The following is a 45560-nucleotide window of genomic DNA, read 5'->3' as shown; positions in this document are numbered from 1 at the left end:
CCGGACCTGATCAACAAGATCGAAGAGTATCTCACCGTTCACAACACCGAACCCAAACCCCTGGTCTGGACCGCGACCGCAGACTCAATCCTCAAAAAAGTGGCCCGCGGCCGCGTCGCCCTCGAATCCATCAAACAAAACTGAGACACACCACTAGTTGGGTTAAATGCAGGAATCCCCGCCCACCGGAGTGGACGGGGATTCCCGTGAAGCAGGGAGTGTTACTTGAGGGTAACGCGGGCGCCGGCAGCTTCGAGCTGATCCTTGGCCTTCTCGGCAGCTTCCTTGGTGGCACCTTCGAGAACAGCCTTGGGAGCGCTGTCAACCAGGTCCTTGGCTTCCTTGAGGCCCAGGGAAGTGATGGCGCGAACTTCCTTGATCACTGCGATCTTCTTGTCGCCAGCAGCTTCGAGGATGACGTCGAAGTCGGTCTTCTCTTCAACCTCTTCAGCAGCGGCAGCCGGGCCAGCAACGGCAACAGCGGCAGCGGTAACTTCGAAGGTCTCTTCGAAGAGCTTGACGAACTCGGAGAGCTCGATGATGGTCAGTTCCTTGAAAGCTTCAATGAGCTCTTCGTTGGTGAGCTTCGCCATGGTGTGGCGTCCTTCCTATAGGTGGTGCTTGGCGGCCTGGGCCGTTGCCTTCACACCGGAGTCTGGTCTGAAAGAGAGTTAGTTCTCTTCGGTGGCTGCGGCTTCGGCCGGAGCTTCGGTCTCTGCTGCTTCTGCGGCCGGGGCTTCTTCAGCGGCGGGAGCTTCGGCAGCTGCCGGTGCACCGTTCTCTTCTTCAAGCTTGAGGCGCAGGGCGTCGATGATGCGTGCAGCAGCGGCAGCAGGAGCCTTGAGGATGCCTGCAACCTTGGCGAGCTGCAGCTCGCGGGACTCGAGTGCTGCCAGGGCAGCAACTTCGCTGGCGTTCAGTGCCTTGCCCTCGAAGTAACCGGTCTTGATAACCAGCTGCTTGTTGGTCTTGGCAAAATCCGTCAGGCTCTTGGCAGCTGCAACTGCGTCACCCTTGATGAACGCGATTGCAGTGGGGCCGGCGAGCTGGCCGTCGAATGCTTCGACACCAGCTTCCTTGGCTGCAATAGCGGTCAGGGTGTTCTTGACGACCGCGAACTTGGTGTCCTGGCCGAGAGAAACACGCAGCTGCTTGAGCTGTGCAACGGTGAGCCCACGGTATTCGGTCAGGACAGCGGCGTTCGATTCCTTGAAATCGTTAGTGATCTCAGCTACTGCTGAAACCTTGGTAGGCGTTGCCATAACCCTCCTTCCGGGGATAGTGCCGGTATTCCGGGTCCCCGCTCAGGTGAGCTAAAACTAAAAACGCCCCGCGCAGATGCACGGGGCTTGGCTCAACACGGTTCATAACCGCGGAGCTTTTGCTTCGTTCACCTGCGCCGGCCGCCCTATGTTCAGGGTCCTTCGTCCGGAAACCCACTGACTCTCCCGCACACAACTGCAGAGTTGAGCTGAGCTCGAAAGAGTGGATTTCCAACAACCGACGGTCTTTGGTAGCTCAAGCTTACGGGACGCCGCGCCGGTCCGCCAAATCGGCGGTCCGCTGGATGTACCAGCTGACACGGCTCAGCTGGTGCTGGGTCCCAGGTCCGGGAGTTCCTTCTGCCAGATTCCGGTGACGCCCGCCGTCGTGAATCCCAACTGCCGGTTGACCGTGAGCAGGTACCGGTTTTCGGGGGCGTTCCAGGTGTAGATCACGCGCGCGTCCGGGAACTGCTCCGTCAGCCGCTCCATGTTGGCCACCTTGATCAGCAGGCCGAGCTTGTTGCCCCGATGGGACTGCAGCACCACGGTGTCGTCCTGGAACACAACGTCCTGGCGCTGCGCCAGGACGCTGATGGTGGTCAGCCCCACCAGGGTGCCGGTGGCAATATGCTCGACGGCGGTCACTACCGTGCGCCGGCCCTGCGCGATGGTGACTTCTTCCGCCTCGCGCAGTATCCGGGCGTCGAACACCATGCTGTCCTCTTCGCCCACGGCGTCGGGTGCGACATCCCCGCCGGCCTGGTTTTCGAGGGCGGCAACGGCCTCCAGCCACCGTCCGGGGCATCGGTCCGTCCAATGGTGCAGGCGGTAGCGGCCGTTGTTCGCTTCCTCGGCCTCGGCCTCAAGCTCCGCCACGAGCTTGGTGTCCAGGGGCAGGGCGCATGAGCTGAACTGCTCGATGTGCTGGAGCGTGTAGCCGGTGCGCCGGGCGAACTCCACTTCGCGGCTGTCCAGCGGCACGAAGCCCAGCCCCGAACCCGGCACCAGCTGCTCGGCTGCGAATTCATGGAGCGAGGTACCGGGGTGGTTGGTGTCCACCAGGATCATCGAGCGGCCCTCGTCGCGGGCAAACTGTTCGGCTGCCTCCAGCAGCTGCCTGCCCACGCCCTGGCCCTGATACTCCGGCAGGATGTCCAGGGTGAACTCGGCGAGGTCCAGGTTGTCGGCCAGGGGCAGTGCAATGTCCACCGTGCCCACTATGGTACCGTCGATTTTGGCCACCAGGATGACCTGCCGCTCGTAGGGATCGTCCAGTTCGAGGAGCTTCTCCAGGGGCGCGTACGCGAGATCGTCGCTGCCCCACGTCTGCATCCGGACCTTGCGCCCTACCTCGACGGCGGCCAGAAAGTCCGCTGCGTCGGGCGCGTCAATGGAATCCGGGATCCACAGCTGCTCGATCCGCACTTCACTTGCCATCATCCCAGCCGTTTCCGCCGCTCGCCCTTCCGGGCTGCGGGCTCGAGTCCACGCGGTGTGTCCGTCGCCAGCATATGCCGGTTAGCACCGGCGCTGCCACTCGCCGTCGTACCCTGCCGGACGGAAGCCCAGGGCAACGTTGATGGCGAGCATATGGTCATTCTCCGCGGCGTTGTACGTGAGAATCCGTTCCACGGAGGGATGCGCCTCCATCATGCGCCGAAGATTCAGCAGCTTGACCAGCATGCCCAGCCGGTGGCCGCGGTGGGGCTTGGCAACCAGTGTGTCGTCCTGGTCCGCCAGCCAAGGCTTTGACGCGGAGTACTGCAGGACCGAATACGCGGCGAGCTCGCCGCTGGACATGTGCCTTGCGACCGCCACGAGCGACTCCTGGCCGGTCTGCTTCCACTCATCCTCGACGTGCCGGACGCGTTTGGCGTCCCACACTTCGGGATCGTAGTGGAGCGCCCCGGCGGGGCTGTCGGTGCTCATTCGCGACATGAGCACCGCAAGCTGGTCCACATATTCGTCGGGGCAGCTGTCCGTCCAGGCGAGGAGTTCGTACCGGTCGCCGGCGAACGGGCGCGCAGCGCGCTCCAGGGCGTCCAGGGCTGCTTCCGACGGCGGCATGTCGAGTGCGCTGAAACGCGTCACCTGTTCCAGCGTGTAGCCGGCCGCCGTCGCGAACTTCACCGCACGCGCATCGGACGGAATCCCGCCCGTCCCGGTTCCTGGTTTCAGGATGCCGGTCCCGTCAGGATCAAACCCTGCAGCATGTTCGGTGAAGCTCTGCAGGGTGCTGCGGCCGTGGCCGGCGGCGAAGGACTCGGCGTGCCGCAGGAGGGCCCGGCCGACGCCCCGGCCGGTGAATTCGTCCAGGACGTCCACGCGCACTGTGGCGTCCTGGAGGTTTTCCTGCTGCGGCAGCCTGACCCAGGAGGTCGCCACCATGCGGCCGTCCAGCCGCACAAAGAAGAGCCGGAGCTGTTTGTAGTCATCGTCGCGCCACGCTTCGAGCCGGGCACTCCGCGGCGTGGCCCGGTCAAGGTTCCCCCAGGTCTGCAGCACCAGGGCATCGCTCAGGTCGCTGAATTCGAGGAAATCAGCGGCGTCCGGAGAATCGAGGGAAGCAGGCAAAACCAGCGGCTCTATGCGGTACGCGGGCGTCGTCACTGGATCAGCCTAGCCGCCCGGCCATCCGCCCTCCAGAGCCTCGCTGCGCCTTTCAGAGCCCCGCAGCGTCCGGCAACCGCCGGCGGAAAAGCAAAGGACCGCCCGGCGCAGTGCCGGGCGGTCCTTTGAGCCTGCCGGATTACCGGCGGGTGTTTCGCGAGGATTAGACCTCGGTCAGCACCTTGGTGACGTTGGGGTCGACGGAGATGCCGGGACCAAACGTGGTCGCAACAGTCGCCTTCTGGATGTAGCGGCCCTTGGAAGCGGACGGCTTCAGACGAAGCACCTCTTCGAGAGCGGCGGCGTAGTTCTCAGCCAGCTTGACGGCGTCGAACGAAACCTTGCCGATGATGAAGTGCAGGTTGGAGTGCTTGTCGACGCGGAAGTCGATCTTGCCGCCCTTGATGTCGTTGACAGCCTTGGTGACGTCTGCGGTCACGGTGCCGGTCTTCGGGTTCGGCATCAGGTTACGCGGGCCGAGGACCTTACCGAGGCGGCCAACCTTGCCCATGAGGTCAGGGGTGGCAACGGCTGCGTCGAAGTCGGTCCAGCCGGCTGCGATCTTTTCGATCAGGTCATCGGAGCCCACGAAGTCGGCGCCGGCAGCGATTGCTGCCTCTGCCTTGTCGCCGGTTGCGAAGACGAGGACGCGGGCGGTCTTACCGGTGCCGTGCGGCAGGTTGACCGTGCCACGAACCATCTGGTCGGCCTTGCGAGGGTCAACGCCCAGGCGGAAGGCGACCTCAACGGTGGCGTCGAACTTGGACGGGTTGGTGTCCTTGGCGAGCGTCACTGCCTCGAACGGCGCGTAGAACTTCTCCGCGTCGATCTTGGCGGCGGCTGCCTCATATGCTTTGCTGCGCTTTGCCATGCTGCTTATTCTCCTTGTGCAGTTGTGGTCTGCGGACCGCGCTGGGCCCTGCCACAGTTGGCTGATCCGGCTGTTTTATCCGGACCGGATTTCCAACATTTCAATGTTTCAGTGGTGCCGGTTTCCCGGCGGTGCTGCCCGACGTCGTCGTCGGTTTCCCGAACCCGGCGCCGCATCAGCGGTGAGGAAATTAACCCTCGACGGTGATACCCATGGAACGGGCGGTGCCGGCGATGATCTTCGCTGCGCCTTCGAGGCTCGTGGCGTTGAGGTCTTCCATCTTGGTGGAGGCGATCTCGTTGACCTGGGCCTGGGTCAGCTTGGCAACCTTGACGGTGTGCGGGGTAGCTGAACCCTTGGCGACGCCTGCAGCCTTCTTGATGAGCTCTGCAGCCGGCGGGGTCTTGGTGATGAACGTGAATGAACGGTCTTCGTAGACCGTGATTTCAACAGGAATAACGTTGCCGCGCTGGGCTTCCGTCGCAGCGTTGTACGCCTTGCAGAATTCCATGATGTTGACACCGTGCTGGCCAAGCGCAGGACCGATCGGCGGGGCCGGGTTGGCGGCACCTGCCTGGATCTGCAGCTTGATGAGGCCGGTGACCTTCTTCTTGGGAGCCAATGTAGGGTCCTTCTCTCAATTGCGTCCTGGGACACAGGAGCGTGCCTCAGGTGGTTGACCGCCATGGCGAGGCGGTCGGCCGTCCAGGAGCTGCTAAGCGGGCAACTCCGGGACGAATTCTTGGGGTGGCCAGCTAGATCTTGGTGACCTGGTTGAAGGCCAGCGTGACCGGGGTCTCGCGTTCGAAGATGGACACCAGCACCACGAGGGTCTGGGAATCGATCTTGATTTCGGAGATCGTGGCAGGGAGGGTCTCGAACGGACCTTCCTTGACGATGACCGATTCGCCGACCTCGAAGTCGACGTCCACCGGAGCGGCAGCGTGCTTGACCGGCTTGCCCTTCTCGGCCTGCTCCTCTTCGAAGACGGGGGCAAGCATGGAGAAGACCTCGTCGAGACGCAGCGGAACAGGGTTGTGGGCGTTGCCCACGAAGCCGGTGACGCCCGGGGTGTGGCGGACGGCGCCCCATGAGGCGTCGGTCAGGTCCATGCGGACCAGCACGTAGCCGGGGATGCGGACGCGGTTGATGACCTTGCGCTGGGCGTTCTTGATCTCAACGACTTCTTCCATCGGCACCTGGATTTCGAAGATGTAATCTTCCATGTCCAGGGTCTGGATGCGCGTCTCAAGGTTGGCCTTCACGCGGTTCTCGTAACCGGCGTAGGAGTGGATGACGTACCAGTCACCCTCCTGGCGGCGCAGCTTGGCCTTGAACTCCTCGGCGGGATCGACGTCGGCCTTTGCGGCCGCGGCGGCCAGGACGTCTGCCTCTTCGGCGTCAGCTTCCTCTTCGTCAGAGTCGACCTCGTCGGAGTCAGCTTCGTCGTCGGCTACATCTGCATCGTCGTCGTCGTCAGTTTCGGCGTCAGCGTCAGTTTCGTCGTCGGAATCGGGTGCAGCAGACTCAACCTCAGACCCTTCAACGGCCTCAGCCGCTGCGTCCTTGGTTTCATCCAGCTCAGTCTCAGTTACCTCGAGCTCCTGCTCAGACACTTGGTCTCCTGCTTCCTCATTGCCTAACATGCCTATTTAAATGGCTCAATTCCGCACACTCCGCAGTCCGTTCCGGTTTCCGGAAGGACCCACGCAGTCTGCGGACCGATCGCCTTAGCGGTCCCTGGCGCCTGTACCGCCGAAGACCCAGCTCACCGCGGTCCCGAAGCCCAGGTCCAGCAAGGTGACGATGACCATCATGATGACCACGAATACCAGCACCACGAGCGTGTAGTTAATCAGTTCCTTGCGGGTGGGTGCGACAACCTTCTTCAGCTCGCCGATGACCTGGCGGACGAAGAGTGCGATGCGAGCGAAGAAGCCGGCCTTGGCGGCGTTCTTTGCGGGGCGGCCCTTGGAGCTGCTTGCAGCTGTTTCGGTCACCTGTTCCTCACTCATCCTCGCAAAATGTCGGATTACCCGGCTCTGAACTGAACCATGGTTGCTGCGCTTGCTCCGGCTTTCCGCCGGAACAGCTTGCGCAGGGCAGACAGGACTCGAACCTGCAACCTGCGGTTTTGGAGACCGCTGCGCTACCAATTGCGCCACTACCCTATGGATCAAAAACCGATCGAGGCCGCGCTTCACCCAAGGTTTCCTGAGGCGCACGTCATCATCGTGTTTTCAACACCGGAGAACTAGTCTACGCAACAACTTCGCGTACGTCGAACCAGCCTCGTTTCGGACCGTCCTGCGGCGGTGGATTCCTGACTGCGCCGCAGTCACAAAGCCGTGCCCCACCTCGAACGATCCGGTGAACAGCATAGAGTAGATTTCGTCGAATTCCACCATTCAGCTAACCAGCTGCAAGCGAAGAACGGACCTGCCATGTCTGCCGCCCGCGTTTCCCAACGCATTTCCGCCATTGCCGAATCCGCCACCCTGGCTGTCGACGCCAAGGCCAAGGCACTTAAGGCGGCCGGCCGGCCCGTGATCGGTTTCGGCGCCGGCGAACCGGATTTCCCCACTCCGGGCTACATCGTCCAGGCCGCCATCGAGGCGGCCAGCCAGCCGAAGTACCACCGGTACTCCCCCGCCGGCGGCCTGCCGGAGCTGAAGAAGGCCATCGCCGAGAAGACCTTCCGGGACTCCGGGTACAGGGCCGATGCTTCCCAGGTGCTGGTCACCAACGGCGGCAAACAGGCCGTCTACAACACCTTCGCTACGCTCTTGGACCCGGGCGACGAAGTGATCGTTCCCACGCCGTTCTGGACCACCTACCCCGAAGCCATCCGCCTCGCCGGCGGTGTACCCGTGGAGGTCTTCGCCGGGCCGGAGCAGGACTACCTGGTCACCGTGGAGCAGCTCGAAGCGGCCGTCACGGACCGCACCAAGATCCTCTTGTTCGTCTCGCCGTCCAACCCGACAGGCTCCGTGTACTCCCCCGAGCAGGTGGCGGAAATCGGCCAGTGGGCCGCTTCCAAGGGCCTGTGGGTGGTCACCGACGAGATCTACGAGCACCTGACGTACGACGGCGTTCCCTTCACCTCCATCGCCACGGCCGTCCCCGAGCTGGGCGACAAAGTGGTCATCCTCAACGGCGTGGCCAAGACGTATGCGATGACCGGCTGGCGTGTGGGCTGGATGATCGGCCCGGCTGATGTCATCAAGGCCGCCACCAACCTGCAGTCGCACGCCACGTCGAACGTGTCCAACATCCCACAGATGGCCGCCCTGGCAGCTGTGTCGGGGCCGCTCACCGCCGTCGACGAAATGAAGGTCGCCTTTGACCGCCGCCGCAAGGCGATCGTCGCCGGACTCAATGCCATTGACGGCGTTGAATGCCCGACGCCGAAGGGCGCCTTCTACGTCTACGCGGACGTCCGTGCCCTGCTCGGCAAGGAATACCCGACGGCGAACGGTCCGGTCCGCCCTTCGACCTCCGCCGAACTCGCGGCGCTGATCCTGGACGAGGTGGAGGTTGCCGTGGTGCCCGGTGAGGCATTCGGCCCGTCCGGCTACCTGAGGCTGTCCTATGCACTCGGCGACGACGACCTCGCCACCGGTGTCGCGCGCCTCCAGGACTTCCTGGGCAAGGCCAATTAACCGACGCTCTCTCACTTCCTGCAGGAAAATCGCCAACGCTCTCTCACCTGGTGAGAGAGCGTTGGCGCTTAAGCGACGGGAAGTGAGAGAGCGTTTGTGCCTGGGCGACGGGAAGTGAGAGAGCGTCCGGAGTGGGTTAGAGGAGCCGGCGCTCGGCCGCCCACTTGGTCAGTTCATGGCGGCTGGAGAGCTGCAGCTTCCTGAGCACCGCCGACACATGGGTTTCCACGGTCTTGATGGAGATGAACAGCTCCTTGGCCACTTCCTTGTAGCTGTATCCCCGGGCAATCAGCCTCATCACCTCAAGCTCGCGGGCCGAGAGCTTGTCCAGTTCGTCGGCGATGTCCGCCGGGGCGGTGCCAAAGGCGTCCAGTACGAAGCCCGCCAGCCGCGGCGAGAAGACGGCGTCGCCGCCCGCAACCCGATAGACGGCGTCCGTGATCTCCGCCCCCGAAATCGTCTTGGTGACGTAGCCGCGCGCGCCGGCGCGGATCACGGCCACGACGTCCTCCGCCGCGTCCGACACGCTCAGGGCCAGGAACTTGGTGGTTCCCCGAAGGGCCGCGGAGCCGGCGATGACTTCACGCCCTCCTCCGCCCAGGCCGCCTGGCAGGTGGACGTCGAGCAGCACCACTTCCGGGCGGGTCCGGCCGATCACCTCGATGGCCTGTTCCACCGTCCCGGCCTCTCCGACCACCTCTATGCGCGGGTCCAGGTCCGCTTTCAGGCCGGAACGGAAGATGGCGTGGTCATCCACGATCACGACGCGTACCGTCCGTCCCGGATCCCCGGCCCTACCGTCCAGTGCTGGAGTGCTCATGACTTCCCTTCCCCGTTGTCCTCCGCGGCCGCAGGCAGCTTCAGCCGGACCTCCGTGCCGTCAGGACTGCTGTTGATCTCGGCGGTGCCGCCGTGCCGCTTCATCCGGCCAATAATTGACTCCCGCACACCCAGCCTGTCCTCCGGGACCGTATGGAGTTCGAACCCGGAGCCGCGGTCCTTGACGAAAACTTCCGCGCCGCCGTCGGATACCTCCAGGTACACGGAGACCGGCCCGCCGCCGTGGCGGGAGGCGTTCAGCATGGCTTCCCGGCTCGCCTGGACCAGCGCCTCATGCCTGTCGGTCATGGCCGTATCCCCCACGCTCACGACGTCCACCGCGTTGCCGAGGCCGTCCTCGACCTCCGCCGCCGCCGCCTTGATCCGATCGGAAAGCTGGCCGGCGTCCCTGGCCGGGTCCCTGAAGAGCCAGCCGCGCAGTTCGCGTTCCTGCGCCCGGGCCAGCCTCACAACATCGTGTTCGTTGGCGGCGCGGCGCTGGATCAGCGCGAGGGTCTGCAGGACCGAATCGTGCAGGTGGGCGGCGATCTCCGCCCGTTCGGTCTCGCGCACCCGGCCTGCGCGTTCGGTCTCAAGGTCGCGCCAGAATTTCAGGCCCCAGGGAAGCAGCACCAGCGCCACTCCGCCGAGAACGGCCACGGACGCGAGCAGTGCCAGCCAGGTCTGCTCCCAGGATCCGGACCCGGACACCATGACCAGCACTCCGGCCACCACCAGCGCGAGGCCCGCGGCCAGCCGTGCCCATCCGCCGGCCTGGTCCGCCTTGGTCTTGTCCACCAGGCCGGCGCGGCGCGTTTCATCGAGCTGCATCCAGGCGATGGCGGCACCGCCGAGGATGGCGGCCGCCGGGATCAGGGTCCCCAGCGGCACCTCGACGCCGAGCAGCCTGGCGATCAGGATCGCGGCAACGAGCAGCAACCCGGCACCGAGCAGGATTTCCTTGCCGTAGCGCATGTTGCGGACGCGGAACCAGGCACCGGTGCCCGGAACAGCAGCGGATCCCGGCGGCTGGGAGGGGATCCCGGCGTCGTACGGTCCGGACGGCGCGGGACCCGCCGCAGGGGTGTAGCCACCCGGATCCGCAGCGCGGGCGGAACTACCCGGAGGCGGCGGAACCGGGCCAGGCGCATAGCCCGGCGCGTACGCACCGCTCCACAACGGAGGCTCGACGGCGGGTGCCAGGTTGGGCGGCAAGCTCACCGCGGGGGCAATCGGCGACGCCGGCCGCCGGGCATCGCGCTTGGCGCTCTCGTCTGCGGTGGGAACCATGATCCAGAGCCACGCATAGAACACCAGGCCTGCCCCGCCGGCGAGCGCGGCCACCGCCATGCCGATCCGGACCATGCGCACCGGCCAGCCCAGATGGTCGGCGAGGCCCGCGCACACGCCCGCGATAATGCGGTCGCTGCTGCGGACCAGCGGCGGGCGGACGGGGACTGTGGTCATGCATCCATCCAAACACGGATCAGGGTTTCGGGAGCCCGTTTTAGGGGTGGACCGGGGGTAAGTCAGGGACGGCTCAGGGTCTTCCCCAATAGAGGCTCATGGCCCCGCACGGCAGGATCGAAGTATGAACTCGCAGAACCCCACCCCAGATGCAGGGCAGCAGCCCGCCAACCCGTCCGACGGCCAGTCCGGATCCGGCTCCGAACCTCGGACGGAACCCCCGACCGGGCCGCAGGCAGAACGTCCCGCCACCGGGCCCCAGGCCGAATCGCCGGCCGAAGCGCAGGCCGGGCGGCGGACAGAGCAGCAGACTGAGCCGTTGCTCCCGCCCCTCGGTCCCTCGCAGGAAGTTCCCGGCACCCCGCCGCCGGGCGGTCCCGGCTTCGGCGCCGATCAACCCGGCTACGGCCGGCCGCCCCAGCAGCTGAACTTCTTCGACTGGATCCGCAGCCACGGCATCCACCGCGGACGCGACCGCTGGATCGGCGGCGTCTCGAGCGGCATCGCAGAGCGCATGGGCATCGACCCGCTGATTGTGCGAGGCGTGTTCATCGTGCTGACGCTGTTCGCCGGCATCGGCGTCCTGCTGTACGGCCTCGCCTGGGCACTCCTGCCGGAGCCGGACGGCCGGATCCACACCCAGGAAGCGGGTGCCGGACGCTGGACCAGCGGCATGACCGGCGCGCTCATCACCACCATCCTTGGCCTCACCGGCATGGGCGGCGGATTCTGGGGCTGGGGGCATGACGGCTTCGGCTTCTTCTGGGCCCTCTTCTGGGTGGGCGGCGTCATCTACCTCATCTACTTCCTCACCCAACGCAATAAGAACCGCATCGGAGCACCTATGAACGCCACCCAGGCCGGCACGCAGCCTGCCTACGGATATGCCGCCCCTGACGGCGGCCCGGCGGCGGGATCCTTCGCGACCGGCACCCAGACCGCCACGGCCCAGTACGGGGCACGGCCGGCGTCGGCTCCCACGCCGCCCTACGGCTCCGCCAGCGAGGGAAATGTCCCGCCCGGCCCGTACGGCGGTTTCGGGAACGTTCCGCCCCACGGACCCGCACCCGTGCCGGCTCCCGTGCCCGCTCCAAAGTCAAAGCCGAACGGCCCCGGCGCACCCGCCGTCGCAATCACCGCGGGCCTGGCCTTGCTGGTGGGCGGCACCCTCAAGGCTCTCGACGCCGGCAACGTCATCGATCTCGGCGACTCCGCCAACGCCGTCGTGTGGGCCAGCGGCGCCGCTGTCCTTGGCCTGGGCATCCTCCTGTCCGGCCTCCGGGGCAGGACATCGGGGATCCTCGGATTCTTCGCCGTGGTCGCACTGATCGTCGGCGGCATCTTCAACAGCGTGCCGAACGGTGACCGCTTCCGCTTCCAGAACGCGGACTGGAACCCCGCCAGCATCGAACAGGCGCGGGAGGGCTTCCAGATCACCGGAGGCCGCGGAACTGTTGACCTGACCGGCCTAAACCTGAACCCGCCGCTGGGCACCGACGTCGTGATCCCCCTCGACGTGACCGCCAGCAACGTGACCGTCGTCATCCCGCGCACGGTTCCGGTCGACGTCAGGGCCGACATGACGCTGGGCAACCTCAACGAGGGTGCGGACAGCCGCAGCGGCATCACCTCCCGGCAGAGCAGCTACAACTCGGACAAGCCCGGCGCCCGCCTGATCCTTCAGATCGACGGAACCGTCAGCAACATCACCATCCAGGAAGGCAACTGACATGAGCAGCTATGACCCCGCACCGAAGACCTCTCCGGTGCCGGAATCCGTCGCAGCGGACCCCCGTGAGCCCGCTCCGGCCCCGGCCCGCGTCGGCACCATCGTCTGGGGGCTTGTGGTGCTCGCACTGGCGGCGCTCATCATCATCTCCCAGCTGGGGATCGTGGCTCTGAACGGAACCTATGTGCTGATCGGACTGATGATCGGGGCCGGCGCCGCACTGGTGATCGGCGGCCTGCTCTCAGCCCGCGGACGTGACAACAGCTCAACAACCGGGAAGTCTTGAACCATGGAAAAATTCTTCAGCATTGTCAGGGGCCTCGGCCTGAGGCGCGGACCGGAGCGCTGGCTGGGCGGCGTGTGCGGCGGAATCGCCGCGAAACTGAACGTGGACGTTGCCTTCGTCCGGATCGGTTTCCTGCTCTTCTGCCTCCTGCCCGGACCGGCCGTCGTGTTCTACCTTGTGGCGTGGCTGATCCTGCCGAACCAGAACAACGGCATCGCGCTCGAGTCCTTCCTCGAGAAGCGCGCCATGAACCGGTAGTGACCGCCGCAAGGCCGGTGACCGCCGTCGACCGTCAAAAAAGTGCCCCCGTTCCCACCGGAGCGGGGGCACTTATACGTCACGGCTGGGCGCGGTGTAACCGTTTGTGTCCTTCCCCACACTGCGCATTAGACTCTAGGTGAGCTCAGCGTGGCGCTCTGCCTGCTATACCTTCGAACCAGGATTTGAGCCGAGAAAATGAAAATTGGAATCCTCACCAGCGGCGGCGACTGCCCCGGACTGAACGCCGTGATCCGCGGCGCCGTCCTCAAGGGCATCGCCATCCACGGCCACGAATTCGTGGGGTTCCTCGACGGTTGGCGCGGAGTGGTTGAGGGAGACATCATTCCCATTCCGCGCACCTTGGTCCGAGGCATTGCCAAGCAGGGCGGCACCATCCTGGGTACGTCCAGGACCAACCCGTTCGAAAACGGCGGCGGGCCCGAAGTCATCAAGGGCCACATGGACCGGCTCGGCATCGACGCCATCATCGCCATCGGCGGCGAAGGAACCCTCGCCGCGGCCAAGCGCCTCACGGACGCCGGACTGAAAATCGTGGGCGTGCCCAAGACGGTGGACAACGACCTCGACGCCACGGACTACACGTTCGGCTTCGACACGGCCGTCCAGATCGCCACCGAGGCCATCGACCGCCTGCGGACCACGGGCGAGTCGCACCACCGCTGCATGATCGCCGAAGTCATGGGCCGCCACGTCGGCTGGATCGCCCTGCACGCGGGAATGGCCGCCGGCGCCCACGCCATCCTCATCCCGGAGCAGAAGGTCAGCATCGAGCAGATCGTCGAATGGGTGAACGAGGCCCACGACCGTGGCCGCGCCCCGCTCGTCGTGGTGGCCGAAGGCTTCGTGCCGCAACACATGGAATCCCCGCACTCCGAGCGCGGCCTGGACACCTTCGGCCGTCCGCGGCTGGGCGGCATCGCCGACCAGCTGGCGCCGGAGATCGAGGCCCGCACCGGTATCGAGACCCGCGCCACCATCCTGGGCCACATCCAGCGCGGCGGCGTCCCGTCTGCCTTTGACCGTGTCCTGGCCACACGGCTGGGCATGGCCGCCATCGACTCCGTGGTCGAGGGCCGCTGGGGCACCATGGTCTCGCTGAACGGAACAGACATCGACCACGTTGGCTTCGAAGCGGCCCTGGGCAAGCTCAAGACCGTCCCGCAGCACCGCTACGACGAAGCCGCGGTCCTCTTCGGCTGACCCGCAACTCCCTTGGCCCGAACGGGCAGTTAAGGCCCTCTATGCCCGCTTTTTGAGGGCATTCATTGCCCGTTCGCGCTGTCCGGCGGGGCCTAAGTGTCCGTTCGCGCTATCCGGCTGGGCTTAAGTGTCCGTTCGCGCTTTTTGATGCGGGGTTGGCGGGGGTCGGTAGGCTTGGAGCATGAGTCTTGACCCCGGTTCCGCCGCCATCATCCAGCTAGCCTGGGCGCGCCGCTTGGGGCTCGACGACGGCGCCTTCGCCACCGCGCTCGAAACCGGGGAGCGGCTCACCAGGGTCGACGAAGCTGCGCGCTCCGTCCAGTTTGTCCGCCTCTTCGGAAGCTCCGCGCTGGTGGGCCCGCAGTGGGCGCTGGACGCCGCCGTCGGAATCTCCGACGAGGAGATGGCGCAGCACGTCACCCTGCTGACCATCACCCGCCGGCACGGCGGGCACGGTCTGGGCTCGGCTGCCCTCTTCTTCGCGGACGAACTCCCCCTGCTGCAGCCCTCCGGGGAGCTGACCGTCTCGCACGGCCACCCCGAGGCCATCGAGCTCGAGGGCCTGTGCCCTCCGGACGACGTCAACGAGGTGGGGCTCTCGGACCTCGAGAACCGCTACACGATCATGCATGACGAGGACGGCCGCAAGGTGCCCGTGGCCTGCGGCGCGTACGCGGAATGGGAAGGGATCCTGGCCCACATGGGCGTCCTCGTGGCACCGCAGTGGCGGCGCCGCGGCGTGGGTTCCCTGGCCGCTTCGATCGCCGCGCACGAGGCCCTCGCCTCCGGGCTGACGCCGCAGTGGCGCGCCGACGTCAGCAACAAGGGCTCGCTGGCAACGGCGCGCAGCCTGGGCTTCTCCACCGGCGGCATCCAGACCAGCGTGCTGCTGGGCTGAGGACGCCCACCCGGCTACGGCGTCCTGGACTCGGAACTCTCTGCTGCCGCCGGCTGCTGGCTGCCCCAGCCCTGCACGGGCTTGGGCCGGGCGAAGAACAGGGCCACGGCCGCGCCCAGCACGATCACGGCGGCAGGCAGCATGATGGACTGGCTCATCGCCGTCGAGAACCCCTCGTGGAGGGCATCCGGCAGCCGGCCGCCGAAACTCACAGGCTCGCCCGCACCGCCACCCGATGCACCAGGCGGCGGAGGAAGTTCGGCCGCGAGCCGGGCCTGCATGAGGACCGCGATCGCGGCGCTGCCTAGGACTGCGCCGATCTGGCGAGTGGTGTTGTAGACGCCGGCACCGGCTCCCGCCTGCCGCGGCGGCAGGTTGCGGGTGGCCGTTGAACTCAGCGGCGCCCAGATTCCGGCATTCGCGAAACCGAGGACAGCACTCGGCAGCAGGAACAGCCACACCGGGGTGTCCGGATGCATGAGGGCGGAGTTCCAGAAGAGCGCCACCGCCATGAGGAGCAGCCCGCCGGACGTGATGTACTTCGGGTTGACGCGGTCGATGATGCGGCCCACCACCGGTGCCAGGCCGCCGGAAATCAGCGCCATCGGGACCATCATGAGGGCCGACTGCGTGGGGGTCATGCCCCGCACCATCTGGTAGTAGAAGATCAGGGGCAGGCCGAAGGCGGTGACCGTGAAGCCCACCGTGGTGATCCCGATGTTGGCCAGCGAGAAGTTGCGGTCCCTGAACAGGGACAGCGGGAGCAGCGGCTCGCCCTTGTTGACCGCCTGCCAGCCGACGAACAGCGCCAGCACCACGATTCCGCTGATGATCAGGCCCCAGACCGTCACGGGGCCCGTGATGGTGCCCCAGTTGTACGTCTCGCCTTCCTGGAGCCCGAAGACGAGCAGGAAAAGCCCGACGGCGCTGAGCACCACGCCGGGGATGTCGAACCTGTGCGGGTGGGTGGTGAGGGACGGGACCAGGCGCCAGGCGAGGATGAAGCCCACGATCCCGATGGGGACGTTGATGAAGAAGATCCATTCCCAGCCGAGTCCGTCCACCAGCACGCCGCCGAGGATGGGACCCACCAGCGTTGCCACGCCCGCGGTGGCGCCCCACAGGCCCATGGCGGCGCCGCGCCGGTCGGGCGGGAAGATGCGCGTGATCACGGCCATGGTCTGGGGCGTCATCAGGGCGGCGCCGAGGCCCTGCAGGACGCGGGCCGCGATGAGCATGTGGACGGTGCCGGACAGGCCGCACCAGAGCGAGGCCAGCGTGAACACGACGAGCCCGGAGAGGTACAGCCGCTTGGGGCCGAACCTGTCACCCAGTCTCCCGGTGATGAGGAGCGGGACCGCGTAGGCCAGCAGATAGGCGCTCGTGACCCAGATGACGGCGTTGATGTCCGTGTCCAGCCCCTCCATGATGCTCGGGTTGGCCACAGAGACGATGGTGGTGTCGATCAGGATCATGAAGAACCCGATGACGAGGGACCAGAGGGCAGGCCACGGCCTGGTTACATTCTCCAAGGACTCAGCCCAGCAGGGCCTTGATGTCGGCGCGGGCGAACATCTCCGCGGCGGCGCGGGCCGAAGGGGTACCGGCGTCAGGATCCGCGCCGGCGTCCAGCAACACGCGGGCAACATCGGTGTAGCCCTTGAAGACTGCTCCGGCCAGCGGGGTCTGCCCGCGGTCGTTGGCGCCGTTCGCGTCGCCGCCGTGGTACAGGATCAGCTGAACGGTTTCGGCGTGGCCGTGGTAGGCCGCGAGCATCAGCAGCGAATCACCGGCGGCGTTGGTCAAGGTGGCCGGCGCGCCGGCGTTCAGGTAGCTGCGGAGCACCTCCGTCTCGCCGTTGCGGGCCGCATCGAAGAGGGTATGCGCCAGGGCAAGCGTTTCCTCGTCGGGCTGCTGCGACGGCGCGGGCTGCTGCGACGGCGCGGGTTCCGCCCCGGGTGCGGTGGAGTCTGTCATCTGTGGGTCCCCCTCAGGAATCCGGTCTGCCTGCCGACCACCTGGCCGGCGTCGGGAGCCACGATCACTTCCTGCGCGGCTGTGTACGGTTCGGTCCCGTCCATGACCGTCAGTATTTCATCCGGCGCGACGGAACGCTTTATGACCGCCAGCGCAATGGGCCCCATTTCGTAGTGCTGGGCCACCGACGTAACAGTCCCCACCTTGCGCTCCCCCAGCAGCACTTCGCTTCCGGGAGCAGGCATGGTGTGCTGCGAGCCGTCGAGCTGGAGGAACACCAGGCGCCGCGGCGGGTGGCCGAGGTTGTGCACGCGCGCGATGGTCTCCTGGCCCTTGTAGCAGCCTTTGGCGAGATGCACGGCGGTACGGAGCAGGTCCAGTTCGTGCGGAATGGTCTTTTCGTCGGTTTCAGCGCCGAGCCTCGGCCGCCAGGCCGCGACGCGCAGGGCCTCGGCCGCCGAGACGCCGGCTAGCGGCCGGTCGCCCAGCGTTGCTTCAAGCTCAGCTGCCGGCACCAGGTATTCGAACCACGGGCGTTCGGCGCCGGGATGCTGCTCTTCGCCAACCACCGAGTAGGCATACCCGCCGGCACCGACATGCGGCCAGGGGTCCTGCCAGACCTTTAGGCCGGACCACTCGGGCACCGCCCTGGTGGACCCCAGCACGGTCCAGGCGTCCGAGACGTCGGCGATTTCGACGCGCAGCATGAACTTCATCTTGTTCAGCCACTCGGCCAGCGGGGCAGCCTCGGCGGCCTCGACGATCAGCCAGGTGGTCCCGCCGTCGTCCACCACCCGGGCATCGAATTCGATGCGTCCCTGGATGGTCAGGAGCAGCAGCTCGCTGGACTCACCGGGCTGGAGGTCGGTGACCTGCTGGGAGGACAGCGTGTTGAGCCAGCTCAGGCGGTCGGGTCCGGTGACGGTGACCACTCCCCGGTGGGACAGGTCGACGACGGCGGTACCGGCCGCGAGGGCGCGCTGCTCGCGCAGCGGCTCACCGTAGTGGGACGCGACGCCGGCATCGGCACCGCCCGCCTCGACGGCTCCCGGGCGCGACAAAAGAGGGCTCTTGATAGTCATATGTAGGGAACGTCCTTGGCTTGTCGGGTATTCCGGTCGGTCGGAATCGGTGACCGGCCTCGGCAGTCCCGGCCGCCGGGTTCCCTCAGCGGTACTCCGGGTTTTCGAAACCGAACTTTGATCCGGCCTTCCATTCTTCCGGAAGGTTGCCGTAAGGGGGAATCCCGCCGGCATCCTTGAGCATCCGGGCATGATGCAGGAGGTTCCACGTCATAAACGTGGTGTTCCGGTTGGTGAAGTCGCTCTCCGGGCCGCCGGACCCTTCATCGAGATAGCTGGGCCCGGGCCCCACCGGACCGATCCAGCCGGCGTCGGCCTGCGGCGGGATCGTGAACCCGATGTGCTGAAGGCTGTAGAGGACGTTCATGGCACAGTGCTTGATCCCGTCCTCGTTGCCGGTGATGAGGCAGCCGCCCACCTTGGGGTAGTAGGCCCACTGCCCTTTCTCATTGAGCTCCCCCGAATGGGCATAGAGGCGCTCGATGAGTTTCTTGGTCTGCGATGAGTTGTCCCCCAGCCAGATGGGCCCTGCGACCACCACGATGTCGGCCTCTTTAACGGCGGGATAAAGCTCGGGCCATTCGTCGGTTTCCCAGCCGTGCTCGCGCATGTCCGGATACACGCCGCTGGCGATGTCATGGTCGACCGTCCGGATCAGCCGCGTGGCCACGCCCTGCTTCTCCATGATCAGCCGGCTCACGGCGATCAGCCCCTCGGTGTTGCTCTTTTCAGGCGAGCGCTTGAGGGTGCCGTTGAAGTACACGGCCTTGAGGTCGCTGTAGTCCGCCGGGCTTGTCGCTTCATCCACTTGGTGCTCCTGGGTCGCTGCGGGCAGAGGAATATGGGACCTCAGTCCAACGTAGCGGAGGGGACGGCCAAGGGGACAGAGCCAGCGGCTCCGACGGTCAGGAAACCTGTCAGGAGACTTTTCGCAGGAACGCCGAGGCGTGGGCTTCGAGGCCGTTGCCCGGTTCCGAAGAGGCGTCCCGCGTCGGGGACGAGCCGGTGGCGACATCCCAGCGCCAGAGGAGGTTTCCGTCCACCAGGCCGAAGATCCGGGTGGCGGCGCTGTACTCCTTGGAGTGGCTGCCCCGCATCACCATGTCGGTGCTCAGCCGGATCTGCGGCCCCTTGATCTGGCCGTAGTAGAGCTCCGAGATCCCGCCCGGGTGGGCAATGGAGACGGCAATATCGAATCCGCCGTCCGTGTTCCGGAGGGCCTCCACCTCGTCAGCGCTCCTGAGCGCCGGAACGATGTCCCCGGGGATCAGGCCGGGGCCGCTGTCGGCGTCGATTTGCTTGCGCTCAAGCGCCCAAAAGCCGGTCTCGACGGTGAGAGGCCGGAGTCTGGTGCCGTCGTCGGCGGTCAGCCAGCTCTCCGCACGGTACTGAAGGTACGGCAGCCCGTTTTGGATGAAGGACACGTGCTGGAAAAAGTGTTCTGAATCTTCGTCGCCGGACCCGAGTCGGCCGCTGCCTTCCCACTCACCAATGAGCCAGGAAAGCGGAACCAGTTCTGGGGTCAGGTCCGTGGGGATCTCAATCGGCACAGCTGTTTACCTCTGGAAACTGCTAGCAGGGCGAAAGTGCGGTTCTACTTCTGGCCTTTAAACAGGCGGTAGACCACAAAACCGGCAAACCAGGCCATGGACAGGCTGGCGACGCCGAGCAGGACAAGGAAGAAAATTTCATATGCAAGTACGGACATGATGCCATCCTAACGCGTCAGGAGATGAGTAGTTTGTCTATGAAGTAAGCCAGTGAACCGACCGCCGAGACGGGCGCCAGGCCCATGCCCAGGGCGGCCGGAAAGTTCAGCGTGGTCCCGCGGAGGGTGACAAGCCGGCGGAAGCTGACCAGGACCGCACCCACTACAACGCCGAAAACCGCGGCGGGCAGGACTGCGATATCGGAAAACACCAGCCCGGCCAGCGGTCCGGCCAGCCCGGCAAGAGCGATTCCCAGCGGAGCAATAATCCGGTCGGGCCAGCGGATGAGGCCGGCGAGCAGTGCGACGGCGGCGCTTACGCCGGCAACCAGCAGCATTTCCTTGACGCCGTTGAACCGGGCCCCCGCGATCCAGCCGGCTCCCAAACAGGAGAGAAGGACGCCCACGCAGCAGCCCAGAATCGATTCCAGCCGCTGCGCCTGGCCGGTCCCTCGAATCAGCTGGACCAGAAACACTGCTGAGACGCCCAGGGCTATGAAGCCGGGGGTCCAGTCGAGGTAGCCGGGGGCGGCAACACAGGCGGCGGCCACGGCGGAGCCGACACCCGGCAGGCCGATCACGGCCGCCAGGGTTTTCTTGGCGGGTATCCCCAGATAGTGGGGCCAGCCGATGCCGACAGCCAGGGCAACAACGATGGCGACCGCCAAGAGTACGTCCGGCGTCCGGTAGACACTGGCGATGATGGTGGCCAGGCCTGCCAGGCCAATGACACCGATGCTCCAGGACTTCAGCGTGCGGCCGGCGGCCTCCGGAGCGCTCACCTCAGGCGCGGCCATGGCGTACTCATCTCTGACTCTGCACTCAACTTCGCTGCGTCCTCATCCTGGCTGTGCCGTTGACGGGCAGGGCTACGCGCCCTGACGGTTTCAATCCTGCCTTATGTGACTGCCATATGTCGCAAATGCGGCGCGCTGCGGGCGCGGGTCAGTGTCTGTCAGGGGGCCGTTAGGTATACTCAAAGCTCAGCTACGCTTCCTGCGACAGGAACCGGACGCGCTGGTTTGCCAGCGTTGCCGCCCCGCCGCAGCCAGCACAGTACCGGCCGGTGAAAGCCCGGTTCAGTCGCCCAATGATGCGCGGACGGCCCCTTGGAGGAACAATGTCGCACATCCTGTTACTGACGAACAGCACCGGATCATCGGTGGACATTTTGCCTGCCTTGGAGCTCTTGAACCACCGGGTGCACATCCTCCCCGCCGAGCCCACCGCCCTGCTGGAGACGGATCCCTGCGACATCGTGCTCCTGGACGCGCGGAAGGACCTCGTGGGGGCCCGCTCCCTGACCCAGCTCCTGAAGGCAACCGGCCTCAGCGCTCCGCTGGTGCTGATCCTCACCGAAGGCGGCATGGCCGCCGTCTCCTCCGCGTGGGCCGTCGATGACATCGTGCTGGACTCCGCGGGGCCAGCCGAGGTGGAGGCAAGAATCAGGCTCTCCGTGGCCCGGGCGGTCCCGGAGAAGGAAGACCTTCCCACCGAAATCCGGGCCGCCGGCGTCGTCATTGACGAGGCAAGCTATACGGCGCGGGTCAACGGCGCCATCCTGAACCTGACATTCAAGGAGTTCGAGCTCCTCAAGTACCTGGCGCAGCACCCCGGCCGGGTGTTCACGCGCCAGCAACTGCTGACCGAGGTGTGGGGCTACGACTACTACGGCGGCACCAGGACCGTGGACGTCCACGTCCGGCGGCTGCGGGCCAAACTGGGTGCCGACCACGAGAACCTGATCAGCACCGTGAGGAACGTCGGCTACCGGCTCACCCTGGTGCGGCAGCAGGAGGACGAACTCACCGAGGCCTGAGGGCCCCGAAGCAGGCACACCCGGATTAAAGCAGAACGGCCCGGACTCTTTCGAGTCCGGGCCGTTTGGCGTTGCTTCACGCTTCAGTGGAGGACATACGGGTCGAACGTATCGAGGCCACCCCAGTGGTGGATCCCCCCTACAAACTTCTTCCTGGAAACTGCTTCAGGAAGCCGGATGAGATAACGACTATACGGGCCGGCGGGGCAGGCCACAAATCGGGCGCCCCCGCCTGCCGGGCGTATAGCCTTACAGCATGAGTGCTGCGCATCCGGAGAACTGGCCCGTAGTCGTCGTCAAAGGCGGTGGTGATGAAGAGCTGTTGCGGGACATCAAAACCCTGCTGGCGGCCGCTGAAGAATCTGATGGCAATCCCTCCATCTCGGAACAGACCCTGGTGACGCTTCGTGCCGCGGATACCGGCTCCCACTCGGTGCTGACCCTGGCCCTCTATGCCCCTGAGGAGGATTCCGATCCCGCCACTGCCCAGGACCTCGCGGGTTTCGCCGTGGTGGTGGACGAGGCTGACGGCACGGGCGTCCTTGAAATCGCTGTCCATCCCAGTTACCGGAACCAGGGCGTCGCGGACCGGCTCGTGGGCACCTTGAAGTCCTCGCGCGGATTCGACGGCCTCCGGGCCTGGTCCCACGGCAACCACGAGGCAGCAGCGGTGCTGGCTGCCCGCTACGGCTACGGCCCCGTCCGGGAGCTGTGGAAGATGCGGCTCACCACCGCGGCGGCTGAACTGCCCGACGTCGTTCTTCCGGACGGCGTGGCGCTCCGCGCCTTTGTGCCGGGCAAGGACGAAGACGCCTGGCTTGCGGCCAACCGCGCCGCCTTCGCGCACCATCCCGAGCAGGGCTCCATGACCAGGGCGGACCTCGAGGCCCGGATGGAGGAGCCGTGGTTTGACCCCGCCGGCTTCCTGCTGGCCGAGGACCGCGAGGGGCAACTCCTTGGCTTCCACTGGACCAAGGTGCACCCCCGGCACGGCAGCCACCCGGCGATCGGCGAAGTGTACGTGGTGGGCGTTACGCCGGCCGCGCAGGGCATGGGCCTGGGCAAGGCGCTGACCGTAGCCGGAATCAGGCACCTCCAGCAGCAGGGACTCCACGCGGTGATGCTGTACACGGATGCGGACAACGCGCCGGCGGTTTCGCTGTACCGGGGGCTCGGCTTCACCCGCTGGGACGTTGACGTCATGTACGGGCCGCTGGCCGGACGTTAATCAAGTCATTCGACGCACAGGCCGGACCCGCTGAAATCTGCGGGTCCCGCCGGGGCGAAAGCTTGTAAGGTTGAAGCTAAATCCCGTCAGCATCAAGGAGAGCGCATGCAACCGGAATCCGCCGGAACAGCCACCACCGAAATCACGGCGGCCCCCGCGCGCGCCCGTTTCGGTTCTTCCGAAGTGCCGGCGTCCCGCGCCACCCAGGACCGGATCGACATCCCGGAATTCGCGGCCATCCTGGAACCTGAGGGCGAAATCAGCCCCGACCGGTTCCTGGACCGTGAACTGAGCTGGCTGGCCTTCAACGCCCGCGTCCTGGAGCTCGCGGAAGACCCCGACCTCTACCTTCTTGAGCGGGTCAGCTTCCTGTCCATCTTCGCGTCCAACCTCGATGAATTTTTCATGGTGCGCGTGGCCGGCCTGAAGCGACGGATCGCCACCGGCCTGGCCGTCCCCTCCCCTGCGGGCCTGAGCCCGGTCCAGGTCCTCGAGCAGATCGGCGAGGCCGCCCACCGGCTCCAGCAGCGGCACGCCCAGGTTTACGCTGAGCAGATCCGGCCGGCACTGGCCTATGAGCACATCCATCTGATGCACTGGGAAGAACTCGACGACCAGGCCCAGCACCGGCTCAGCGCCATGTTCGCTGAGAAGGTCTTCCCCATCCTCACGCCGCTGGCCGTGGACCCTGCCCACCCGTTCCCCTACATCTCCGGGCTCTCGCTGAACCTCGCCGTGGTGGTCCGGAACCCGGTCAGCGACAAGGAGCTCTTCGCCCGCGTCAAGGTGCCGGACCAGCTGCCGCGCCTGATCTCGATCGACGGGCCGCGGGCCGGATCGGTGCCGGGCCGTGTTGCCCGGTTCATCGCCCTGGAAGAAGTCATCGCCGTTCATCTGGACCAGCTGTTCGCCGGCATGGAGGTCCTGGAACACCACACCTTCCGTGTTACGCGCAATGAGGACGTGGAGGTGGAGGAAGACGACGCCGAGAACCTCCTGCAGGCCCTCGAGAAGGAATTGCTGCGCCGCCGGTTCGGCCCGCCCGTCCGGCTCGAGGTCACCAATGACATCAACCCGAACATCCGCGCCCTCCTGATCCGTGAGCTGGGCGTGGAGGAATCGGAGGTCTACTCCGTTCCGGCGCCGCTCGACCTCCGCGGGCTGTCGGTGATTGCTGGCATTGACCGCGCGGACCTACACTACCCCAAGCATGTGCCGCACACCTCCCGGTACCTGAACGAATCCGAAACGTCCAAGGCCGCAAACGTCTTCGCTGCGATGCGCCGCCGGGACATCCTGCTGCACCACCCCTACGATTCGTTCTCCACGTCCGTCCAGGCCTTCCTGGAGCAGGCGGCGGCGGATCCGAAGGTCCAGGCCATCAAGCAGACCCTGTACCGCACGTCCGGCGACTCCCCCATCGTCGATGCCCTCATCGACGCCGCCGAGGCCGGCAAGCAGGTACTGGCGCTCGTGGAGATCAAGGCGCGTTTCGACGAGCAGGCCAACATTTCCTGGGCCCGCAAGCTGGAACAGGCCGGCGTCCACGTGGTCTACGGCATCGTTGGCCTGAAGACGCACTGCAAGCTGTCCCTGGTGGTCCGCCAGGAAGTGGACGGACTGCGGCGGTACTGCCACATCGGAACGGGCAACTACCACCCCCGCACCGCCCGTTACTATGAGGACCTCGGGCTCCTGACCGCCAACGAGCAGGTGGGCGAGGACCTGTCCAAGCTCTTCAACCAGCTCTCCGGCTACGCCCCCAAGTCAACGTTCAAGCGGCTCCTGGTGGCTCCGCGCTCGGTGCGTTCCGGCCTGATCGACAGGATTGAAGTAGAAATCCGGAATGCCCGGGCCGGCATACCGGCCCGCGTGCAGATCAAGGTCAACTCCATCGTGGACGAGGCCATTATCGATTCCCTCTACCGCGCATCCCAGGCGGGCGTGAAGGTGGACGTCATTGTCCGCGGCATCTGCTCCCTGCGTCCCGGTGTTCCCGGGCTGAGCGAGAACATCACGGTGCGTTCGGTCCTGGGGCGCTTCCTGGAGCATTCGCGGGTGTTTGCCTTCGCCAACGCCGGTGACCCTGTGGTCTACATCGGCTCCGCGGACATGATGCACCGGAACCTGGACCGCCGGGTTGAGGCCCTGGTTCAACTTTCCGGCGGCGAGGACACAACATACGTCACCGATCTGCTGGGCCGCTACATGGACCCCGAGACATCCAGTTGGCACCTCGACAGCCAGGGAGAATGGACGCGCAACCACGGTGGCGAGGACGGCGGGAAACTTGACGACGTCCAGTCCTGGCTCCTGGCTTCGCGCTCCCGCCAGCGCGCCCTCGCCCGGCGGTAGGACCCGGCCTTTGAAGAGCAGCGACTCACCCATAGCGGATCAGACCGATCACCCGGGCGAGCCGATCGCCGTCACGGCGGCCGGCGCCCTGCCTTGGCGCGTCAAGAAGGACCAGCTGGAGGTCCTCCTGATCCACCGGCCCCGTTACGACGATTGGTCGTGGCCAAAGGGCAAGCTCGACGCCGGCGAAACGGTGCCCGAATGCGCTGTCCGCGAGGTGGAGGAGGAGATCGGGCTGCACGCCCCTCTGGGGATCCCGCTCCCGCCCATCCACTATCACGTCGCGGCCGGGCTGAAGGTTGTGCACTACTGGGCGGTGGAAGTAAACGGCTCTCCGCTGCGCCCCGACGGCAAGGAAGTGGACAGCGTCATGTGGTGCACTCCGGAGCGCGCGGCGTCGTTGCTGTCCAACCCTTCCGACATCGGCCCCCTTGAGTTCCTGGTGGCCGCGCATTCCCGGAAGGAACTGCATACCTGGCCCCTCGTCATCGTGCGCCATGCCAAGGCCAAGCCGAGGTCCTCGTGGACCAAGGCCGAAGGCGAGCGGCCGCTGGCCGCCACCGGCCTGCGGCAGGCCCAGGCCGTGCGCCGGTTGCTGAGGGTCTGGAAGCCGCTGCGCGTGGTCAGCAGCCCCTGGGAACGGTGTGTGGCCACGATCGCGCCCTATGCCAAGGCCGCCGACGCGAAGGTGAAGCTCGTGGACGCGCTGACGGAGCACCGTCATGCCCGGAACCCCCGGAAAACGGCATCTACGGTCGAGTCCCTGTTCGACAAGCAGCGCGCGGTAGTGCTGTGCACGCACCGGCCGGCCCTGCCTACGGTCCTGAACCAGCTCGGCGTGTACATGAACACGAGGCTCAAGGGCCAGCTTCCGGCGTCCGACCCGTACCTGGCGCCCGGGGAAATGGTGATCTGCCACGTGGCGCACGGCAGCAAGAGCAAGATCGTGGCTGTGGAACAGTTCAAGCCCTTCGACGACTGAGGGCTGCTGGGTCCGCTCCAACCCTATGGGTCCTCGCCAACATGGCGCCGTGCGTGCCGCTTTTCCGCGCGGTTTTTGTCAGGGCGGCTTGCTAGATTGAGCTGAACCATTGAGCTGAACAGCGGGATCACGAGTTGGGGACTTGATGCCAATCGAGTTTGAATTGCTGCCGATGGCCTTGCTGTGGCCTCTGATAGCCGGTCTGGTGGTCTATGCCGTGTTGCACTGGTTCGTCTGGGAGCCTGCGGGCAGCGGTTCTGGCGGTGACCGCATTCGGCGAGGCGTCGCTGGACCGGCCGCCCAGCTGGATTCCGACGGCGGCGGCAACGGCCGCCGTCGCCCTCGCCGTCCTGCCGGCGGCCTTCGCCGTGCGCCGGCGGCACGGGATCGGCACGACGGACCGTGGCCTGGACGCGGCGCTACGCGCCATCACGGCGTACCGGATCGTCCGCACGCTGGCCGCGTTCCTGGCCGCAGAGGCCGGCGGCCTGCTGATAACGGCGAGCTACGCCTGGACTCCTCTCCTGGAACCGCAGGCCGCACCGTCGCAACACTGGATGCCTGCCGTCGTCGCCGGGGCCCGCTGGTTGCCGCCGGGGCGGTGATCTCCGTGATCCCGGTACGGAAGCTGGCCAGCACCTCCCCTTCTGCCGCGCCTGTTCCGGCGGAGCCCGTCCGATGACGGGCCCCGGAAGCGCTCCGCGGCTGCCCGTGACCCGGCGCAGTGACCGTGACACGGGCATGACGCGGGGCAAAAGCCGCGCCGGCGAACGTGTTAGTAGACTGGACGCGTGAGCACCCCTACGCCCTATGAAGACCTTCTGCGCGACGTCATGGCCAACGGCACGCATAAATCGGACCGCACCGGAACGGGCACCAGCAGCGTATTCGGGCGCCAGATGCGCTTTGACCTGAGCAAGAGTTTCCCGCTGATCACCACCAAGCGCGTGCACTTCAAGTCCGTTGCCGTGGAACTGCTGTGGTTCCTGCGGGGCGACACCAATGTGAAGTGGATGCAGGACCAGGGCGTCACCATCTGGAACGAATGGGCTGACGCCGACGGCGAGCTCGGGCCGGTGTACGGCGTCCAGTGGCGCAGCTGGCCCACCCCGGACGGCGGCCACATCGACCAGATCGCGGAGCTCGTCGAGAACTTGAAGGCCAACCCGGATTCACGCCGGCACATCGTGTCGGCCTGGAACGTGGCGGAACTCAAGGACATGGCCCTGCCGCCCTGCCACGCGTTCTTCCAGTTCTACGTGGCCGGCGGCAAGCTCTCCTGCCAGCTGTACCAGCGGTCTGCGGACATGTTCCTGGGCGTGCCGTTCAACATCGCCTCCTATGCCCTTCTGACGTGCATGCTGGCGCAGCAGACCGGACTCGAGCCCGGTGAATTCGTCTGGACGGGCGGCGACGTCCACATCTACGACAACCACATGGACCAGGTCCTGAAGCAGCTGGACCGGGAACCCTACGAATATCCGCAGCTGAAGATCACCCGGAAGCCCGACTCGATCTTCGACTACACGCTGGACGACTTCGAAGTGGTCGGTTACCGGCACCACCCCACGATCAAGGCGCCGATCGCCGTATGAGCACTGAGGAGACCATGGACCCGCAGACCTTCAGCGAAGAGATCGCAGCGAACACGGCCGGAATCGGGCTGATCTGGGCACAAACCACGTCCGGCGTCATCGGCAGGGAGGGCGACATGCCGTGGCACCTGCCGGAGGACCTGAAGCACTTCACCAAGGTGACCAGCGGGCATCCCGTCATCATGGGCCGCAAGACATGGCTGTCCTTCCCGAAGAAATACCGCCCCTTGCCCAACCGAACCAATATCGTCATTACCCGCCAGGACGGCTGGGGCGAGACGCCCGAGGCGGAGGGCGCCGTCGTCGTCAAATCCTTGGACGACGCATTGCTGGAGTCCCAGTTCGCGCCTGGCTTTGAGGCGATCTGGATCGTGGGCGGCGGCGAAATCTTCGAGCAGTCCATGGATCTCGCGAATGTTGCGGTGGTCACCACCATCGACGTCGAGGCCGACGGCGATACGCACGCCCCGGAGCTCGACGACGCCTGGGAACCGGGCGCTTCGGTACCTGAGGAAGGCTGGCTGACGGCAGCCAACGGCACCCGCTACCGGTTCACCAAGTGGAACCGCAGGGAAGGCTAAGAAAACATGCTCAGGAAACCTGAAACCCTCTTTGTGCTCGGCTATATGCTGTTGCCGCTGCTGGCCCTGCTGTCCGCGATCGTTGGCCTGACCATGATCTTGGGCGGCAACAAGATCGCCGGCATCATTGTGCTCGTCGTGGTGACGCAGGTGTTTGCCTTCGGGGCCTTTTTCGCCCTGCGTGCCCGCAAGAGCGCCCTGCTGGAGGAGACCGACCACCAGTAGTCCCGGCCCGGCCCCGGCAGCAGCGGGACCGGCGGTGGGGTGCGGGACCGGCGATGGGGAGGGCTGCCCATCGCGGCCCCGGCTCGCCGGAACTAGAGTGGTACAAGAATTCAGCAGCAAGCGTGCCGAACCGGGCGCACAGATATTGGGGGTAGATGGCACGTGGCCGGTGACTTTTGGGGCGCGGACGTCGCCCAGCTGCGCACACTCGCTCAGCAGTTCGGGAAGGTCTCCGACAACCTGCTGCAGACGTCGACGCAGCTGACCAACCAGATCAACAACAACCCTTCATGGAAGGGCCACGACGCCAGCCAGTTCCGCTCCGATTGGAACGGCAGCCACCGGACACTTATCCTGCAAACAGCGGCCCGACTGAAGCAGGAGTCCCGGAAGCTCCTTGAGAACGCCAACGAGCAGGAGAAGGCCAGTGACGCCGCTCCCGGATCCGGCGGCGGACCGGGCACCATTAGCGACCCCGGCGGGACGCTGGCCGGAGTGCTGGGCGGCGTGTTGCTGGGCGGAATCGGTGCGCTCAAGACCGGCCTGACCATCCAGAAGTTCATCAAGGCGCCCCTCACCTTGGCCAAGCACTTTGGCCAGTACGGCTGGGTGCTGAAGAACCAGCGGGCGGACTTCATCAAGTCGCTGACCAAGGGCCAGCACCGGCTCGGCGGCCCCGTTTTTGATAGCCGCAACCTGCTGCAGAACACCAAAGGGAACCGCGCTCTCGAGGACCTTCTGAGGAACTCATCGAAGGCAAACCGCGGTATCGGCATCATCGACAAAGCCACGGACATTGCCTCGCTGAAGAACCTGAACAAGTACATTGGCCCGCTGAAGAACCTTGCGCCGATATTGGAAGAAAAGCCCTGGATCGGTGCGGGAACGAAGCTTGAGTGGCTAGGCAAGTCGGGCCTCGGCCGGGGGCTCGGCTGGGCTGGCGTTGGGTTCAGCGCCGTCGACTCGGTGAAGAGCTTTTCCGAGGGCGATGTCAAGGGCGGACTTTTGGGCGTGGGCAAGACAGCCCTCGGCGTCGGCTGCTTCCTGCCGCCTCCGGCCGGGACCGTCTGCCAGGTCGCCAGCGTCGGTATTGCCATCTACGAGAACTGGGACACCATCAGCAGCGTAGGAAAGAATGTCGGCGAGGGAGTCGTCAACGCGGTGAAGGACCCCGGAAAGTTCGTCAGCGATACGGCGGATACGCTAAAAGATGCGGGCAAGTCCGTGGGCAAGTTCCTCGGAATCGGTGGATAGGAGACCAGCATGACTGTTCAGGACCAGACCCTGCAGGAACCGCGCCTCGGCGTCGACGTCATCGGCTTCGGCGTGGGCGAGTTTGCCTACCTGCTCAACGTATTCGAAGGTCCGGCGCGGGACCGGTCCGTCAGCGTCTTCCGCGCCGAGGAGATGGTGGACGACGTCACGCTGTCCACCGCCGGCGCATCGTCGCTGATGGCGCGGGACATGGCCACTGTTGATGAGGACGGCGACTTGGGCGTGACCGGAGTCGCAGCCGCAGTCGCCACGGCCCTCGGAAAAGCGACCCGGTGGACGGAAATCTCTCTTCTGACCGGCGAAGCCATGGACAACGTGGCTCTCCTGGAAGCACCGGGAGTGTCCCTCATGCTTCAGCCACGGCTGCTGGGAACCTGGTTCGTGTTTGCCCAGGACCCCGCCATCACGTCCGCGGAAGCGACCCTTCGAGTGGTGCGGCAGCATGTCGAGCAGAACCACGGCGGTTCCGCGTATCTCGTCCTCAAGACCCTGGGTGCCGAACAGCACCTGCTGATCCGGCGTGAAGACGACACCTGGACCATCGGCATCCCGGACTTCGACAAGGACGAGGTCGCTGAAACCGCGGGTCTGGACGACGCCCGGCTGCTCGCTGCGATCGAGGATGCCCGTGGCTCGGCGTAGCCAGGGGGTTCCGCAGGATCCCGGCTATGTGCCGTCCCGCCGTTCAGACGACCAGCTGATCTACCGCAGGGCGGAGAACGGCGAGATGGTCGGCTATACACCAGCCGAATACGGAGTGCGCAAGGACGACGGCGGTGGCTTGGTCAAGCCCGTCAACAGCTCCGGCGGCCTGCTCTTCCTTGCCATCCTCCTCACTGCCTGCCTGGGAGGCCTCATCTACGGCGTAGTCCAGATCGCCATCCAGGGTACGTGGCACATTCTTGGCGAAGTATGGTGGGTCTTTCCCGCATGCCTCTATCCCTTCACTTTCGCTTGGGCCAGCTATTTCAAAGAGCGACGGGCAGAGAAGCTACGCAAAGCCAGCAACCTGGCCCGCCCGGTTGAGTAAGCAGGGGCCTCGTCAAGCCGGTATACAGCTCCGGCGGGATCCTTTTTCTCGCACTCCTCCTAACGGGAGGCATGGGTGTCCTGGTCTACTTTGTCGTCCAGGTCGCGATCCAGGGCTCATGGCACATCTTCGGCGAGGTCTGGTGGGTTTTCCCGGCCCGCATCTTCCCGTTCGTGGCCGCCTGGGTGAACTACTTCACTGAGCGGCGGGCCGAGAGGCTGCGCAAAGTCCGCAATCTGTACCGCCGTCGTGTAGCTTGACCCCTACTGACGACTCCGGCCAAGCCAGGGAGTGACGTAACCGACTGCGCCTGCCGGTTCCAAAGTCTAAACTGGCCCAATGACTACAGCAGCTACTCCGTCCGTTGGACTGGTCGGTTGGCGTGGCATGGTCGGTTCCGTCCTGATGCAGCGCATGCAGGATGAGGGCGACTTCGCCAACATCAACCCGGTATTTTTCTCCACCTCAAACGCGGGAGGTGCCGCCCCGTCGTTTGCTGACGGGGCCGGTAAGCTCGAGGACGCGTTCGACGTCGAGACGCTGGCCAAGCTGCCGATTATTGTCACTGCCCAGGGCGGCGACTACACCAAGCAGGTCCACGGCGAACTCCGCAACCGGGGCTGGGACGGCCTCTGGATCGACGCCGCATCGACGCTGCGCATGAACGACGACTCCATCATCGTGCTGGACCCGATCAACCGCGATGTCATCGACAAAGGCCTGGCCAACGGCACCAAGGACTTCATCGGCGGCAACTGCACCGTGTCCTGCATGCTGATGGGCCTTGGCGGCCTGTTCAAGAACGGCCTCGTCGAGTGGGGCACGTCCATGACCTACCAGGCTGCCTCAGGCGGCGGGGCGCGGCACATGCGCGAGCTCCTCAGCCAGTTCGGCACGCTCAACGCCGAGGTCAGAACGGAACTGGACGACCCGGCGTCGGCCATTCTGGACATCGACCGCAAGGTCCTGGCCCACCAGCGCACCGACATCGACGCCACCCAGTTCGGCGTTCCGCTGGCAGGCTCCCTGATCCCCTGGATCGACGCGGACCTGGGCAACGGCCAGTCCAAGGAGGAGTGGAAGGCGGGTGTCGAAACCAATAAGATCCTCGGCACGTCCGATGAAAACCACATCATGATGGACGGCCTGTGCATCCGGATCGGCGCCATGCGTTCCCACTCCCAGGCGCTCACGCTCAAGCTGCGCGAAGACCTGTCCGTTGCCGAAATCGAGAAGCTGCTCGACGACGACAACGAATGGGCCAAGGTTGTTCCCAACACCAAGGAAGCGTCAATGGCCGATCTCACTCCGGTGGCGGCATCCGGCACGCTGGACATCCCGGTGGGCCGTATCCGCAAGCTGGAGATGGGTCCGCAGTACATCAGCGCCTTCACCGTGGGCGACCAGCTCCTGTGGGGTGCGGCCGAGCCGCTCCGGCGCATGCTGAACATCGCGACCGGCACTCTCTAGCCACCGGCTCAAGCGGCCCTGCCCCGCATGAACGGCCCTGCCCGGGGCCGCTCATGCGGTGCGGGGCCGCTTTTGCATTTCAGCCCGGGCCAGCGTGGCCAGTAACCGCCGCCTAAGCTCCGCTGGGGCATCCAGGTGCTGCCACTCGAGGCGCAGGAAGATCCATCCTTCTTCGGCCAGCGCGTTCTCGCGGGAGCGCTCCGCCAGCAGTGCCTGGTCTGTTGGCCCGTAGCCGCTGTACTTGGCCTTGCCGTCAAACTCGATGATCACGCGACGGGCGGGGTCGGCGAAGTCCGCTCTGAACAGCCCCGACCTCGTGGGCAGCTCATACTGTGGCTCGAAGCCGTCCACGCCGAACGCGTGCAGGAGCAGCCTGGTGCGGGTTTCGCCGGCTGATTCCGAGCGACCATCCAATACGTCCAAGACCGCCGCGGCCCGCCGGCTCCCCCGTTTTACGGGGCTGTCCTCAAGCATCAGCCGCATCTTGGCGAGGTCCGCGCCTTTCCGCAATGCATCGTCCCCGATCACGGCGGCCGCGTCTGGCCGGAGGATCCTGGCGCAGTCCAGCACAGTGCGTTCCAGGGTGGTCACGTGCACGTCCCGGCCATCTTCAGTCTGCAGAATGGTGAGATCCGAGGGGTCCAGCGGAAGGCGGTGGGTCCGGACGTCGGTACCCGTGCTGGTGGCGGAATTTGAATACCTCGTGGTGACGTGCACCAGCGGCCCGCATTTCCAGACTTGGCATAGGTGCAGCCGCGCGGCGCTGGTGTGGCTGTAGCAGGCCGTCCCGCCCGTGGATTCGTAGTGCGCGTGGATCCGGAGCCTGTCCCGTTCCCAAGGCGTGATCTGATTCCAATGGGCACTTCTGACGTAAGCACCGCGCCGGAGCCGGATCAGCACTCCGGCCCGCACCGCTGCGGTCAACGTCCGGTCATCCACACCCGCTGCTGCCAACTGCTTCGTCGAGGCGACAGGTGGCCCCGGCCATCCCGACTCGATCGCGGGGCGTAGGTCATCTCTTTTCATAGTCCAAGAGTGCATACGTTCTCGCTCTTCCAAAAAGAGACGGCGTCCCGTATGTGGAAAAGGGTTAGCCGTTCGGCCCGAGCGGCCCTGGCCCGCACAACCGTCGCTGCCGGGCCCCGGGCCGGTCGTGCGGTGCGGGGCCTGTCGTGCGGGGCGCGGGCGGTCTTGCGGAGTCGGGGGTCTCCGCACGGACGAAGCCTCTCCGCGCGCAGGGACCGGGCAGCGACTCGGCTTGACCGGCCCTGGCCCGCACAACCGTCGCTGCCCCGGGCCGGTCGTGCGGGGGTCGGGCGGTCTTGCGGAGGGTTGGGGGTCTCCGAACGGACGAAGCCTCTGCGGGCCCACGGACCGGGCAGCGACTCGGCTTGACCGGGCCTGGCCCGCACAACCGTCGCTGCCCCGGGCCGGTCGTGCGGGGCGGGGCCGGTCGTGCGGGGCGGGGCCGGTCGTGCGGGGCCGGGCCGGTCGTGCGGGTCTCGGCCGGTCTTGCGGGGGCGGCCCGGGGCGGGGCTCGGCCGGTCTTGCGGGGGGCGCCCCGGGGCGGCCCGGGTTGGTTGCCGGGAATGCCGTCAGGCCGCGAGGAACCTTTCATACCTCTCGGCGGCCCGGTTGAAGGCAGCGAGGCTGGCCGGACCCAGCGGCTTGGCCTCGTCGAAGGGAACGGGCACGGCGGCGGCGGCCCGACCATTTCCCTGCCTCCCCCACGTCCCAATCACCTCGCCGCCGGCCGCGATGGCCTTCTTGAATACCCCGTTGCCACCCGGGACGATCTTCTGCGCATGCTCCGGTGGCAGCACGAGGCTCCGGTCCGTGTAGCCGAGGACGAACTCATCGAACCCCGGCAGGGCAAGGACGGTGCGCTGCCCCGGGACGCCGTCGTCGAGCAGCGCGGCCGTCTCAGGCGAGAGCCAGTAGCTTGTTCCGCCAAATTCCAGTTCCACGAGCTCTCCGCTGACAGCGGCCAAAGCGGCCCGGGCCTCCGTGAGAGTGGTGTTGGACCACCATGCGAAGTCCCGCACCGTCGCCGGCCCGTGGCTGCGCAGGTACCTCACCAGGAGCTCGGCGATGCCCTCCTCGCGGCCGAGGTCCCGGGAAGTGGTGATCCATTCGTCGAATGCCACGAACTTCTGCTGGTTCCCGTCCAGCGGCCCGGGCACCAGCGAAGCACTCTGGCACAGCAGTCCCAGGAGATGGATGCCGCGTTGCCCTGCCGGAGACTGGCCGCCGGCTTCGAAGGCTGCGAACAGCTCGCCGCGCGTGGCACCACCCGGCGTGCCTGAAACACCGCGTCCCCCGGAGACCAGGTCCAGAGCAATCTTCCGGCAGACATCGACGTCGCCGGTGGCGATCTCCAGCTGGCGGTGTCGGCTTGACATGCCCTGGACCAGACGTGCGGTGGTGATGTTAAGGATCCAGCGCAGATCCTCCGGCGCCAGCAGGTGCAGGGTGCCACGCATAGGCCACGATCGCGCCACGGTCCCCGCGTCCAGGGCTCCCCGTACATCGCTCAGCCCGGCGCCCGGAACGCGCAGGCCCACGGCCCACAGTGCCGACGGAAGGTCCTGGGCCTGCATGGCCGTCATCGAGCGGACCGCCTCCGGCACGCTGGAAAACCCGTCGCCCAGCAGGCCCTGCGCCGCCATCCTGAGGCGGCCCATGACTTTCGACGTGATGCGGGTCTTCGTTCCTGCGCCCATGGCCCCATCCTAGGGCCGACTGCCTGCCGGCGTCCGCCGGCGCCAAGGCCCCATCCCAGGGCGGCACCAAAAGCGGAGGTCGGCGGCGGACCGGTTGGAAAGCTGCCCTGTCTAGAGCGCCACGCCGATCAGCAGCGGCTCCGGGTGGAGTTCAATGCCAAAACGCCCGACGACGCCGGCGCGCACCTCGCGCGCAATCGCCACCATGTCCGCAGCACTGGCGGAGCCGCGGTTGGTGATGGCCAGGGTGTGCTTGGTGGACAGCGACGCCCTGCCGCCGGAGACGCTGCCGGGCTCCAGCCCGAAGCCCTTGCCGAACCCGGCCTGATCGATCAGCCACGCCGCGGAAAGCTTCACCAGGCCGTCCGAACCGGCCGGATACCGTGGCGCGTTCTCCGGGAGGCCGGCTGCCACGTCGGCAGGGACGATTGGGTTGGTGAAGAACGAGCCCGTGGAGTACGTGTCGCGGTCGGCGGGATCCAGCACCATGCCCTTCGATGCACGCAGCCGGAGGACCTCGCGCCGGACGTCGTTGGAGTAGGCACGCTGGCCCTGCTCGACACCGAGGACCCTGGCCAGCTCGGCGTACCGGATGGGCGCGCTCATCCGGCCCAGCGGCAGCTGGAACTCGACCGTGAGCACCACGTAGCGCGGGGAACCGTTGACGGTGGTCTGCTTGAGGATGGAGTCCCGGTAGCCGAACTTGAGCTCGGAGTTGGTGAAGGTCTTCACCGCGTTGCGTTCCCGGTCCCAGGTGCGGACCGCTGCGATGGTCTGCGACACGTCGGAACCGTAAGCGCCCACATTCTGCACCGGTGTTGCGCCGGTGGCCCCGGGAATGCCGGACAGCGCCTCGATCCCGGACCACGCGTGCAGCACCGCGTGCTGCACCAGGGCGTCCCAGTTGTGGCCCGCCTGGACCACCACGGCCACGCCGGCGCAGGAGTCCTCGGCGGTAACCGTGAACCCCTTGGAGGCGATCCTGACAACCGTCCCGGGGAACCCGTCGTCGGAAATCAGCAGGTTGGAACCGCCGCCGATGATCAGCAGCGGCTCCCCGGCCGCGTCCGCCGTCCGCACGGCCTCGATGATCTCCGCTTCCGTGCGGGCCTCGATGTAGTTGCCGGCGGGGCCGCCGACGGCAGCCGTGGTCAGATCGGAAAGCATTGTGGGAGTCACCCGTCCAGCTTAACCGGGATTGCCGCGGCGCCTGTTAACGGGCCTACTGGCTCCGCCCGCATCCCGCCCTCATCCGGTGCACGAAGCCTAGGGAAGCTTGCGTGCCACCGGGGACAGCAGGAAGCTCACCACGAGCACGGCCATGACTGCCAGCAGGGAGTGCAGGATCCCCACGTGCTCGGCCAGCAGCCCCAGCAGCGGCGGGCCGCAGAGGAAGGCGCCATAGCCGATGGTGGACACGACGGATACGCGGGCGGCCGCCTTCGCGGGGTCATCGGCGGCGGCGGACATCCCTACCGGGAATCCCAGTGAGGCGCCGAGCCCCCAGACGGCCAGCGCGGCATAGGCCAGCCAGGGAACGGGCGCAAAGACGAACAGCGCCAGCCCCGCCACGGCCAGGGCGGAGCACCAGCGCATCACGGGAACGCGGCCGAACCGGTCCAGCACCACGGTGCCGGCAAACCGGCCGATGGTCATGAAGGTGACGAAAATCCCGTAGCCGGCGGCACCGGCGGCGTCGGACTGGTGGTGGCCGTCGGCGAGTGCCAGCGCCACCCAGTCCCCTGCCGCACCCTCTGCCAGGGCAAGTCCCAGGACCATGACCCCGAGCAGCAGCGTCCGCTTGTCCCGCCAGGCCTGGGCGATCTTGCGCTTGTTGTCCAGCGGGGGCTCGCCGGTCTCCGCACCTGCCCGGATGATGGGCAGCGGGCCGGTGGAGGGATCCTCGAAGTTGTCGGGCCGGTACGTGGCGCCGGATGCCACGGGCGTGACGTCGGCGCGGAACCAGCCGGCCGCCGTCGTCACCGAAACTGCCACCACCACGCCGGCGGCGGCGAGATGCCAGAACACCGGCACGCCAGCACCCGCAGCCCAGGCCCCCAGCCCGGCACCGGCCACGGTGCCCAGGCTGAACGAGCCGTGGAGGCGCGGCATAATGTGCCTGCCCACGGCCCGTTCCACGGCGGCGCCCTCCACATTGGAAGCAGTGTTCCAGCTGGCGGTGCCGAGGCCGATCACGGCCAGTCCCGCGGCAACCGCCAGCGGGCTGGATAGCACGGACGTGCCAAATCCAGCCAGGACCAGTCCGATGCCCACCATGACGCTGCCGGTCCGGATGGTCCGCTTGGAGCCGAGCCGCAGCACGATCAGCCCGGAGGCGGACACCGAGAGAAACGAGCCGGCGGTCATGCACAGCAGGAGCAGCCCGATGGTCCCGGGCGTGAGGTTCAGTCCGTCGCGGATCGCGGGCAGGCGGGAAACCCAGGACGCGAAGGCGATGCCGCTGGCGCCGTAGGCCACCACCACCGCGTTGCGCCAGAGGGTGACCTCCCGCGCCTGGACTGCGGTGGAGCTCAAGAGCGGATCACGTTTCAGGCCACCTTGACGAGGGCCTGGGCCTTCACGAGGACTTTCTGTCCGTCAAAGACCACGGCGAGGTCCACGCGTGCGGTGCGCGCCTCGGCGTCGAGCGCCCCGATCGCGCCGCTCACTTCGATGACGGCGCCGGCGGCGCCGGTTCCGGTGGTGTCGGCCACCAGGACCGGCTTGGTGAAGCGGGTCTGGTAAACGACGACGGCGGCGGGGTCGCCTGCCCAGTCGGAGACGAGCTGCACGGCCGCTCCCATGGTGAACATGCCGTGCGCGATGACGCCCGGAAGCTCCACGCCGGTGGCAAAGGCTTCGTTCCAGTGGATGGGGTTGAAGTCACCGGACGCGCCGGCGTACTTGACCAGGTCCTGCCGGGTGACGTTGATGCTGCGGCTGCCGATGTCCTGGCCGACGCTGAGTTCTTCGAAAGTGGGGCTCATGGCTACTGTCCCTCTCCGCGGACCAGGATGGATGACTTGCTGGTGGACACGGGTTCGCGCCCGTCCCCGTCCGTGAGCGCGAAAATCTCGGCGCGGGTGGTGATCATGGCACCGCCGCCCATGGCCCGGACGCCGTCGACATGCAGCTCGGCTACCAGGCGGTCGCCGGCAAAGATGGGGCGGTGGTGGGTGAAGCGCTGGTCTGCATGGACCACGCGGGAGAAATCGATGCCGGCCTCCGGATCCTCGATCAGTTGCGCGTCGGCACGCTGGGCGATGATGATCGCGAACGTGGGCGGCGCAACGAGGTCGCGGTGGCCCAGGCCCTGTGCGGCGTCGACGTCAAAGTGGGCGGGGTGGGTGGCCTTGACCGCGCGGGCAAACTCGCGGATTTTCTCGCGCCCGACGTCGTACACCTCTGCGGCAGGGTAGCTTCGTCCCTGCAGGTCCGGATTGATAGTCATGGCCTCAAGCCTATCGTTTCCCCCTCCGCGGCGGCCGACGCCGCCTCTCCCGTCCGGGCCGCACGTTGCCCGGGTTGCCCGCCGGTAAGCCAGAGGCCTGAGCGCATCTGGTGATATGATGAATCCATCATTCCATCAATTCGCGCCGACGCGTTGGCACGGACAGGAACGGCAGGTCACGATGATTTCCGCAGCCCAGGCACCCTTGTACGAAATCAAGGCGAACCTCTTCAAGGCGCTTGCGCATCCGGCGCGGATCCGGATCCTCGAGCTGCTGGCGGCCGCCCCGGACACCGCTGCCCCGGTGAGCTTCCTGCTGTCCGAAACAGGCCTGGAAGCCTCGCACCTGTCCCAGCACCTGGCAACACTGCGCCGGCACAAGGTGGTCACGTCCGTCCGCTCAGCGAACATGGTGACGTACCGCATTGCGCACCCCAAGATCGCCGAGCTTCTGGCCATTGCCCGGGCATTCCTGCTGGACACCCTAAGGGATTCGAACGAGCAGCTCCGGCTTGCGCAGGATCTGCCCAGCACACACCTGCCCAGCACACACCCCGCCGGCCCCTTGGCATGAACGCCGGCCCGGAAGCGACTGGCAAGGCACAACCAGGCAAGGCACAACTGCGGACGGCCGGGCTGAAATCGGCGCTCTGGAAGTTTCTCCCGTCCCGGCGGGACTATGACGGCCTGCGCTCTTCCTGGCGGACGGATCTTCTTGCCGGCATCACCGTAGGCATCGTGGCCCTTCCGCTGGCTCTTGCCTTTGGCGTCAGTTCAGGCGTGGGCGCCGAGGCAGGACTGATCACGGCCGTGGTGGCAGGCTCGGTGGCGGCGATCATGGGCGGATCCAATGTCCAGGTGTCCGGCCCCACTGGCGCCATGGTGGTGGTCCTGGCCCCGGTGGTGGCAACCCACGGGCCTGGCAGCATTGCCCTCGTGTCTCTTCTGGCCGGTTTGATGGTCTGTGCACTGGGGTTCAGTGGCCTGGGGCGTGCCGTTGCGTTCATCCCCTGGCCTGTGGTGGAGGGCTTCACGCTGGGCATCGCGGCCATCATTTTCCTCCAGCAGGTGCCGCTGGCCACCGGCACAGCGGGGGTTCCCGGACACAACACGCTCCTGGCAGCAGTCGAGGCAGCCGCGGGAGCCACGTCACCGATGGTCCTCCAGACTTTGGCGGTGGTCGCGGCCGTGGCTGCCGTCATGCTGGTGGCATCCAAGCTTCACAAGTCCCTTCCCGCAAGCCTGATCGCAGTGGTGCTGGTGACTGTAGCGGCGGAACTGCTGCGCCTGGACGTCCCCCGGATCGGGACCCTCCCTCATTCCCTGCCAGCGCCCCGCCTGCCGTCTCTTGACCCGGCCGCGCTCAGCGGGCTGCTGATGCCTGCCGTAGCCATCGCCTCGCTGGCGGCGATCGAGTCCCTGCTGTCAGCACGCGTTGCGTCCGGCATGGCCGGACCGGACAGCAGGCCGAGCGGTCCCTACAGCCCGGACCGCGAACTCACCGGGCAAGGGCTGGCATCCATCGCGGCCGGGCTGTTCGGCGGCATGCCGGCCACCGGCGCCATCGCCCGGACAGCCGTCAATGTCCGCTCCGGTGCCAGGACCCGGGTGTCGGCCATCGTCCATGCCCTGGTGCTGCTGGCCATCATCTACCTCGCGGCAGGGCTGGTGGGCAGAATTCCGCTGGCGGTGCTGGGCGGGATTCTGATGGTGACAGCCACACGCATGGTCTCAACCCGCACGGTCAACGCCATCCTTCGCTCCACCCGCGCGGACGCCGCCGTCTTTGTCCTGACTGCGCTCATCACGGTGGCCTTTGACCTTATTGTTGCCATCCAGATCGGGCTCGCGGCCGCGGCGCTGCTGACGCTGCGGAAGTTTGCTTCGCTCAGCGGGGTACGCCGCGAGCAGATTGCGGAGAAGCCGGTCGAGGGCGACGACCACATTGCCATCTTTAGGCTTGAAGGCGCGATGTTCTTCGGCGCCGCTGAACGCATCCTGCAGGAGATCAGCCAAGTAAAAGACGTCCAGGTGGCGATCATCCGGCTGTCTCACGTGCGGCTGCTGGACGCCACGGGAGCCCATGCGCTGGTGGAGGTCATCGCTGCCCTGGAGCTGCGCGGCATCACCGTACTGCTGAAGGGCGTACGGCCCGAGCACCTGGCGCTGGTCACGAACGTGGGTGTCATCCGGTCCCTGCGCCACCATAGGCACCTCTTCACGGACCTGCCGTCGGCGATAGAGCACGCGCGCAGCCATGTCCGAAGGAACGCGGGCTACCTCTTGTAGCTCTTCCTGATGTGCTGGCCACGGACCACCAGCGCCACGACGTGCAGCACCAGTCCGAGGCCGATCACGGGCAGCGACGCCACCATGAGCCCCTGGTTGTGCGCGGCATTCCCCGCAACGTTAAGGATGATGCCTGCGGCAATCAGACCCATCGCGCTGAAAACCAGGACTTTGTATGAGGCGGGCGCCGAGGCCCAGAATTCGTTCAGCACCGTGCCAGTTTACCGAGTTCCGGAGGCCGCCCGTTCCACTGCGGTTGTGGAGACGGCTCCGGCGCGGCCGCGAACAGGGCTTCAGAACAGGGCTTCCTGCACCGCGGGCACCTCGGAGCTGAACTCCCCCGGCTCGATCAGACGTGCTTTCAGCAGCCCCAGGTTCACCACGAAGTCCAGCTCCGAGCCCTCAATGCAGGCCAGGCCGTGGCTGCCGCACAGCGCCCCGAGGGTGAAGCCGTGGCTGCCGCCGTCCATGCTGTGCGGATAGGCGTGCCGGGCCGAGGCCGCGAACAGCCCGGCGGCCTGTGCCGGCCGGACCCACTGTCCATCCACGACGTCGAAGCCCCCGACGGCGGTGCCCGCCAGTAGGGTCCTGACTTCTTCCGCCAGACGGCGGTTCAGTTCGTCGAGCCGGCTCCCGGGCAGCGGGTCCGTCAGGGCGGCCGCCTTTGCGGCGGACCGGACCTGCTGGGCGAGTCCGGCTTCACGGGTGACCATATCCTCCAGGATCCGCACCACGCGGCCATCCTCGGCGAGCGCAACGTACCGGGCAACCACGGCACCCTGCTCGGCCAGCCGGTTCCATTTCCGCGGCTGCGATGCCGTCCCGATTTTGCTGGCGCCGTGGGCGAAGGTGGCCACGTACAGCCAGTGCGGCTGCATGAGGTAGCTCCGCAGCCCGGGCGGCACGCGGCCGCCGCGGTGGAAATCGTGGATGAGCCGGGAATCGTCCACCACGAAGCAGCGCTCACACTGGCTGCCCCGCACCGCCGGGAACCGGTCCTGGCAGGGCACATGCTCCCGCTCCGTCGCGGAGAAGACCTTGGTGTGCCCGAGGCAGTGCTTCCCCCTGTCGATGACGCGGAAGCCAAGCCGTGCGCCGGCGCCGAGCCTTACCTCGCTGAACCCGTGGCCCGGCGAAAGCTGCTGAAGGCGCAACGCCGGGCTGCCGCCGTCGGACGTCCCGGACGCGGCAGGGGGTCCATCCCAAAAGACCCCGTGCACCAGATAACGGGTATCGGTCACGGGGCCTCCTTGGATGGCTGGGGGACGCTAGAGCGCCGGCTGCACCCCAAAGGCTACCGCGAGCTTCATGATCTTCTCGGCGCGGCCGAGGCGGGGCAGGTCGGAGCCGTCGCGGATGACGCGGCCGTTGGCCTCGAAGTCGGCCATGAAGTCGGTGGCCCAGGCGACGTCCGACGGCGTGGGGCTGATGACCTCATTGATGACGCTGGTCTGGTCGATGGCCAGGCAGAGCTTTCCGGTCATGCCCATCATCACCGTGATGCCGGTCTGCTCGCGCAGGATGGGGTGGTTGGTGCCGACGGTGGGGCCGTCGATGGGGCCGGGCAGGTTGCCCACGCGGCTGGCCACCACGAGCTTGGCGCGCGGGTAGGCCATCGCCTCGGGGGTGGCCGCCATGCCCGTGTCGCGGCGGAAGTCGCCGGAACCGAAGGCGAGCCGGAACGCGCCCTGCGCCTTGGCAATGTGGTTGGCTTCCTCGATGCCGAGGGCGCTCTCGACGAGCGGGATGACGGGCGTCTTGCCGTCCATGCGGTGGAAGCTTTCGGTCACCTGGTCTGCAGATTCGGTCTTGGCCAGCATGATGCCGAGCAGCCCGGGCGTGCCGCGGAGACCGGCGAGGTCAGCTGCCCAGAACGGGCTGGTGGCGTCGTTGATCCGGACCCAGGCCTGGCCGCCGCCGGTCAGCCAGTTCACCACGTTCTCGCGGGCTGTGTCCTTCTGTGAAGGGTCCACCGCGTCCTCGATGTCCAGGATGATGGAATCCGCACGGGACACCGCCGACTGGTCGAAGAGTTCGGTTTTCATTGCGTTGACCAGCAGCCACGAACGGGCGATTTCGGCGGGGATGTTGCGTTCGTGCCGGGTGATCTCGGCGGTGGAAGAAGACGTCATATACCTACCGTATCCGGCCTGCACCTGCTAAGGCGAAGATGACCGGTTCCCGGCTGAGATCAATACGACCAAAAGCGGGATTCTACGGCGTGCGAAGCCGTTCCGGGTGCCCGCCGTCACGGGGATTCATGGGCCGAAACAGGGCGCCTCATGACCCCGAGTTGCGCGGTATTTCAGCGGATTTCCAAGGGTTTCCTGCCGTGACCGGGCCGCTTTTCTGCGTCCGCTAAGTGCGCTTACATCGATCCATCGGCCGCTGCGGCGGCCGGCAGTGACCCTGGCAACAGAGCCAGCCAAGCAACCACCGAAGGAACCCCCATGAAACGACACCTGAACATCCTGAGTGCTGCGGCCGCCGTCGTCATCGCCCTGACGGTGTCCGGCTGCGGCGGCCCCTCGGTGGCCGGCACCGGCGCCCCGGGGGCCAACGAGGTCAAGGAACTCCGGTACCAGGGCTGGGCCAATACCGTGACCCTCCCCGAACTGGCCGAGGACCTCGGTTACCTGGGCGACGTGAAGCTGAACTGGGTGGGGAACACCATCAGCGGCCCGCAGGACATCCAGTCCGCCGCCACCGGCCAGACGGACTTCGGCGGCGCCTTCGCGGGTGCCGTGGTGAAGCTCATCGAGGCCGGGGCCCCGGTCAAGGCCGTCATCAATTACTACGGCGAGGACAGCAAGACCTTCAACGGCTACTACGTGAAGGAGGACAGCCCGATCCGGACTGCCCGGGACTTCATCGGCAAGAAAATCGCGGTCAACACGCTGGGAGCGCACTCGGAGGCCGTGATCAACACCTACCTCCGGAAGAACGGGCTCAGCGCGGACGAGATCAAGCAGGTCCAGCTCGTGGTGGTGCCGCCCAACGACACCGAGGAAGCCATCCGCCGCGGCCAGGTGGATGCGGGCTCGCTGGGCAGCATCCTCCAGGACAAGGCCATCGCCAACGGAGGGCTGAGGTCCGTCTTCAGCGACTTCAACCTGTTCGGCAGCTTTGCCGGCGGCCCGTACGTGCTGCGGGAAGATTTCATCGCCCAGAACCCCAACACCGCCCGGACGTTCACCACGGGCGTGGCGAAGGCAATCGAGTGGGAACGCACCACTCCGCGCAAGGAAGTGATTGCGCGCTTCACCAAGATCCTGAAGGAGCGCGGCCGCAATGAGAACCCCGCCGCCCTGCAGTACTGGAAGAGCGTGGGCGTCCCCAACAAGGGCGAAATCAAGGACGAGGACTTCACCCGCTGGAACGAGTACCTGAAGTCGGTAGGCATCATCAAGTCCGACTTGGACCCCAAGAAGCTCTACACCAACGAATTCAACGGCCTCATTTCCAAGTAACCCACCGCAAGTAACCCACCGCAGCGACACAACAGTGCAGCGACACAACAGTAAGGAAGAACAATGACCGTCATTACCGAAACCAAGCTCGAATTCGCCAAGCTGGGCTCCCGCATCGGGGCCGAGATCCGCGGACTGGACCTCAGCGGGGACCTCTCGGCCGAGACCGTCGCCCGGATCCGCGCGGCCCTCAACGAGCACAAGGCCCTGGTGTTCCGGGAGGCCAACGTCCTCACCGACGAGGCGCAGGTGAAGTTCGCCAGCCACTTCGGACCGCTCACGAAGGCCCACCCTACGGTCGCCTCGGTGGAGGGCGAGGAAAACGTCCTGCCGGTGGACAGCGAGAACGGCTCCGCCAACAGCTGGCACACCGACGTCACGTTCGTGGTCAACCCGCCGCAGGCATCCACCCTGCGCAGCATCGACCTGCCGGCGTACGGCGGCGAAACGCTGATCGCGTCCTCGGCCGGCGCCTACCGGGACCTGCCCGATGAACTGCGCAACTTCGCGGACACGCTCTGGGCGATCCACACCAACGACTACGACTACTCCGTGCCGAAGAACCTGGAGCACCAGAACGCGGAGGAGCGGCGCAAGGAATTCACCCGGCTCAAATTCGAGACCGCCCACCCCGTGGTGCGGGTCCACCCGCTGACGGGCGAGCGCGGATTGTTCATTGGGGGCTTCGCGCAGCGCCTGCGGATCGTGGGCCTCTCCAACACCGAGTCCAAGGACATCATCCGGCTGCTGCAGGCCTACGTCACCCGGCCCGAGAACGTGGTGCGCGTCAACTGGGAGCCCAACCAGCTGGTGCTGTTCGACAACCGGATCACCCAGCACTACGCACCGGACAACTACGACGGCCAGCCCCGCAAGCTCAACCGTGTCACCATCGCCGGTGACATCCCCGTGAGCGTGGACGGCACGCAGAGCCAGGCACTGAAGGGCGACTCCTCCACGTACTCGGAAGTCGCCCCGCTGAACTGACGCGCCCCGCCTACGGGCAAGCGCCCCGCCTAACCAGCCGCCCGCCGTCGGCCTTTGCCCCGCAAGGCTGGCGCCCGCCCAACTAGGTAGCAGCACGAATCGTTCTGAGGGCTCAGAACGGCGCCAGCTGCTACCTAGCGGTCAGGCGTCGCTGCCGCGCCGTGGCAGGAGAAAGTTCGTTGTCGTCTCGCCATTGGTTCTGGCGGGCGGTTGTGGCTGGGCGG

48 protein-coding genes, 1 tRNA gene and 1 pseudogene are annotated in these 45560 nt (G+C 66.4%); 24 read left to right on the top strand and 26 right to left on the bottom strand.

Annotated elements, in window-relative coordinates:
* A pseudogene (locus ASG92_RS27425) lies at window positions 1-144 on the top strand (IS630 family transposase); the annotation flags it as partial.
* 77 nt (window positions 145-221) lie between these two features.
* Here ASG92_RS27425 and rplL read toward each other — a convergent pair.
* From rplL to ASG92_RS15480, 9 genes are all read right to left on the bottom strand, one after another.
* The gene (gene rplL, locus ASG92_RS15520; RefSeq protein ID WP_056630030.1) at window positions 222-593 is read right to left on the bottom strand and encodes a 50S ribosomal protein L7/L12; all 372 of its coding nucleotides are present in this window, start codon (window positions 591-593) and stop codon (window positions 222-224) included.
* Window positions 594-671: 78 nt separating this feature from the next.
* Window positions 672-1262, bottom strand: coding sequence for a 50S ribosomal protein L10 (gene rplJ / locus ASG92_RS15515; RefSeq protein ID WP_011692822.1), 591 nt, complete (start codon window positions 1260-1262; stop codon window positions 672-674).
* Window positions 1263-1586: 324 nt separating this feature from the next.
* On the bottom strand, window positions 1587-2702 hold the full coding sequence (locus ASG92_RS15510) for a GNAT family N-acetyltransferase (RefSeq protein ID WP_056630038.1): 1116 nt from the start codon (window positions 2700-2702) through the stop codon (window positions 1587-1589).
* A gap of 81 nt (window positions 2703-2783) precedes the next feature.
* Window positions 2784-3875: a GNAT family N-acetyltransferase gene (locus tag ASG92_RS15505; RefSeq protein WP_056630027.1), complete on the bottom strand. Its 1092-nt coding sequence runs from the start codon at window positions 3873-3875 to the stop codon at window positions 2784-2786.
* 163 nt (window positions 3876-4038) lie between these two features.
* The gene (gene rplA, locus ASG92_RS15500; RefSeq protein WP_056630023.1) at window positions 4039-4746 is read right to left on the bottom strand and encodes a 50S ribosomal protein L1; all 708 of its coding nucleotides are present in this window, start codon (window positions 4744-4746) and stop codon (window positions 4039-4041) included.
* Window positions 4747-4936: 190 nt separating this feature from the next.
* On the bottom strand, window positions 4937-5368 hold the full coding sequence (gene rplK, locus ASG92_RS15495; RefSeq protein ID WP_003803853.1) for a 50S ribosomal protein L11: 432 nt from the start codon (window positions 5366-5368) through the stop codon (window positions 4937-4939).
* A 133-nt stretch (window positions 5369-5501) separates the two neighbouring features.
* Window positions 5502-6362, bottom strand: coding sequence for a transcription termination/antitermination protein NusG (nusG, locus tag ASG92_RS15490; RefSeq protein ID WP_056630020.1), 861 nt, complete (start codon window positions 6360-6362; stop codon window positions 5502-5504).
* Window positions 6363-6476: 114 nt separating this feature from the next.
* Complete coding sequence (gene secE / locus ASG92_RS15485) at window positions 6477-6761, bottom strand: preprotein translocase subunit SecE (RefSeq protein ID WP_056630018.1); 285 nt, start codon at window positions 6759-6761, stop codon at window positions 6477-6479.
* Between the two features lie 83 nt (window positions 6762-6844).
* Window positions 6845-6917, bottom strand: a tRNA-Trp gene (locus ASG92_RS15480).
* A 273-nt stretch (window positions 6918-7190) separates the two neighbouring features.
* On the opposite strand from ASG92_RS15480, the gene ASG92_RS15475 reads away from it, so the two are divergent.
* Window positions 7191-8408, top strand: coding sequence for a pyridoxal phosphate-dependent aminotransferase (locus ASG92_RS15475; RefSeq protein ID WP_056630016.1), 1218 nt, complete (start codon window positions 7191-7193; stop codon window positions 8406-8408).
* Window positions 8409-8544: 136 nt separating this feature from the next.
* Here the strand turns inward: ASG92_RS15475 and ASG92_RS15470 are convergent, their stop codons facing one another.
* Window positions 8545-9228: a response regulator transcription factor gene (locus tag ASG92_RS15470; RefSeq protein ID WP_056630013.1), complete on the bottom strand. Its 684-nt coding sequence runs from the start codon at window positions 9226-9228 to the stop codon at window positions 8545-8547.
* A complete protein-coding gene (locus ASG92_RS15465) occupies window positions 9225-10694 on the bottom strand; it encodes an ATP-binding protein (protein WP_056630011.1) in 1470 nt (489 codons plus the stop codon). Before ASG92_RS15465 ends, ASG92_RS15470 begins: the two co-directional genes overlap by 4 nt.
* Before the next feature lie 124 nt (window positions 10695-10818).
* On the opposite strand from ASG92_RS15465, the gene ASG92_RS15460 reads away from it, so the two are divergent.
* From ASG92_RS15460 to ASG92_RS15440, 5 genes are all read left to right on the top strand, one after another.
* A complete protein-coding gene (locus ASG92_RS15460; protein ID WP_056630009.1) occupies window positions 10819-12423 on the top strand; it encodes a PspC domain-containing protein in 1605 nt (534 codons plus the stop codon).
* Between the two features lies 1 nt (window position 12424).
* A complete protein-coding gene (locus ASG92_RS15455; RefSeq protein ID WP_056630006.1) occupies window positions 12425-12709 on the top strand; it encodes a hypothetical protein in 285 nt (94 codons plus the stop codon).
* A 3-nt stretch (window positions 12710-12712) separates the two neighbouring features.
* Window positions 12713-12967, top strand: a complete 255-nt coding sequence (locus ASG92_RS15450) for a PspC domain-containing protein (protein ID WP_056630003.1) — start codon at window positions 12713-12715, stop codon at window positions 12965-12967.
* A 198-nt stretch (window positions 12968-13165) separates the two neighbouring features.
* A complete protein-coding gene (locus ASG92_RS15445; RefSeq protein ID WP_056630000.1) occupies window positions 13166-14191 on the top strand; it encodes an ATP-dependent 6-phosphofructokinase in 1026 nt (341 codons plus the stop codon).
* A gap of 181 nt (window positions 14192-14372) precedes the next feature.
* Window positions 14373-15089 (top strand): GNAT family N-acetyltransferase, encoded by a 717-nt coding sequence (locus ASG92_RS15440; RefSeq protein WP_056629999.1) that lies wholly within the window; start codon window positions 14373-14375, stop codon window positions 15087-15089.
* Window positions 15090-15103: 14 nt separating this feature from the next.
* Here ASG92_RS15440 and ASG92_RS15435 read toward each other — a convergent pair whose 3' ends face one another.
* The 6 genes from ASG92_RS15435 to ASG92_RS15410 all read right to left on the bottom strand — a co-directional run bounded on the left by ASG92_RS15435 (window position 15104) and on the right by ASG92_RS15410 (window position 20608).
* Entirely contained in the window at window positions 15104-16621 is a 1518-nt protein-coding gene (locus tag ASG92_RS15435; protein WP_056629996.1) for a DHA2 family efflux MFS transporter permease subunit, read from the bottom strand.
* Window positions 16622-16625: 4 nt separating this feature from the next.
* Window positions 16626-17066 (bottom strand): ankyrin repeat domain-containing protein, encoded by a 441-nt coding sequence (locus ASG92_RS15430; protein ID WP_056629994.1) that lies wholly within the window; start codon window positions 17064-17066, stop codon window positions 16626-16628.
* Window positions 17063-18148, bottom strand: coding sequence for a glycine cleavage T C-terminal barrel domain-containing protein (locus ASG92_RS15425; protein WP_056629991.1), 1086 nt, complete (start codon window positions 18146-18148; stop codon window positions 17063-17065). The genes ASG92_RS15430 and ASG92_RS15425 overlap by 4 nt, the downstream gene beginning before the upstream one ends.
* 85 nt (window positions 18149-18233) lie before the next feature.
* Window positions 18234-18956, bottom strand: a complete 723-nt coding sequence (locus ASG92_RS15420) for a flavodoxin family protein (protein ID WP_056629989.1) — start codon at window positions 18954-18956, stop codon at window positions 18234-18236.
* Between the two features lie 109 nt (window positions 18957-19065).
* Complete coding sequence (locus ASG92_RS15415) at window positions 19066-19698, bottom strand: FABP family protein (RefSeq protein ID WP_056629986.1); 633 nt, start codon at window positions 19696-19698, stop codon at window positions 19066-19068.
* 175 nt (window positions 19699-19873) lie between these two features.
* The gene (locus ASG92_RS15410; RefSeq protein ID WP_056630035.1) at window positions 19874-20608 is read right to left on the bottom strand and encodes a hypothetical protein; all 735 of its coding nucleotides are present in this window, start codon (window positions 20606-20608) and stop codon (window positions 19874-19876) included.
* A gap of 368 nt (window positions 20609-20976) precedes the next feature.
* Between ASG92_RS15410 and ASG92_RS15405 the strand changes: the two genes are divergently transcribed.
* The 13 genes from ASG92_RS15405 (at window position 20977) to asd (ending at window position 32416) form a co-directional block, all read left to right on the top strand.
* Window positions 20977-21675 (top strand): response regulator transcription factor, encoded by a 699-nt coding sequence (locus ASG92_RS15405; protein WP_056629983.1) that lies wholly within the window; start codon window positions 20977-20979, stop codon window positions 21673-21675.
* Between the two features lie 256 nt (window positions 21676-21931).
* Window positions 21932-22903, top strand: a complete 972-nt coding sequence (mshD, locus tag ASG92_RS15400) for a mycothiol synthase (protein ID WP_056629980.1) — start codon at window positions 21932-21934, stop codon at window positions 22901-22903.
* Window positions 22904-23008: 105 nt separating this feature from the next.
* Complete coding sequence (locus ASG92_RS15395; RefSeq protein ID WP_056629975.1) at window positions 23009-25258, top strand: RNA degradosome polyphosphate kinase; 2250 nt, start codon at window positions 23009-23011, stop codon at window positions 25256-25258.
* Between the two features lie 10 nt (window positions 25259-25268).
* Window positions 25269-26240: an NUDIX hydrolase gene (locus ASG92_RS15390; RefSeq protein ID WP_056629973.1), complete on the top strand. Its 972-nt coding sequence runs from the start codon at window positions 25269-25271 to the stop codon at window positions 26238-26240.
* Between the two features lie 263 nt (window positions 26241-26503).
* The gene (locus ASG92_RS15385; protein WP_056629969.1) at window positions 26504-26845 is read left to right on the top strand and encodes a hypothetical protein; all 342 of its coding nucleotides are present in this window, start codon (window positions 26504-26506) and stop codon (window positions 26843-26845) included.
* 186 nt (window positions 26846-27031) lie between these two features.
* Window positions 27032-27835, top strand: a complete 804-nt coding sequence (locus tag ASG92_RS15380) for a thymidylate synthase (RefSeq protein WP_056629966.1) — start codon at window positions 27032-27034, stop codon at window positions 27833-27835.
* On the top strand, window positions 27832-28416 hold the full coding sequence (locus tag ASG92_RS15375) for a dihydrofolate reductase (RefSeq protein WP_056629963.1): 585 nt from the start codon (window positions 27832-27834) through the stop codon (window positions 28414-28416). The genes ASG92_RS15380 and ASG92_RS15375 overlap by 4 nt, the downstream gene beginning before the upstream one ends.
* A gap of 6 nt (window positions 28417-28422) precedes the next feature.
* The gene (locus tag ASG92_RS15370; RefSeq protein ID WP_056629959.1) at window positions 28423-28641 is read left to right on the top strand and encodes an NF038396 family protein; all 219 of its coding nucleotides are present in this window, start codon (window positions 28423-28425) and stop codon (window positions 28639-28641) included.
* A gap of 162 nt (window positions 28642-28803) precedes the next feature.
* Window positions 28804-29895: a hypothetical protein gene (locus tag ASG92_RS29260; protein WP_056629956.1), complete on the top strand. Its 1092-nt coding sequence runs from the start codon at window positions 28804-28806 to the stop codon at window positions 29893-29895.
* Window positions 29896-29904: 9 nt separating this feature from the next.
* Window positions 29905-30558, top strand: a complete 654-nt coding sequence (locus tag ASG92_RS15360; protein ID WP_056629954.1) for a hypothetical protein — start codon at window positions 29905-29907, stop codon at window positions 30556-30558.
* Complete coding sequence (locus tag ASG92_RS15355; protein WP_157372239.1) at window positions 30545-30946, top strand: hypothetical protein; 402 nt, start codon at window positions 30545-30547, stop codon at window positions 30944-30946. Before ASG92_RS15360 ends, ASG92_RS15355 begins: the two co-directional genes overlap by 14 nt.
* A gap of 71 nt (window positions 30947-31017) precedes the next feature.
* Complete coding sequence (locus tag ASG92_RS15350) at window positions 31018-31206, top strand: hypothetical protein (RefSeq protein WP_056629947.1); 189 nt, start codon at window positions 31018-31020, stop codon at window positions 31204-31206.
* 79 nt (window positions 31207-31285) lie between these two features.
* The gene (gene asd, locus ASG92_RS15345) at window positions 31286-32416 is read left to right on the top strand and encodes an aspartate-semialdehyde dehydrogenase (RefSeq protein WP_056629945.1); all 1131 of its coding nucleotides are present in this window, start codon (window positions 31286-31288) and stop codon (window positions 32414-32416) included.
* Window positions 32417-32467: 51 nt separating this feature from the next.
* On the opposite strand, the gene ASG92_RS15340 is transcribed toward asd, so the two are convergent.
* The 6 genes from ASG92_RS15340 to ASG92_RS15315 form a co-directional block, all read right to left on the bottom strand.
* Window positions 32468-33442: a type IV toxin-antitoxin system AbiEi family antitoxin domain-containing protein gene (locus ASG92_RS15340; protein WP_162256326.1), complete on the bottom strand. Its 975-nt coding sequence runs from the start codon at window positions 33440-33442 to the stop codon at window positions 32468-32470.
* Window positions 33443-34011: 569 nt separating this feature from the next.
* Window positions 34012-35139 (bottom strand): winged helix DNA-binding domain-containing protein, encoded by a 1128-nt coding sequence (locus ASG92_RS15335; RefSeq protein WP_056629940.1) that lies wholly within the window; start codon window positions 35137-35139, stop codon window positions 34012-34014.
* A 111-nt stretch (window positions 35140-35250) separates the two neighbouring features.
* Entirely contained in the window at window positions 35251-36318 is a 1068-nt protein-coding gene (locus ASG92_RS15330) for a UDP-N-acetylmuramate dehydrogenase (protein WP_056629937.1), read from the bottom strand.
* An 87-nt stretch (window positions 36319-36405) separates the two neighbouring features.
* A complete protein-coding gene (locus ASG92_RS15325; RefSeq protein ID WP_082579527.1) occupies window positions 36406-37674 on the bottom strand; it encodes an MFS transporter in 1269 nt (422 codons plus the stop codon).
* A 14-nt stretch (window positions 37675-37688) separates the two neighbouring features.
* On the bottom strand, window positions 37689-38126 hold the full coding sequence (locus ASG92_RS15320) for a MaoC family dehydratase (RefSeq protein WP_056629933.1): 438 nt from the start codon (window positions 38124-38126) through the stop codon (window positions 37689-37691).
* A gap of 2 nt (window positions 38127-38128) precedes the next feature.
* A complete protein-coding gene (locus ASG92_RS15315; RefSeq protein ID WP_056629929.1) occupies window positions 38129-38590 on the bottom strand; it encodes a MaoC family dehydratase N-terminal domain-containing protein in 462 nt (153 codons plus the stop codon).
* Between the two features lie 181 nt (window positions 38591-38771).
* On the opposite strand from ASG92_RS15315, the gene ASG92_RS15310 reads away from it, so the two are divergent.
* Together ASG92_RS15310 and ASG92_RS15305 are read left to right on the top strand one after the other, a co-directional pair.
* Window positions 38772-39164, top strand: coding sequence for a metalloregulator ArsR/SmtB family transcription factor (locus ASG92_RS15310; protein WP_056629925.1), 393 nt, complete (start codon window positions 38772-38774; stop codon window positions 39162-39164).
* Entirely contained in the window at window positions 39161-40879 is a 1719-nt protein-coding gene (locus tag ASG92_RS15305) for a SulP family inorganic anion transporter (RefSeq protein WP_200951989.1), read from the top strand. The genes ASG92_RS15310 and ASG92_RS15305 overlap by 4 nt, the downstream gene beginning before the upstream one ends.
* Here ASG92_RS15305 and ASG92_RS15300 read toward each other — a convergent pair.
* From ASG92_RS15300 to ASG92_RS15290, 3 genes are all read right to left on the bottom strand, one after another.
* Entirely contained in the window at window positions 40867-41091 is a 225-nt protein-coding gene (locus ASG92_RS15300) for a DUF3188 domain-containing protein (protein WP_056629924.1), read from the bottom strand. The two genes, ASG92_RS15305 and ASG92_RS15300, sit on opposite strands and share 13 nt — an antisense overlap.
* 81 nt (window positions 41092-41172) lie before the next feature.
* A complete protein-coding gene (locus tag ASG92_RS15295; protein ID WP_056629921.1) occupies window positions 41173-42120 on the bottom strand; it encodes a DUF2797 domain-containing protein in 948 nt (315 codons plus the stop codon).
* Between the two features lie 27 nt (window positions 42121-42147).
* Window positions 42148-43011: a CoA ester lyase gene (locus ASG92_RS15290; RefSeq protein ID WP_056629919.1), complete on the bottom strand. Its 864-nt coding sequence runs from the start codon at window positions 43009-43011 to the stop codon at window positions 42148-42150.
* Between the two features lie 318 nt (window positions 43012-43329).
* Here ASG92_RS15290 and ASG92_RS15285 point away from each other — a divergent pair, with 318 nt between their 5' ends.
* Window positions 43330-44349 carry an ABC transporter substrate-binding protein gene (locus tag ASG92_RS15285; RefSeq protein ID WP_056629918.1) on the top strand — a complete coding sequence of 340 codons (1020 nt, stop codon included), beginning with the start codon at window positions 43330-43332 and terminating at the stop codon, window positions 44347-44349.
* Window positions 44350-44412: 63 nt separating this feature from the next.
* Window positions 44413-45336 (top strand): TauD/TfdA family dioxygenase, encoded by a 924-nt coding sequence (locus tag ASG92_RS15280; RefSeq protein WP_056629915.1) that lies wholly within the window; start codon window positions 44413-44415, stop codon window positions 45334-45336.
* Window positions 45337-45560 lie beyond the last annotated feature (224 nt).

This window comes from Arthrobacter sp. Soil736 (assembly GCF_001428005.1).
GTDB lineage: Bacteria > Actinomycetota > Actinomycetes > Actinomycetales > Micrococcaceae > Arthrobacter.
This window is presented reverse-complemented; position numbering and strand designations above follow the sequence as displayed.

Coding starts and splice junctions, on each gene's coding strand:
- ASG92_RS15465 (WP_056630011.1), bottom strand. CDS start 10,694: ATGACCACAGTCCCCGTCCGCCCGCCGCTGGTCCGCAGCAGCGACCGC.
- ASG92_RS15470 (WP_056630013.1), bottom strand. CDS start 9,228: ATGAGCACTCCAGCACTGGACGGTAGGGCCGGGGATCCGGGACGGACG.
- rplJ (WP_011692822.1), bottom strand. CDS start 1,262: ATGGCAACGCCTACCAAGGTTTCAGCAGTAGCTGAGATCACTAACGAT.
- ASG92_RS15405 (WP_056629983.1), top strand. CDS start 20,977: ATGTCGCACATCCTGTTACTGACGAACAGCACCGGATCATCGGTGGAC.
- ASG92_RS15370 (WP_056629959.1), top strand. CDS start 28,423: ATGCTCAGGAAACCTGAAACCCTCTTTGTGCTCGGCTATATGCTGTTG.
- ASG92_RS15360 (WP_056629954.1), top strand. CDS start 29,905: ATGACTGTTCAGGACCAGACCCTGCAGGAACCGCGCCTCGGCGTCGAC.
- ASG92_RS15430 (WP_056629994.1), bottom strand. CDS start 17,066: ATGACAGACTCCACCGCACCCGGGGCGGAACCCGCGCCGTCGCAGCAG.
- ASG92_RS15350 (WP_056629947.1), top strand. CDS start 31,018: ATGGGTGTCCTGGTCTACTTTGTCGTCCAGGTCGCGATCCAGGGCTCA.
- ASG92_RS15310 (WP_056629925.1), top strand. CDS start 38,772: ATGATTTCCGCAGCCCAGGCACCCTTGTACGAAATCAAGGCGAACCTC.
- asd (WP_056629945.1), top strand. CDS start 31,286: ATGACTACAGCAGCTACTCCGTCCGTTGGACTGGTCGGTTGGCGTGGC.
- ASG92_RS15425 (WP_056629991.1), bottom strand. CDS start 18,148: ATGACTATCAAGAGCCCTCTTTTGTCGCGCCCGGGAGCCGTCGAGGCG.
- ASG92_RS15450 (WP_056630003.1), top strand. CDS start 12,713: ATGGAAAAATTCTTCAGCATTGTCAGGGGCCTCGGCCTGAGGCGCGGA.
- rplA (WP_056630023.1), bottom strand. CDS start 4,746: ATGGCAAAGCGCAGCAAAGCATATGAGGCAGCCGCCGCCAAGATCGAC.
- ASG92_RS15320 (WP_056629933.1), bottom strand. CDS start 38,126: ATGAGCCCCACTTTCGAAGAACTCAGCGTCGGCCAGGACATCGGCAGC.
- mshD (WP_056629980.1), top strand. CDS start 21,932: ATGAGTGCTGCGCATCCGGAGAACTGGCCCGTAGTCGTCGTCAAAGGC.
- ASG92_RS15460 (WP_056630009.1), top strand. CDS start 10,819: ATGAACTCGCAGAACCCCACCCCAGATGCAGGGCAGCAGCCCGCCAAC.
- ASG92_RS15510 (WP_056630038.1), bottom strand. CDS start 2,702: ATGGCAAGTGAAGTGCGGATCGAGCAGCTGTGGATCCCGGATTCCATT.
- ASG92_RS15315 (WP_056629929.1), bottom strand. CDS start 38,590: ATGACTATCAATCCGGACCTGCAGGGACGAAGCTACCCTGCCGCAGAG.
- ASG92_RS15335 (WP_056629940.1), bottom strand. CDS start 35,139: ATGGGCGCAGGAACGAAGACCCGCATCACGTCGAAAGTCATGGGCCGC.
- ASG92_RS15395 (WP_056629975.1), top strand. CDS start 23,009: ATGCAACCGGAATCCGCCGGAACAGCCACCACCGAAATCACGGCGGCC.
- secE (WP_056630018.1), bottom strand. CDS start 6,761: ATGAGTGAGGAACAGGTGACCGAAACAGCTGCAAGCAGCTCCAAGGGC.
- ASG92_RS15290 (WP_056629919.1), bottom strand. CDS start 43,011: ATGACGTCTTCTTCCACCGCCGAGATCACCCGGCACGAACGCAACATC.
- rplL (WP_056630030.1), bottom strand. CDS start 593: ATGGCGAAGCTCACCAACGAAGAGCTCATTGAAGCTTTCAAGGAACTG.
- ASG92_RS15340 (WP_162256326.1), bottom strand. CDS start 33,442: ATGAAAAGAGATGACCTACGCCCCGCGATCGAGTCGGGATGGCCGGGG.
- ASG92_RS15375 (WP_056629963.1), top strand. CDS start 27,832: ATGAGCACTGAGGAGACCATGGACCCGCAGACCTTCAGCGAAGAGATC.
- ASG92_RS15440 (WP_056629999.1), top strand. CDS start 14,373: ATGAGTCTTGACCCCGGTTCCGCCGCCATCATCCAGCTAGCCTGGGCG.
- ASG92_RS15280 (WP_056629915.1), top strand. CDS start 44,413: ATGACCGTCATTACCGAAACCAAGCTCGAATTCGCCAAGCTGGGCTCC.
- ASG92_RS15305 (WP_200951989.1), top strand. CDS start 39,161: ATGAACGCCGGCCCGGAAGCGACTGGCAAGGCACAACCAGGCAAGGCA.
- ASG92_RS15285 (WP_056629918.1), top strand. CDS start 43,330: ATGAAACGACACCTGAACATCCTGAGTGCTGCGGCCGCCGTCGTCATC.
- ASG92_RS15445 (WP_056630000.1), top strand. CDS start 13,166: ATGAAAATTGGAATCCTCACCAGCGGCGGCGACTGCCCCGGACTGAAC.
- ASG92_RS15455 (WP_056630006.1), top strand. CDS start 12,425: ATGAGCAGCTATGACCCCGCACCGAAGACCTCTCCGGTGCCGGAATCC.
- ASG92_RS15475 (WP_056630016.1), top strand. CDS start 7,191: ATGTCTGCCGCCCGCGTTTCCCAACGCATTTCCGCCATTGCCGAATCC.